Source organism: Micromonospora sp. CPCC 205546 (genome assembly GCF_036902715.1).
GTDB lineage: Bacteria > Actinomycetota > Actinomycetes > Mycobacteriales > Micromonosporaceae > Micromonospora.
The window spans coordinates 1-57671 of record NZ_JBAKHL010000034.1; the positions used below are offsets into that span (position 1 = coordinate 1).

Annotated in this window: 49 protein-coding genes; 30 read left to right on the top strand and 19 right to left on the bottom strand. The window is 73.6% G+C overall.

The genetic code is table 11. The features are described 5' to 3' along the window. A partial coding sequence (locus V6U77_RS17120) for a hypothetical protein (RefSeq protein ID WP_334607331.1) occupies positions 1–1218 on the bottom strand: 1218 nt, incomplete at its 3' end. Between the two features lie 298 nt (positions 1219–1516). Here V6U77_RS17120 and uvrB point away from each other — a divergent pair. From uvrB to V6U77_RS17140, 4 genes are all read left to right on the top strand, one after another. Then, positions 1517–3625: an excinuclease ABC subunit UvrB gene (uvrB, locus tag V6U77_RS17125; protein WP_334607332.1), complete on the top strand. Its 2109-nt coding sequence runs from the start codon at positions 1517–1519 to the stop codon at positions 3623–3625. 77 nt (positions 3626–3702) lie between these two features. Continuing rightward, the gene (locus V6U77_RS17130; protein ID WP_334607333.1) at positions 3703–4572 is read left to right on the top strand and encodes an AraC family transcriptional regulator; all 870 of its coding nucleotides are present in this window, start codon (positions 3703–3705) and stop codon (positions 4570–4572) included. A gap of 23 nt (positions 4573–4595) precedes the next feature. After that, entirely contained in the window at positions 4596–4964 is a 369-nt protein-coding gene (locus V6U77_RS17135; RefSeq protein ID WP_334607334.1) for a VOC family protein, read from the top strand. A 121-nt stretch (positions 4965–5085) separates the two neighbouring features. Continuing rightward, positions 5086–5946 (top strand): helix-turn-helix domain-containing protein, encoded by an 861-nt coding sequence (locus V6U77_RS17140; RefSeq protein ID WP_334607335.1) that lies wholly within the window; start codon positions 5086–5088, stop codon positions 5944–5946. 7 nt (positions 5947–5953) lie between these two features. Here the strand turns inward: V6U77_RS17140 and V6U77_RS17145 are convergent, their stop codons facing one another. Next, on the bottom strand, positions 5954–6712 hold the full coding sequence (locus tag V6U77_RS17145; RefSeq protein ID WP_121400644.1) for an SDR family oxidoreductase: 759 nt from the start codon (positions 6710–6712) through the stop codon (positions 5954–5956). Positions 6713–6847: 135 nt separating this feature from the next. Continuing rightward, a complete protein-coding gene (locus V6U77_RS17150; RefSeq protein WP_334607336.1) occupies positions 6848–7141 on the bottom strand; it encodes an antibiotic biosynthesis monooxygenase family protein in 294 nt (97 codons plus the stop codon). A gap of 102 nt (positions 7142–7243) precedes the next feature. Here V6U77_RS17150 and pnuC point away from each other — a divergent pair, with 102 nt between their 5' ends. From pnuC to V6U77_RS17165, 3 genes are all read left to right on the top strand, one after another. Continuing rightward, the gene (gene pnuC, locus V6U77_RS17155; protein ID WP_334607337.1) at positions 7244–7897 is read left to right on the top strand and encodes a nicotinamide riboside transporter PnuC; all 654 of its coding nucleotides are present in this window, start codon (positions 7244–7246) and stop codon (positions 7895–7897) included. Then, a complete protein-coding gene (locus V6U77_RS17160) occupies positions 7894–9027 on the top strand; it encodes an AAA family ATPase (RefSeq protein WP_334607338.1) in 1134 nt (377 codons plus the stop codon). The genes pnuC and V6U77_RS17160 overlap by 4 nt, the downstream gene beginning before the upstream one ends. A gap of 339 nt (positions 9028–9366) precedes the next feature. Then, a complete protein-coding gene (locus tag V6U77_RS17165; RefSeq protein WP_334607339.1) occupies positions 9367–10368 on the top strand; it encodes a TerC family protein in 1002 nt (333 codons plus the stop codon). A 96-nt stretch (positions 10369–10464) separates the two neighbouring features. On the opposite strand, the gene V6U77_RS17170 is transcribed toward V6U77_RS17165, so the two are convergent. Next, positions 10465–11382: a C40 family peptidase gene (locus V6U77_RS17170; RefSeq protein WP_334607340.1), complete on the bottom strand. Its 918-nt coding sequence runs from the start codon at positions 11380–11382 to the stop codon at positions 10465–10467. Positions 11383–11440: 58 nt separating this feature from the next. Further along, entirely contained in the window at positions 11441–12538 is a 1098-nt protein-coding gene (locus V6U77_RS17175; protein ID WP_334607341.1) for a mandelate racemase/muconate lactonizing enzyme family protein, read from the bottom strand. A 125-nt stretch (positions 12539–12663) separates the two neighbouring features. Here V6U77_RS17175 and V6U77_RS17180 point away from each other — a divergent pair, with 125 nt between their 5' ends. Next, complete coding sequence (locus V6U77_RS17180; RefSeq protein WP_334607342.1) at positions 12664–13470, top strand: tyrosine-protein phosphatase; 807 nt, start codon at positions 12664–12666, stop codon at positions 13468–13470. A gap of 9 nt (positions 13471–13479) precedes the next feature. Here the strand turns inward: V6U77_RS17180 and V6U77_RS17185 are convergent, their stop codons facing one another. Next, positions 13480–14337 carry a serine hydrolase gene (locus V6U77_RS17185; RefSeq protein WP_334607343.1) on the bottom strand — a complete coding sequence of 286 codons (858 nt, stop codon included), beginning with the start codon at positions 14335–14337 and terminating at the stop codon, positions 13480–13482. A gap of 65 nt (positions 14338–14402) precedes the next feature. On the opposite strand from V6U77_RS17185, the gene V6U77_RS17190 reads away from it, so the two are divergent. Further along, on the top strand, positions 14403–15068 hold the full coding sequence (locus V6U77_RS17190) for a class I SAM-dependent methyltransferase (RefSeq protein WP_334607344.1): 666 nt from the start codon (positions 14403–14405) through the stop codon (positions 15066–15068). 75 nt (positions 15069–15143) lie between these two features. Here V6U77_RS17190 and typA read toward each other — a convergent pair whose 3' ends face one another. Then, positions 15144–17012, bottom strand: coding sequence for a translational GTPase TypA (gene typA / locus V6U77_RS17195; protein ID WP_334607345.1), 1869 nt, complete (start codon positions 17010–17012; stop codon positions 15144–15146). Between the two features lie 135 nt (positions 17013–17147). Here typA and V6U77_RS17200 point away from each other — a divergent pair, with 135 nt between their 5' ends. Further along, positions 17148–18545: a DedA family protein gene (locus V6U77_RS17200; RefSeq protein ID WP_334607346.1), complete on the top strand. Its 1398-nt coding sequence runs from the start codon at positions 17148–17150 to the stop codon at positions 18543–18545. A gap of 88 nt (positions 18546–18633) precedes the next feature. Here the strand turns inward: V6U77_RS17200 and V6U77_RS17205 are convergent, their stop codons facing one another. Further along, the gene (locus tag V6U77_RS17205; RefSeq protein WP_334607347.1) at positions 18634–20769 is read right to left on the bottom strand and encodes an MMPL family transporter; all 2136 of its coding nucleotides are present in this window, start codon (positions 20767–20769) and stop codon (positions 18634–18636) included. Positions 20770–20938: 169 nt separating this feature from the next. Between V6U77_RS17205 and V6U77_RS17210 the strand changes: the two genes are divergently transcribed. The 5 genes from V6U77_RS17210 to V6U77_RS17230 all read left to right on the top strand — a co-directional run bounded on the left by V6U77_RS17210 (position 20939) and on the right by V6U77_RS17230 (position 26186). Beyond that, the gene (locus V6U77_RS17210; protein ID WP_334607348.1) at positions 20939–21454 is read left to right on the top strand and encodes a MarR family winged helix-turn-helix transcriptional regulator; all 516 of its coding nucleotides are present in this window, start codon (positions 20939–20941) and stop codon (positions 21452–21454) included. 4 nt (positions 21455–21458) lie between these two features. Beyond that, positions 21459–23153, top strand: a complete 1695-nt coding sequence (locus V6U77_RS17215) for a CocE/NonD family hydrolase (RefSeq protein WP_334607349.1) — start codon at positions 21459–21461, stop codon at positions 23151–23153. 147 nt (positions 23154–23300) lie between these two features. Beyond that, positions 23301–24167, top strand: coding sequence for a hypothetical protein (locus V6U77_RS17220; protein ID WP_334607350.1), 867 nt, complete (start codon positions 23301–23303; stop codon positions 24165–24167). 73 nt (positions 24168–24240) lie between these two features. Continuing rightward, a complete protein-coding gene (locus V6U77_RS17225; RefSeq protein WP_334607351.1) occupies positions 24241–24813 on the top strand; it encodes an ArsR/SmtB family transcription factor in 573 nt (190 codons plus the stop codon). 146 nt (positions 24814–24959) lie between these two features. Next, positions 24960–26186: an MFS transporter gene (locus V6U77_RS17230; protein ID WP_334607352.1), complete on the top strand. Its 1227-nt coding sequence runs from the start codon at positions 24960–24962 to the stop codon at positions 26184–26186. 51 nt (positions 26187–26237) lie between these two features. On the opposite strand, the gene V6U77_RS17235 is transcribed toward V6U77_RS17230, so the two are convergent. Then, the gene (locus tag V6U77_RS17235; RefSeq protein ID WP_088961229.1) at positions 26238–26441 is read right to left on the bottom strand and encodes a cold-shock protein; all 204 of its coding nucleotides are present in this window, start codon (positions 26439–26441) and stop codon (positions 26238–26240) included. A gap of 163 nt (positions 26442–26604) precedes the next feature. On the opposite strand from V6U77_RS17235, the gene V6U77_RS17240 reads away from it, so the two are divergent. Together V6U77_RS17240 and V6U77_RS17245 are read left to right on the top strand one after the other, a co-directional pair. After that, a complete protein-coding gene (locus tag V6U77_RS17240; RefSeq protein WP_442934451.1) occupies positions 26605–27288 on the top strand; it encodes a class I SAM-dependent methyltransferase in 684 nt (227 codons plus the stop codon). 97 nt (positions 27289–27385) lie between these two features. Beyond that, entirely contained in the window at positions 27386–27997 is a 612-nt protein-coding gene (locus tag V6U77_RS17245; protein WP_334607354.1) for a DedA family protein, read from the top strand. A gap of 161 nt (positions 27998–28158) precedes the next feature. Here V6U77_RS17245 and V6U77_RS17250 read toward each other — a convergent pair whose 3' ends face one another. Both V6U77_RS17250 and V6U77_RS17255 read right to left on the bottom strand, forming a co-directional pair. After that, the gene (locus tag V6U77_RS17250; RefSeq protein WP_334607355.1) at positions 28159–28812 is read right to left on the bottom strand and encodes an MBL fold metallo-hydrolase; all 654 of its coding nucleotides are present in this window, start codon (positions 28810–28812) and stop codon (positions 28159–28161) included. An 8-nt stretch (positions 28813–28820) separates the two neighbouring features. Continuing rightward, complete coding sequence (locus V6U77_RS17255) at positions 28821–29537, bottom strand: maleylpyruvate isomerase family mycothiol-dependent enzyme (RefSeq protein WP_334607356.1); 717 nt, start codon at positions 29535–29537, stop codon at positions 28821–28823. A gap of 172 nt (positions 29538–29709) precedes the next feature. Between V6U77_RS17255 and rsgA the strand changes: the two genes are divergently transcribed. From rsgA to V6U77_RS17270, 3 genes are all read left to right on the top strand, one after another. After that, on the top strand, positions 29710–30762 hold the full coding sequence (gene rsgA / locus V6U77_RS17260; protein ID WP_334607357.1) for a ribosome small subunit-dependent GTPase A: 1053 nt from the start codon (positions 29710–29712) through the stop codon (positions 30760–30762). Between the two features lie 280 nt (positions 30763–31042). Next, complete coding sequence (gene uvrA / locus V6U77_RS17265) at positions 31043–33982, top strand: excinuclease ABC subunit UvrA (RefSeq protein ID WP_334607358.1); 2940 nt, start codon at positions 31043–31045, stop codon at positions 33980–33982. A gap of 238 nt (positions 33983–34220) precedes the next feature. Further along, complete coding sequence (locus tag V6U77_RS17270; protein ID WP_334607359.1) at positions 34221–34703, top strand: Rieske (2Fe-2S) protein; 483 nt, start codon at positions 34221–34223, stop codon at positions 34701–34703. A gap of 46 nt (positions 34704–34749) precedes the next feature. Here V6U77_RS17270 and V6U77_RS17275 read toward each other — a convergent pair whose 3' ends face one another. Further along, entirely contained in the window at positions 34750–36021 is a 1272-nt protein-coding gene (locus V6U77_RS17275; protein ID WP_334607360.1) for an MFS transporter, read from the bottom strand. Between the two features lie 160 nt (positions 36022–36181). Here V6U77_RS17275 and uvrC point away from each other — a divergent pair, with 160 nt between their 5' ends. Together uvrC and V6U77_RS17285 are read left to right on the top strand one after the other, a co-directional pair. Continuing rightward, positions 36182–38188, top strand: a complete 2007-nt coding sequence (uvrC, locus tag V6U77_RS17280; RefSeq protein ID WP_334607361.1) for an excinuclease ABC subunit UvrC — start codon at positions 36182–36184, stop codon at positions 38186–38188. Positions 38189–38436: 248 nt separating this feature from the next. Next, positions 38437–39453 (top strand): phosphatase PAP2 family protein, encoded by a 1017-nt coding sequence (locus V6U77_RS17285; protein ID WP_334607362.1) that lies wholly within the window; start codon positions 38437–38439, stop codon positions 39451–39453. On the opposite strand, the gene recQ is transcribed toward V6U77_RS17285, so the two are convergent. Further along, positions 39440–41281: a DNA helicase RecQ gene (recQ, locus tag V6U77_RS17290; protein ID WP_334607363.1), complete on the bottom strand. Its 1842-nt coding sequence runs from the start codon at positions 41279–41281 to the stop codon at positions 39440–39442. The two genes, V6U77_RS17285 and recQ, sit on opposite strands and share 14 nt — an antisense overlap. Before the next feature lie 391 nt (positions 41282–41672). Between recQ and rapZ the strand changes: the two genes are divergently transcribed. From rapZ to V6U77_RS17330, 8 genes are all read left to right on the top strand, one after another. Beyond that, positions 41673–42560: an RNase adapter RapZ gene (rapZ, locus tag V6U77_RS17295; protein ID WP_334607388.1), complete on the top strand. Its 888-nt coding sequence runs from the start codon at positions 41673–41675 to the stop codon at positions 42558–42560. Further along, positions 42557–43639, top strand: a complete 1083-nt coding sequence (locus V6U77_RS17300; protein WP_334607364.1) for a gluconeogenesis factor YvcK family protein — start codon at positions 42557–42559, stop codon at positions 43637–43639. Before rapZ ends, V6U77_RS17300 begins: the two co-directional genes overlap by 4 nt. A gap of 54 nt (positions 43640–43693) precedes the next feature. Next, a complete protein-coding gene (gene whiA / locus V6U77_RS17305; protein ID WP_334607365.1) occupies positions 43694–44674 on the top strand; it encodes a DNA-binding protein WhiA in 981 nt (326 codons plus the stop codon). A gap of 264 nt (positions 44675–44938) precedes the next feature. Further along, positions 44939–45943: a type I glyceraldehyde-3-phosphate dehydrogenase gene (gap, locus tag V6U77_RS17310; protein WP_334607366.1), complete on the top strand. Its 1005-nt coding sequence runs from the start codon at positions 44939–44941 to the stop codon at positions 45941–45943. Further along, positions 45940–47139, top strand: a complete 1200-nt coding sequence (locus tag V6U77_RS17315) for a phosphoglycerate kinase (RefSeq protein WP_334607367.1) — start codon at positions 45940–45942, stop codon at positions 47137–47139. Before gap ends, V6U77_RS17315 begins: the two co-directional genes overlap by 4 nt. After that, complete coding sequence (gene tpiA / locus V6U77_RS17320; protein WP_334607369.1) at positions 47139–47930, top strand: triose-phosphate isomerase; 792 nt, start codon at positions 47139–47141, stop codon at positions 47928–47930. Before V6U77_RS17315 ends, tpiA begins: the two co-directional genes overlap by 1 nt. 95 nt (positions 47931–48025) lie before the next feature. Continuing rightward, positions 48026–48289, top strand: coding sequence for a preprotein translocase subunit SecG (gene secG / locus V6U77_RS17325; protein ID WP_121400676.1), 264 nt, complete (start codon positions 48026–48028; stop codon positions 48287–48289). A 131-nt stretch (positions 48290–48420) separates the two neighbouring features. Next, positions 48421–48771, top strand: coding sequence for an RNA polymerase-binding protein RbpA (locus tag V6U77_RS17330; RefSeq protein WP_334607370.1), 351 nt, complete (start codon positions 48421–48423; stop codon positions 48769–48771). A 76-nt stretch (positions 48772–48847) separates the two neighbouring features. Here V6U77_RS17330 and pgl read toward each other — a convergent pair whose 3' ends face one another. The 6 genes from pgl to tkt form a co-directional block, all read right to left on the bottom strand. Then, on the bottom strand, positions 48848–49618 hold the full coding sequence (gene pgl, locus V6U77_RS17335) for a 6-phosphogluconolactonase (RefSeq protein WP_334607371.1): 771 nt from the start codon (positions 49616–49618) through the stop codon (positions 48848–48850). Between the two features lie 61 nt (positions 49619–49679). Beyond that, a complete protein-coding gene (locus tag V6U77_RS17340; protein ID WP_334607372.1) occupies positions 49680–50696 on the bottom strand; it encodes a glucose-6-phosphate dehydrogenase assembly protein OpcA in 1017 nt (338 codons plus the stop codon). Between the two features lie 151 nt (positions 50697–50847). Next, positions 50848–52389 carry a glucose-6-phosphate dehydrogenase gene (zwf, locus tag V6U77_RS17345; protein WP_442934452.1) on the bottom strand — a complete coding sequence of 514 codons (1542 nt, stop codon included), beginning with the start codon at positions 52387–52389 and terminating at the stop codon, positions 50848–50850. A gap of 11 nt (positions 52390–52400) precedes the next feature. After that, positions 52401–54050: a glucose-6-phosphate isomerase gene (locus V6U77_RS17350; protein WP_334607373.1), complete on the bottom strand. Its 1650-nt coding sequence runs from the start codon at positions 54048–54050 to the stop codon at positions 52401–52403. Positions 54051–54126: 76 nt separating this feature from the next. Continuing rightward, entirely contained in the window at positions 54127–55305 is a 1179-nt protein-coding gene (tal, locus tag V6U77_RS17355) for a transaldolase (RefSeq protein ID WP_334607375.1), read from the bottom strand. Positions 55306–55321: 16 nt separating this feature from the next. Beyond that, a complete protein-coding gene (tkt, locus tag V6U77_RS17360) occupies positions 55322–57460 on the bottom strand; it encodes a transketolase (RefSeq protein ID WP_334607376.1) in 2139 nt (712 codons plus the stop codon). Positions 57461–57671 lie beyond the last annotated feature (211 nt).

A 57671-nucleotide genomic window follows, 5' to 3' on the forward strand; every position in this document is an offset into this window, starting at 1 on the left:
GCTCCGATCGGACTTCAGGCCCGGCTCGCCCGCGCGCCGCGGGTCGGCCCGCCAGCCCCGGGCGGGCGGCGGCAGCGGCGGCCGGCCGGGCGACTCCACGCCGCCCGGGACCGTGGTGGCCGGCACCTCCGCCCGGCTCACGCCGGCGCCGTCGACGCGCAGCAGCGTCCGGCGTTCCGGCACGTCGAGGTCGGCGAGGGCCAGGTACGCGGCCCGCCCGCTCCAGCTCAGCCAGCCGGCGCCGCGCAGGTTCGTGGCGGCGGCGACGGGCGCGGTCAGGGTCACGGCGGCGCCACCACGGGCGCGCAGCCGGGCGGGCAGCCGGTCCAGCCGGCCCTGTTCGGCCGGGGTCAGGGCGCGGGGCTGCCCGGGCCGCCCGCCGAGGGCGTCGACCGGCCGCAGCGTGGGCCGGTCGGTCCGGTTCAGCTGCACGGCCACCGCCCCGACGCCGGCCAGCGTGGTCTCCACCCGGTGCAGCCGGGCGTCGTGGTCGAGCCAGTAGCGCGTGTGCCCGCCCGGTGACGAGCTCGGGGCCGCTGCGGCGGGGCCCGGCGGTGGCGCCTGGAGGACGTCGACCGGTACCGCCCCGGCCGTGGCCCCACCGACCCGGCGCGCGGCGTCGGCCGGCGGGTCCGGTCGGTCCGCGGCGAGGCGGAAGAGCAGGTCGAGCACGGCGGCCAGCGCCTGTCCGGCGGGTGGGTCGTGCAGCCGCCAGCGTTCCGCCGGGGGCACCAGCGGGGGCGGCGCGGGGGTCGGCACGGCAGTCGGGTCGGGACGCAGCAGGACGACCGTCGGGGTGGCCTGCAGCAGCCCGCGTTCGACGCCGGCCCCGGGCCCGCCGACGTCGAGGTAGAGCAGCGGCCGGGACCAGTCGACCCAGCCGACGAGGTCGGTACGCGTCGCGCCGTGGCCGGCCGTCACCCGTACCCCGGCCCGCAGGTCGCGGTAGTTGGTGACCCGCATCGCGGCCAGCCGGTCCCGCTCGGCGCCGGTCAGTGCCCTCGCCTGCTCGGGCCGCTCAGGTGCCCAGGTCAGCAGCCCCACGACCAGGGCGGCGGCGGAGAGCACGGCCACGGCCGCGAGCGCCAGCAGGAGGGCGCGGCGCCGGCCGGTCACCACCCGCGGGATGCCCCCGGTGTGGGCGTCGTCGTGCGGTGGCGGGCCCTGCGGCGGGTGTGTCGGGCCGGGACGGGTGGTCCGGGCGGCGGAGGTCTCCACGGGAGGTTGAACGGGATTCGCCCCCGTGGGGTGACGAGCAGGGGCGCCCGCGGCGGCCGGTCAGCGCCTCACGCGCGACCACGTCGGTGCGCACGCCGGGAACGCCGGGTGCTGCGACCACTGTGCCGGGGGCGGGCCGGCCGTGACGGCCTGGCCACCTGCCCGGTCGGCCGCCGCGAGCGGCCTACACCGAGAGCGTAGTCCGGTGAGATGCGCCACACAATGCGAATATCGAAGCCGATCACGGACCCGGCGTAGTCGCGCCGCGGTGTCGGACCCCCGGCGTACCGTTGTCGTCATGGCGCTCGACATTCCCCGGCTCGACGGTCGCTTCCAGGTCGTCAGCGATTTCCAGCCGGCAGGCGATCAGCCGACGGCCATCGACGACCTGGAGCGTCGGGTCCGACGCGGCGACCGCAACACGGTGCTGCTCGGCGCGACCGGCACCGGCAAGAGCGCCACCACCGCGTGGCTGATCGAGCGGTTGCAGCGGCCGACGCTGGTGCTCGCGCCCAACAAGACGCTCTGCGCGCAGCTGGCCAAGGAGTTCAGCGAGCTGCTGCCGCACAACGCCGTCGAATACTTCGTCTCCTACTACGACTACTACCAGCCCGAGGCCTATATCCCGCAGACCGACACCTACATCGAGAAGGACTCCTCGATCAACGAGGAGGTCGAACGGCTGCGGCACTCGGCGACGATGTCGTTGCTCACCCGGCGCGACGTGATCGTGGTGGCCACCGTCTCGGCGATCTACGGGCTCGGCACCCCGGAGGAATACCTCGACCGCGCGGTGCGGGTCGCGGTCGGGCAGGAGCTGGACCGTGACCAGCTGCTGCGCCGGCTGGTCGACATCCAGTACACGCGTAACGACATGGCCTTCAACCGGGGCACCTTCCGGGTCCGCGGCGACACGCTGGAGATCATCCCGGCCTACGAGGAGTTGGCCGTCCGGATCGAGCTCTTCGGCGACGAGGTGGAGAAGCTCTACTACCTCAACCCGCTCACCGGCGACGTGGTGAAGGAGGTCGACGGGCTGGTGATCTTCCCGGCCACCCACTACGCGGCCGGGCCGGAGCGGATGGAGCGGGCGATCCGCGACATCGAGGCCGAGCTGGCCGAGCGGCTGGCCGAGCTGGAGCGGCAGGGCAAGCTGCTGGAGGCGCAGCGCCTGCGGATGCGCACCACCTACGACATCGAGATGATGCGCCAGGTCGGGTTCTGTTCCGGCATCGAGAACTACTCGATGCACATGGACGGTCGGCTGCCGGGCAGCCCGCCGCACTGTCTGCTCGATTACTTCCCCGACGACTTCCTCACGGTCGTCGACGAGTCGCACGTGACCATCCCGCAGATCGGCGGCATGTACGAGGGCGACGCGTCGCGCAAGCGGATGCTGATCGACCACGGCTTCCGGCTGCCCAGTGCCGCCGACAACCGGCCGCTGCGCTTCGACGAGTTCCTGGAGCGGGTCGGCCAGATGGTCTTCCTCTCCGCCACGCCGGGCCCGTGGGAGCTGGAGCAGGCCCAGGGCGAGTTCGTCGAGCAGGTGATCCGGCCGACCGGGCTGATCGACCCGGAGGTCGTCATCAAGCCCACCAAGGGCCAGATCGACGACCTGATGCACGAGATCAAGCTGCGCACCGAGCGCGACGAGCGGGTGCTGGTGACCACGCTGACCAAGAAGATGGCCGAGGACCTGTCCGACTACCTCCTGGAGAACGGCATCCGGGTGCGTTACCTGCACTCCGAGGTCGACACCCTGCGCCGGGTGGAGCTGCTGCGGGAGCTGCGCAAGGGCGACTACGACGTGCTGGTCGGCATCAACCTGCTCCGGGAGGGGCTCGACCTGCCGGAGGTGTCGTTGGTCGCCATCCTCGACGCCGACAAGGAGGGCTTCCTGCGCAGCGGCCGGTCGCTGATCCAGACCATCGGTCGGGCGGCCCGCAACGTCTCCGGCCAGGTCCACATGTACGCCGACAAGATCACCCCGTCGATGGCGCAGGCGATCGAGGAGACCAACCGACGGCGCGACAAGCAGATCGCGCACAACGAGGCACACGGCATCAGCCCCGAGCCGTTGCGCAAGAAGATCCACGACATCCTCGACGACATCTACCGCGAGGCGGAGGACACCGAGAACAGCCGGGTCGGCGGGGCCGTGCGGCAGCTCTCCCGCGGCAAGGCGCCGGTCAAGGAGACCCGCAGCCGCAGCCGGTCCGGCGGGGCCGGGCCCGCGCGCGAGGGGATGGCCCGCGCCGAGCTGGCCCAGCTCATCCAGGAACTCAACGACCAGATGCTGGCCGCGGCCCGGGAACTCCAGTTCGAGCTGGCCGCGCGGATCCGCGACGAGGTCGCCGACCTCAAGAAGGAGCTGCGTGGGATGGACGCCGCCGGGGTGAAGTGAGCCCCGGTCGGCGACGGCGGCCCGCCGGGAACCGCGGCGGGCCGCCCCCGATCCCGCGGTGACGACGGGAGACGGTGATGGACGGGGTGGACGGTGGGGTCGGCGAGTTGGTCGTCGGCGTCCCCGAGATCCGGCTGCGTCCCTTCGTGGACCGCTACGTCGGCTACCGGGAGTGGGCAGCGCAACCCCTCGTCCGCCGCGAGGTGGCCGGGGCGTTCGTGGTGGTCATCCTCGGCTGGGGCGCCCCGCTCGACGTCGTCGACCCACGCAGCGCCGAACGCGGCGCCTACGGGGTCGACTCGTTCGTCGCGGGCACCTTCGACGCCTACTGCGCGACCCGTACGGTCGGCGTGGGCGAGGGGGTGGAGCTGCTGCTGGCCCCGCTGGCGGCCCGGCGGATCCTCGGGCTGCCCCTCGGGGAGCTGACCAACCGGGCGGTGGCGGTCGAGCAGCTGCCCGGCGGGTGGCTGGGCCGGTTGCGGTGCCGCCTCGCCGCCGCCGCGAGCTGGTCGACCCGTTTCGCGCTGCTCGACGCCGCGCTGGCCGCCCGGCTGGCGACGGCCGCCCCGGTCGACGCGCGGCTGGACCGGGCCTGGGGGCGGCTGGCCGGCAGCGGCGGGCGGGTCGGCGTGGGGCCGCTCGCCGACGAGCTGGGCTGGAGCCGCCGTCACTTCGCGGTGCGCTTCCGCCAGGAGGTCGGCCTGTCCCCGAAGACCGCCGCCCGGCTGCTGCGCTTCCACCGCGCGTACGCGGCCCTGGGCACGGGGCCGGGCGTGCCGGACGTGCCCGTCGGGGTGCAGCGCCCGGGGGCGGCCGGCGGGTGGGCGGATCTGGCCGTCCGCTGCGGCTACTACGACCAGTCCCACCTGATCCGCGACTTCCGCGAGTTCGCCGGGGACACCCCGGCCGCGCTGCTCGCCAGGTCACATTCGTCCAATCCCGGTTGACCGCCTCGCGGCAGGATCGGGGCATGCGAACCATCTACCCGATCTTCCGCTACCGCGACGCGCGCCCTGCCATCGACTGGCTCTGCGCGGCGTTCGGCTTCACCGTGCACGCCGTCCACGACGCGCCCGACGGTTCCGTGGCGCACGCCGAGCTCATCCTCCAGACCGGGATGATCATGGTGGGCGAGCGGCTCGGCTCCGCGCCCCGCCCGGGCGACGAGGAGTGGTCGGTGTATGTGGCGGTGGATGATCTCGACGCGCACCACGCCCGTGCCCGGGCCGCCGGTGCCGAGATCGTCCGCGAGCCCTTCGACACCGACTACGGCTCCCGTGACTACATCGCCCGTGACCTGGCGGGCAACGTCTGGTCGTTCGGCACGTACCGGCCCTGACCGCTGATCGAGGCGGGCCCCGGGCGCCCCGCCGGGCGAACCGACGTCAGTAGCGGTGCGCGAGCGGACTATTGCGCTCAGTGATCGTCCTGCGTAGTCTCCCTCGGTGGGGAGGCTGGGGATGCCGTTGCCAACGAGTCCGGTCATTCGTCGCGCCCGCCTGGGCGCAGAGCTGCGTCAGCTGCGACGGCGGGAGGCGCTGACCCTGGAGCAGGTCTGCGACCGGCTGGGTTGGGCCTCCACCTCGAAGCTGTCCCGCATCGAGCTCGGGCAGAGCCGGCCGGACCTGGCCGACGTGCTCGACCTGCTCGACGTCTACGAGGTGCCGCCGCCGCAGCGCGACGCGCTCATCGTCATCGCCCGCGACGCCGCCACCAGCCGGGGCTGGTGGAAGGCGCTGGGGGAGATGGGCGAGCGGCAGCGCACCTACGCCGAACTGGAGGCGGGGGCGGCGAGCATCGTCGACTGGCAGCCCGCCGTCGTGCCGGGCCTGCTCCAGACCCCGGCGTACGCCCGGCTGCGGCTCGCCGCCGGCCGGCTGCTCGACCCGGCCCTCGACGTGGACGCCGACGTGCGCGCCCGGGCGCTGCGGCACGAGGTGCTGCGGCGGGTCGACCCGCCGCGCTACACGGCGCTGCTCGCCGAGGTCGCCTGCGACGCCGGCGACACGCCGCCGCAGGTGTGGCGGGAGCAGTTGCGCCACCTGGTCGATCTGGCCGGACTGCCGCACGTGACGATCCGGCTGCTGCCCCGTGGCGTCACCGCGCGGGGCGGGGCGCAGCCGCTCACGCCGTACTCCTGCTACTCGTTCCCCGACCCGGCCGACCCGCGCACGGTGATGCTGGAGGCGCTGACCACCGACGTGCGGTTGGTGACGCTCGCCGACGTCGACCGCTACGAGCAGCTCACCGGCTGGCTGCTGGACGCGGCCCTCGGCCCGGACGAGACGGTCGCGGCGCTGAGCCGGCTCGCCGCCGACTGAGCCCGGCTCACAGGTGGCGGCGGAAGCCGCCCTCCGAGTCGATCACCTGGCCGGTGATCCAGTCGGCGTCGGACGAGCAGAGGAACCGCACCAGCCGGGCGGCGTCCTGCGGCGTGCCCCAGCGTCCGCTCGGAAAGAGCTTGGCGACCTCGGCGTACGCCTCGGGCGAGGCGTATCCGGTGTCCGTCGGGCCCGGGTGGACGCAGTTGACGGTGATGCCCCGTGGCATCAGCAGCGGGGAGAGCTGGAAGGTCGCGTTCTCCACCGCCGCCTTGCTGACCGCGTAGGCGAGGGTCTGCGGCATCGGGCCGAGGCGCTGGCCGGTGGAGAAGAGCACCAGCCGGCCACCCGATCCGGCGGTGAACGCCTCGGCGAACGCTTCGGCGAGCAGCAGCGTGGCCCGCACGTTGACCAGCAGGTGCCGGTCGATCTCGGCCGGATCCAGCGTGCCGAACGGCGTGTCGGTGCAGTAGGCGTGCACGGCGACCACCGCGTCGAGCCGGCCGTGCCGGCGTAGCGCCTCGGCGACCAGGCCGGCGGGCGCTGCCGGGTCGAGCAGGTCGGCGCGGACGTGTCCGGCGTCGCCCAGCTCGCCCAGCAGGGCCGGCACGCCCTCGGGATCGCCGCCGTAGGGTTGGGCGTCGTCGAACTCCGGCAGACCGGTGAGCAGCAGCCGCCAGCCGTCCGCGGCGAGTGTGCGGGCGACCGCCGCGCCGATGCCGATCCGACGACTCACGCCCGTCACGAGGGCCACCCGCTGCGTCATGGGACCAGTCAACCGGCGTCGGCGACCGGGCGCCAGCGGGTATCTCCGCGCGGCAACCGGGCCCGGCGCCCCCGAGCCCGTCGGGACCGGCGGCCGTCGCGTGTACGCCGCACCCTAGGGCAGGGGTACGACAGCTCAGGCCGGCACGTCCACGAAGTGCTCGACCAGCGGCGGATTGGCGAAGTGCGGGCCGATCAGCGCCCGCCACTGTGCGAAGCGCTCGGTGGCGCGGAAGTTGTCGTTGTGCGCCTCGACCGAGTCCCACTCGACCAGCAGCACGAACCGGCTCGGGGACTCGACGCCCCGGGTCATCCGCACCGACCGGCAGCCGGGCGTGCCGGCGAGCACCGGATGCCCCTTGGCGTACGCGGCGGCGAACTCGTCCTCGTGTCCCGGCAGTACGTCGATGAGCGCGACCTCAAGCACCATGCCCGGAAGCCTTTCACGCCGCCGTGCGGGCCGGGCGCCGCGGGGGCCTGTTCCCGCAGGCCGGGCGGATCTAGGGTGGGCGCGCGGAAATGGGGGAGGCGAATGATCGACTGGCTGACCGGCACGGCGTTCACCGTGGCCGGAACCGGCACCACCTGGGCGGAGCTGCTGGGCTTCGCCACCGGGGTGCTCAACGTCTGGCTGGTGGCCCGGCAGCGGATCGCCAACTGGCCGGTCGGCATCGCCAACGTGCTGCTGCTGATGCTGCTGTTCTGGACGGCCGGCCTCTACGCCGACGCCGGCCTCCAGGTCGTCTACGTCGGCCTGGGCCTGTACGGCTGGTGGGCGTGGCTGTACGGCGGCGAGCGGCGCACCCGGCTCACGGTCGGCCGGACGGGCCGCCGGGAGTGGTGGGCGCTGGCGGCGGCGGGCGTGGTGCTGACCGGCGGGCTCTGGACGCTGCTGGACCGGGCCACCGACTCCACCGTGCCGCTGCCGGACGCGCTGACCACCGCGCTGTCGCTGCTCGCGACGTACGGGCAGACCCGCAAGCGGGTGGAGAGCTGGTGGCTGTGGATCGCCGCCGACCTGATCTACATCCCGCTGTACGCCTACAAGGGCCTGTACCTCACCGCGGCCCTCTACGTGATCTTCCTCGGGCTCTGCGTGCTCGGGCTGCGCGAGTGGCGGGCGGACCTGTGCCGCGGCGCCGCACCGACCCCGGTGCCCCCGGGCCCGGCGCCGGCGGCGGCGTGACCGGGGCGAGCCCCGCCGGCGGCGTGACCGGGGCGGCGGGCCTCGGCACCGGGCCGGCGGCGCCGGAGTTCCGGCACGCGATGGTGGTGGGCAAGTTCTATCCGCCGCACGCGGGCCACCACGCGCTGATCGAGGCCGCCGCCGCCCGCTGCGCGGCCGTCACCGTGGTGGTGGCACCGTCCCGCCGGGAGTCGATACCGCTCGCGCTGCGGCTCGACTGGCTGCGCGAGGTGCACGCGGCCACCCCGTGGGTCCGCTTCGTCGGCCGCTACGACGACCACCCGGTGGACTACGCCGACCCGGCGGTCTGGGACCTGCACTGCGCGGTGTTCCGGGAGGCGCTGGGTGGGGCGCCGGTGGACGCCGTCTTCTCCTCGGAGGCGTACGGCGAGGAACTGGCCCGGCGGTTCGACGCGGTGTCGGTCTGCGTGGACCCGGGGCGGCGCGGCGTGCCCGTGTCGGGGACGGCGGTGCGCGCGGATCCGGCGGGCCACTGGGACCGGCTCAGCGCGCCGGTGCGGGCGTGGTTCGTCCGGCGGGTGGTGGTCCTCGGCGCGGAGTCGACCGGCACCACCACGATGGCCGCCGCCCTCGCCGCGCACTACGGCACCCGCTGGGTCCCCGAGTACGGCCGGGAGCTGACCGCGCGGAAGCTTGCCCGGCTGCGCCGGCGGGACCCGGCGGCCACGGTCTTCGACGTGGCCTGGGACCGCGACGACTTCGCCGAGGTGGTCCGGGAGCAGCAGGCGGGGGAGGACGCCGCGGCGAGGTCGTGCGGCCCGCTGCTGTTCTGCGACACGGACGCGCGGGCCACCGCCGTCTGGGAGGAGCGGTACCTGGGGTCGACGTCGGCGCGGGTGCGCGCGGCGGCCCGGCGTCCCGCGCTGTACCTGCTGACCGACCACGTCGGGGTGCCCTTCGACGACGACGGGCTGCGCGACGGCGAGCACCTGCGGGCGTGGATGACGGGGCGGTTCCGGGCGGAACTGGCCGGCTGTGGGGTGCCGGTGGTCGAGCTGATCGGGCCGCACCGGCGGCGACTGGCTCGGGCGGTGGCCGTCTGCGACGCCCTGCTCGCGGCCGGCTGGCCGCTGGCCGATCCGCTGGTCGCCGCCGACAGGAGCACCTAGCCTCCTAGGATGCCCTACGGGTGGTGCGGCCGGTCTCGATCCTCACCGCCGGCCAGCATCGATGCGTCGGCGTGTGAAAGGACACTCACGACCCGGGATGCGGCCACTGGCGGCGGTGGGCAAGAATGACGGGCGAGGAGGGGAGTATTCCCCCGCGACGGAGTCGTCAGCACGGTCGAGCGCCGATCCTGGACGCACGACCCGGCCCGTCGGTCGCCGCCCCTGGGGCGGTGACGGAAGAGACCTCCGACAGTCACCAGTGTCAGCGCCGACGGCACACCGCGTCCGGACAGGGCGTACGGTGTGCCCGTCGCTGCGTGTCTGCCGGAGGAATGAACCTTGGACGTGTCCGGACTGGTCTGGGCGGGGACGCTCGTCGCCCTGACCGGGATCCTGCTCGTGGATCTGCTGATCGTCGGTCGGCGACCGCACGAGCCCAGCGTGCGTGAGTCGAGCCTCTGGGTCGGCTTCTACGTCGCCCTGGCCCTGATCTTCGGCGCCGGCCTCTGGCTGACCTCCGGGGCCAGCGCGGCCGGGCAGTTCTACACCGGCTGGCTGACGGAATACAGCCTCTCGGTGGACAACCTGTTCGTCTTCGTGATCATCATGGCCCGGTTCGGCGTGCCCCGGCAGTACCAGCAGAAGGTGCTGCTCATCGGCATCGTGCTGGCCCTGGTGATGCGCGGCGGGTTCATCGCGGCCGGCGCGGCGCTGATCTCCCAGTTCTCCTTCGTGTTCTACGTCTTCGGTGCGTTCCTGATCTACACCGCGATCAACCTCGCCCGGCAGGGCGAGCCCGACGAGGACGAGTTCTCCGAGAACCTGCTGATCCGGTGGAGCCGTAAGGCGCTGCCGATCTCGCAGAACTACGACGGCGCGAGGCTGACCACCCACACGCCCAAGGGCAAGCGGATCTTCACCCCGATGCTGATCGTCATGATCGCCATCGGCACCACCGACCTGATCTTCGCGCTCGACTCGATTCCGGCGATCTTCGGCATCACCCAGGAGCCGTACCTGGTCTTCACCGCCAACGTCTTCGCGCTGATGGGCCTGCGGCAGCTCTACTTCCTGCTCGGCGGCCTGCTCAGCCGCCTGATCTACCTCAGCTACGGCCTGGCCGTGGTGCTCGGCTTCATCGGCGTCAAGCTGGTGCTGGAGGCCCTCGCGGACAACAAGCTGCCGTTCATCAACGGCGGCGAGCACGTCTCGTGGGCCCCGCACATCCCGATCTGGCTCTCGCTGACCGTCATCCTCGGCACCCTCGCCGTGGCCACCGTGGCCAGCCTGGTCAAGTCCTCCCGGGACCGGCGGCGGGTGCTCACCGACGCCCGTCACTGAGCCGTAGGCGACGACGGAAGGGCGCTCCCGACCGGGAGCGCCCTTCTTCGTTGTCTGCGCGGCCCTCGCCGGCTACCGCGTCGTCGAACGGCCGGGTCAGACCCGGTGGGCGCCGACCAGGGTGGCGGTGCGCTCGTCGGGCAGCCGCTCCTCCAACACCCGGCGCCGCAGGTAGCAGGCGTGCAGCATCCGCCGGTCGTCACCCGGACGCGGGTCGGCGGTGACGATCCCGATGTGGTGGATCCGACGCCCGGGCCGGGCGAAGAAGTAGAGGTCGCCGGGGCGCTCCGCGCCCAGCGGCACCGGCCTGGTCACCGTCGCCTGGTCGCTGGCGTCGCGCGGCAGCAGCACGCCGAGGCGCCGCCAGGCCAGGTGGACCAGGCCGGAGCAGTCGATGCCGTACGCCGACACCCCGCCCCAGATGTAGACGACGTCGAGAAGGCGCTGCGCGACGTCGAGCACCTGCTCGGCCGACGGGGGCGTGGTGGGCACCGGTACCGCGTCGCTGGCGGGCAGCCAGAGCGGCGCGACGTGGCCCGGCGCGTGCACCGGTTGCCAACCGTCGACCGGCGGCCCGGCCGGGAACAGCCGGGTGCCCACGACGACGCCGGCCAGCACCTCGGCGCCGTCGGGCGCGTCGCGCAGCGCGGTGACGGTCGCGTCGACCACGAGGGGGTCGGCGTCGACCGTGTCGTCGACCGGGGCGAGCTGCTCGGTGGGCAGCCAGCCGGGGTAGCCGCGTGGGTGCAGCCGGGGGGCCGGCTGCTCGACCGCCACCACGTGCGCCCAGCCGTCCGGGCGCAGCTCGGTGACCAGCACGCGCTCGCCGAGCAGCAGTTGGCTCAGTACGCAGTCGCCGACCTGCTGGTCGGTGTCCATGCCGGAGATCCAGGCCGCGATGTCGGTACGCGCGGCCAGGGCGGGGCCGTCGACGGGTCGTACCGCCTCGGGGCTGCTCCAGAGGGTCGCGACCGCGACCCGGACCATGGCCTCCCGGCCCGGTTGCAGCTCCACGTCCACCCCCAGCTCGCGCCGAATGTCCCCGCGACCATATGAAAGTTTTCGACAAGCATCAACTACGAGTCTGCATCTTTACTTCAGTCACGGAGCTGATGCCGAGGCCCGGCGCGTCCGGCAGCACGACGCTCGCGCCGTCGTACCGCAGGCCGCCGCGCACCGGCGACCAGGCCAGCCACCAGGCGGCGTCCAGGTCGGCCACCGCGGTGGTGCCGTAGGCGCCGACCAGGCTCGCGGCGGCGCCGATACCCACCTGACTCTCCATCATCGACCCGACGACGGTGCCGAGGCCGTGCGCGGTGGCCAGGTCGAGCAGCGTCCGGGCCGGGTGCAGGCCGCCGCACTTCGCGAGCTTGACGTTGACCATGTCGGCGGCCCGGCGGCGGATCACCTCGACCAGGTCGCGGACGCCGAAGACCGACTCGTCGGCGAGGATCGGCACGTCCACCCGGTCGCTGACCCAGGCCAACCCGTCCAGGTCCCAGCGGGCGACCGGCTGCTCGACCAGCTCCACGCCCAGCCCGGCGTCCTCGACGCCACGGATCACCCGGACCGCCTCGCGCGGGGTCCAGCCCTGGTTGGCGTCGAGGCGGATGCGGACCCCGTCGCCGACGGCGGAGCGCACCGCGCGGACCCGCTCCAGGTCGCCGGCGGCGTCGGTGCCCACCTTCAGCTTGAGCACGCCGAAGCCCTCCGCCCGCCGCTGCCGGGCCGCCGCGGCCAGGTCCACCGCGTCGCCCGCGGCGAGCGTGACGTCCGTGGGCACCCGCAGGGCGGTGCCCCCGAGCAGCCGCACCAGCGGTACGCCGAGCCGCCGCGCGGCCAGGTCGTGCAGTGCGACGTCGACGGCCGCCTTGGCCGCCTCGTTGCCGACGACCGCCCGTTGCACCTCGGTGCAGCGGGCCACCAGGTCGTCGGCGTCGCGGCCGGTGAGCGCCGGGCCGAGCAGCTCGCGGACGCACGCCTCGGAACCGGCCACCGACGCCCCGGTCACCTGCCACACCTGCGGCGCCTCGCCGTAGCCGGACCGGCCGTCGGCGTCGACCACCTCCACCACCAGGGTCTCCACGGTGGTGGTGCGGCGCAGCGCGGTGACGAACGGCGTGTGTAAGGGGGCGGAGAGCCGATGGGTGCGTACCGCGGCGATCGTCATGTGCGGCACCCTATACGGACACGAGCACGCGAAGGGGAGGCCGGCATGAGCGAACGGAGTGAGCGAATCATCGGGTGCAGGGCGGTGGTGCCTCATGGCGGCGCGGAGCGCAGCGGAGTGCCGGCATGAGCGAACGGGGTGGGTGGGACTGGGAACTGGTGGGCGCGCCGAACGCGCGGGACCTCGGCGGACTGGTCGGTGCCGACGGCCGGAAGGTGCGTGCCGGGGTGCTGATCCGTACCCCGGCGCTGGGGCGGTTGACCGACGAGGACCTGCCCGTGCTGGCCAAGCTCGGCCCGGCCTGCGTGGTCGACCTGCGCGACCACTCGGAGACGGCGGTCGCCCCACCGGACCGGCTCGTCGGGGAGCCGCGGGTGGTGCACCTGCCGGTGCACGACGCCGAGCATCCCGTCTTCACGTACGTCTCGGCGGTGCTGCTCGGGCACGACCTGGGCGCGTACGCGGCCCTGGCGCAGCAGGGCACGCCGGCGGCGATGTCGGCGATCTACCGCTGGTTCGTCAGCGGGGAGTCGGCGCGGGCGAACTTCGGCGCGGCGGTGCGCCTGGCGGCCCGGGCGGAGAACCTGCCGCTGGTCTACCACTGCTCGGCGGGCAAGGACCGGACCGGCTGGTTGACGGTGCTGCTGCTCAGCGCGCTCGGGGTGGACGAGGCCGCCATCCGGGCGGACTACCTGGCGAACAACCGGCTGACGGAGAGCCTGCGGGAGGTCCTGCTGGAGGCGATGCGGCGGCGGATGCCGGGGCTGGACGTCGAGGCGGTGCGTCCGGTGCTGGAGGTACGCGAGGAGTACCTGGACGCCGCGTACGCGGAGGTGCGCCGGGTGCACGGGTCGTTCGGGGCGTACCTGCGTGACGGGCTCGGGGTGACCGACGACGTCGTGGCGGCGTTGCGGGCGCAGCTGCTGGACTGAGGCGTCAGGTCACAGGTCCCGTCGGGCGTCCCAGGCCGCGGCGGAGATCCGCGCGATCAGCCGGCACGCGTCGTCGTCCTCCTCGCCGGTGGGGCCGCCGTCGGCGAGGTCGGTGGTGGTGCAGACCACGATGGCGTACGGCGGCGCGTCGTCGGGGAAGACCACCCCGGCGCCGTGCCGCACCCCGCGCACCCAGCCGTTCTTGTGCGCGATGCGGGTGCCCTCGGGCAGCCCGGCGGCCAGGTCCTCGCGGTGCTCCTGGGCGCACAGCACGTCGAGCATGGCGGCGCAGCCGGCCGGTGAGGCGAGCGGGCCCGGGTGGTCCACGCCGGCGGCCAGCGCGCCGAGCAGCGCGGCCAGGTCGGTGGCGGTGACCAGGTTGCTGACGCCCGCCTCGCGGGCCGCGAAGTCCTCGATGCCCCGGCCGGTGACGCTGTGCCGGGCCCCGGCGAGGTCCCACACCCGCGCCACCGCAGGCAGTCCGACGTGGTCGATGACCAGGTTGGTGGCGAGGTTGCTGGAGCGCACGATCATCCGGTGGGCGAGCCAGCGCAGCGGCGCGCCGCCACCGAGCCGCTCCCACACGGCGTCGTCGTTGTCGTAGTGCCGCGCGCAGGAGAACCGGGGCGCGCCGGGCAGCGCCGAGTCGAACTCGTTGCGCACCGGCACGGGGGCGTCGAGGTCGAGGGTGCCGGCCTCGGCGGCGCGGTGCAGCGCGACGAGCACGGCCGCCTTCATGGTGCTGGCGGCGTAGTGGGTCGCGTCGGCGCGCCGGGTCCAGGTGGGGGCCGCGCCGATCCGCCCCACGTACGCCGACACGGTGCCGGGCACCTCGTCCAGGCGGCTGTCGAGTTCGTCCCAGGTCATGTGGCTGACCGTAACGGATCGTCGACGGGGCGGCGTGCCGGGGCGATCAGTCGTACCGTGCGGGGATGACGGTTGCCGCCTACGACGCGCACGCCGACTGGTACGAGGCGTTCGCCACCGACACGTCCAGCGACTACATGACCCGGGTGCGCGGCCGGCTGCGCGACCTGCTCGGCCCCGGCCCCGGCCGCTGCCTCGACCTGTGCTGCGGCACCGGGCTGCAGGCGGCGGAGCTGCGCCGGCTGGGCTGGGACCCGGTGGGGGTCGACCTGTCCGCCGGGCAGCTGCGGCACGCCCGGTCACGCCTGCCGGTGGCCCGCGCCGACGCGTCGGCGCTGCCGGTGGCCGACGCCTCGGTGCCGGCGGTGGCGTGCGTGCTGGCCCACACCGACGTGCCCGACTACGCGTCCGTGATCGCCGAGGTCGCACGGGTGCTCGCGCCGGGCGGGTGGTTCGTCCACGTCGGAGTGCACCCGTGTTTCATCGGGGCGTTCGCCGACCGCTCCGACCCGCGGCGGATCGTGATCGACGGTGGCTACGCCGAGCGGGAGCGCAGCTTCCGGACCTGGGCACCCGACGGGGTGCGGGCGCGCGTCGGCGCGTGGCACGTCCCGCTGGCCGGCCTGCTCAACGCGGTCACCGAGGCCGGGCTGACCCTGGTGCGCACCGCCGAGTCCGGCTCCGGCCCGGTGCCGGACCTGTTCGCCTTCCTCGCCACCCGCCCCGCCTGACCTCTCTCGGGCCGGCACGGGCGGAGCCCGGACCGCGCGGGGCGGTCCGGGCTCCGGAAGGGCTGCCGTCGTGCGTCAGCCGGCGTGCTTGCGGCGGGCGGCGGCCCGACCCCGGATGGTCTGGTCGAGCACCACCTTGCGGATCCGGATGGCGGCCGGGGTGACCTCGACGCACTCGTCCTCGCGGCAGAACTCGAGGGCCTGCTCCAGCGTCAGCTTGCGCGGCGGGATCAGCTTCTCGGTCTCGTCGGAGGTCGACGCGCGCATGTTGGTGAGCTTCTTCTCCTTGGTGATGTTGACGTCCATGTCGTCGGAGCGGGAGTTCTCCCCGACGATCATGCCCTCGTACACCTCGGTGGTCGGCTCGACGAAGAGCTGGCCGCGCTCCTGAAGGTTGATCATCGCGAACGACGTCACGGCGCCGGCGCGGTCGGCGACCAGGGAACCGTTGTTGCGGGTGCGCAGCTCGCCGAACCACGGCTCGTACGACTCGAAGACGTGGTGCAGGATGCCGGTGCCCCGGGTGTCGGTGAGGAACTCGGTGCGGAAGCCGATCAGGCCCCGGGCCGGGACCAGCCACTCCATCCGGATCCAGCCGGTGCCGTGGTTGACCAGCTGCTCCATCCGGCCCTTGCGGGTCGCCAGCAGCTGGGTGATCGCGCCCAGGTACTCCTCCGGGGCGTCGATGGTGAGCCGCTCGACCGGCTCGCAGGTCTTGCCGTCGATCTCCTTGGTGACGACCTGCGGCTTGCCGACGGTCAGCTCGAAGGACTCGCGGCGCATCTGCTCGACCAGGATGGCCAGTGCCAGCTCGCCGCGGCCCTGCACCTCCCACGCGTCGGGGCGCTCGGTGGGCAGCACCCGCAGCGACACGTTGCCGACCAGTTCCTTGTCGAGCCGGTCCTTGACCATCCGGGCGGTGACCTTGGCGCCCTTGACCCGGCCGACCAGCGGCGAGGTGTTGGTGCCGATGGTCATCGAGATGGCCGGCTCGTCGACGGTGATCAGCGGAAGCGGGCGCGGGTCCTCCGCGTCGGCCAGGGTCTCGCCGATCATGATCTCGGGGATGCCGGCGACCGCGATGATGTCGCCCGGGCCCGCCGAGTCGGCCGGCTTGCGCTCCAGGCCCTCGGTCATCAGCAGCTCGGAGATGCGCACCCGCTGGGTGCTGCCGTCGGTGCGGCACCAGGCGACCGTCTGCCCCTTGTTGATGGTGCCCTGCCGCACCCGGCACAGCGCCAGCCGGCCGAGGAACGGGGAGGCGTCGAGGTTGGTGACGTGCGCCTGCAGCGGCGCCCCCTCCTCGTACGCGGGCGGCGGGATGGTGTCCAGCAGGGTGCGGAACAGCGGCTCGAGGCTGGTGCTGTCGTCGGGGACCGCGCCGTCGGCGGGCTGGGTCAGCGAGGCGATGCCGTCGCGGGCGCAGGCGTAGACGATCGGGAAGTCGATCTGCTCCTCGTCGGCGTCCAGGTCGAGGAAGAGCTCGTAGGTGTCGTCCACGACCTCCTTGATCCGGGCGTCGGGGCGGTCCACCTTGTTGATCACCAGGATGATCGGCATGCGTGCCTTGAGCGCCTTGCGGAGCACGAACCGGGTCTGCGGCAGCGGGCCCTCGCTGGCGTCCACCAGCAGCACCACACCGTCGACCATGGTGAGGCCGCGCTCCACCTCGCCGCCGAAGTCGGCGTGGCCGGGGGTGTCGATGATGTTGATGGTCACCGGGTCGGAGCCGTCGGCCGGCAGGTACCGCACGCCGGTGTTCTTGGCCAGGATGGTGATGCCCTTTTCCCGTTCGAGGTCCATCGAGTCCATGACCCGTTCGGTTACCTCGCCGCGGGCGCCGTAGGCGCCGGCCTGCCGCAACATGGCGTCGACCAGGGTCGTCTTGCCGTGGTCGACGTGGGCGATGATGGCGACGTTGCGGAGGTCGGTGCGAAGCTGCATACCCTCCATACTCCTGTCTGCGGTTGCCGGGGCACGCGTCGGGGTCTCCCCGCGAATGACCCGGATCTCTGCCGAAACTGATGTTCCGACCGTTTCAGCGCCTGGCATGCTGACCCCCGTGGGAATGGGGGCCCGATGCACGACCTGCTGACCTCGCTGCAGGGCCTGCCGCCCCTGCTGATCTATGTGATCGCCGCGATGGTCGTCGCGGGGGAGACCGCCGTGATCTTCGGTCTGCTGGTGCCGGGCGAGGCGACCCTGTTGCTGGTCGGCTTCCTAGCGTACGCGGGGACGCTGCGGCTCGTACCGGCGCTGCTGGTGATGATCCTTGCAGCAGTGATCGGCGACACACTGGCGTACCGGGCGGGCCGGCGGCACGGGCCCCGGCTGCGCGCCGGCCGGCTGGGCGCGCGGGTGGGGCACGAGCGGTGGAGCCGGGCGGACGCGATGCTCGGCAGGCTGGGCGGGCGCGGGGTCCTCACGGCCCGCTGGGTCGCCTTCGCCCGCACCCTGGTGCCCCGGCTCGCGGGGGCGGCCGGGATGCCGTACCGGCGGTTCGCGCCGTGGAACCTGGCCGGGGTGGTGACCTGGGTGGGCGGTTCGGTGCTCGTGGGCAACCTGGCCGGCGAGTCGTACGAGACGGTCTCCCGGCTGCTCGGGCGGGCCACCGGCGCGGTGCTGGTGCTGGTGGCCGCGCTGGTCGCGGTCGTGCTGGCGGGACGGTGGCTGGGCCGCAACCCGGATCCGGCCCGGGCGCTGGCGTCGCGGGCCGCAGGGCTGCGACCGGTGCGCTGGCTCAGTGGCCGCTACGGGGTGCTGTTCTTCCTGCTCGCCATGCGCGTCGGGCCGGCCTGGACGCTGCTGATCAACCTGGTCGCCGGCCTGCTGCTGCTCTTCCTGGCCGGGCTCGCCATCGCCTGGGTGCTCGCCGCGGTGGTCCGCCACAGCGGTCTGGCGGTGCTCGACGGCGCGATCGCCGACTGGTTCGCCGACCGGCGTACGCCGGGGGCGGTCGACGTCACGCTGGCGGTGGTCTCGGCGCTGCGCGGCTCGTCGCTGATCGTCCTGGTGGCCGTCGTCGCGGCGGTGCTGGCCTGGCGCAACCGGCCCTGGCGCGCGGACCTGCTCAGCGTGGTCGGCTCGGTCGGGGCGTTCGTGCCGCTGGTGGTGCTGGCCGTGGTGGTCGACCTGGCCGGGCCGACGGCGGGCGACTCGGCCGGCCGGGAGGCGGCCCTGCTGCCGGCTCAGAACGCCGTGGTGGCCGCCAGCCTCTGCACCCTGGCCTGGCTGCTGTCGCGCGGGGCGCGCTGGCCGGTGGCGGTGGCCGCCTGGACCGCGGCGGCGGCCGGGGTGGTCGGCATCGTCGGCGCCCGCCTCTACCTGGGGTGGAGCACCGCCAGCGGCAGCGCCACGGCGGTCCTGCTCGGGGTGGCCTGGACGGCGTTGTTCGTGGTCGCCTGGGCCACCCGGGACAAGGCGGTGCGCGGCGACGCGGCGGAGCCCGAAGCCGCGGCGGTGCGCGCCGACGCGTGAGCTGCCAGGTCGGCGGGCGCGATGCCGGCGCGGACGGAGACGGGGGCCGTGGCGGCACGCCACGGCCCCCGTCGCGCGGGCGGCCCGGTCAGTCCCCGGCGGCCGTCGGCTCGCGTCCGGGCGACGCGTCGTCCTCGTCGCCGGCGGGCCGGCGCGCGATGCGTCCCGGCCACCAGAAGCGGTCGCCGAGGGTGAACGCCAGCGCCGGCACCAGGATCGTCCGGACGAGCAGGGTGTCCAGCAGGACGCCGATGCAGACGATGATCCCGATCTGGGTCAGCAGGATCAGCGGCAGGACGCCGAGGACGGCGAAGACCGCCGCGAGCAGGATGCCGGCGCTGGTGATGACGCCACCGGTGACCCGCAGGGCCGAGAGCATGCCGGCGCGGGTGCCGGTGCGCCGGGCGTCCTCGCGGGCCCGGGTGACGAGGAAGATGTTGTAGTCCACGCCGAGCGCCACCAGGAACACGAAGGCGAGCAGCAGGACGCCGCTGTCGAGCGCCGGCATGTCGAGCACGTGGTCGAAGAGCAGCCACGACGCGCCGATGCTGGCGAAGAACGACGCGATCACGGTGAGCACGAGGAGCACCGGGGCGACCAGACCGCGCAGGAGCAGCACCAGCACCGCGCCGACGAGCAGCAGGATGATCGGCAGGATCAGCCGCAGGTCCCTGCCGTTGGCCTCGTTCTCGTCGTACGTGGCGGCGACGGCGCCACCCACCAGCGCGCCGTCGGACGCGGGCGCGCCCTCGACCGTGGGCGGGGCGGAGCCGGGGACGGCGGCGACCGCGTCGCGCAGCGCCTCGACGGCCCGGCTCGCGGCTTCGGTGCCCGGCTCGGCCTCCAGCACGACGTCGACCTGGGCGACCTGGGCGCCCGCCTCGCCGGGACGCGCGGAGGCGACACCGGGGACCCCGGCGGCGGTGTCCGTGACGGCCCGCACCGCCGAGGGGGTGGTGAGCACGGCGACCGGCTGGGTCGTGCCGGCGGGGAAGGACCGGGCGAGGGTCTCCGCGCCGGCGACCGCCTCCGGCTTGACGCGGAACTGCTCGGTCTCCGACAGGCCGGTGCGGATGCCGAGCCCGCCGAGGGCGAGCCCGACGAGCAGCAGCGTCGCGAGCAGCGCGACGGGTACCGGGCGGCGCTCGACGGCGGCGCCGAGGCGACCCCACAGCCGGCCCTCGCGGACCTCCCCGCCGACGCGGGGCACGAACGGCCAGAACAGGCCGCGACCGAAGATCAGTAGTGCGGCCGGCAGGACCAACAGCGCCGAGAGCATGGCGAGGACGACGCCCGTCGCGCAGGCCACGGCGAGGGCGCGGTTGAGCTCCTGCTCCGACAGCAGCAGGGTTAGCACGCCGAGCACGACGGTGGAGCCGCTGGCGAGGATGGGCTCGGCGACGCGGCGCAGCGCGGCGCGCATCGCCACGAAGCGGTCCTCCTCACGGCGCAGTTCCTCGCGGTAGCGGGCGATGAGCAGCAGCGCGTAGTTGGTGGCGGCGCCGAAGACGAGAACGCTGGCGATTCCGGTGACGGCGCCGCCGGGCAGGTTGATGCCGAAGGCCGGGACGACCGTGTCGAGGGCGCGCAGGGTGAGCTGCTCCGTCGCCGCGACGACGACGAGCGGCACGATCCACAGGAACGGGCTGCGGTAGGTGATGAGCAGCAGCAGCGCCACGACGCCGGCGGTGACGGCGAGCAGCGTGGTGTCGGCGCCGTCGAAGACCTTCGTCAGGTCGGTGGCGAACGCGGGCCCGCCGGTGACCTCCACGTCGAGTCCGGCCGGCACGTCGTCCAGGGACGCGCGGAGCTCGTCGATGCGGCCGGCGACCTCCTCCTGCCCGCCGGCGGTCGACAGCGGCACGGCGACGAGTGCGACGGTGCCGTCGGGGGAGACCTGCGGCGGGCTGACGCGCCCGCCGACGGCGAACCGGCCGAGGTCACCGGTCCGACCGGTGAGGGTCGTGCGGTCGGCCTCGGTGAGGGCCGCCCGGTCGGCGCGGCTGACGACGACGATCGCCGGCTGGACGTCGCGCGAGGGCAGTTGGTCCTGCAGGCGCTCCACCTGGGTCGACTGCCACTGCACCGACAGGCCGGTGGACGAGACGGGCGCCGGATTGTCGGGCTTGGGCAGCATGAAGACGGCCGCCCCGAAGACGATCGCGGCGACCACGGTGAGCCACGCGGCGAGCCGTCCGCGCGCCACTCGGGTGAACACTGACATCCGATGCCCTCACGGTCTCTCGACGGATTTCCTTCGACGGTCAAGAACTCGCGGACCGCGGGAAGAGCCGATCTTCGAGTATCTTGATAAACGAGATTATCGACTGCTGAGTTATGCTGCAACCGGAACGGGACGGCAGGAGGCGGCGACCGACGTGGCAGGTCACGGCATGTACCGGCGGCGCGACACGCGCCGCGAACGGCTGGTCGCCGAGATCGGGGCCGACCTGCGGCGCTACTCGGTCGACGCACAGCACATCGGTCACGCCTTCGCCGGCCTGCACGGGCTCAACGCCACCGACCTGCAGGCGCTGATCGCGGTGATGGACGCCGAGCTGACGGGCCAGCCGATCACCCCCGGCCGCCTCGGTGAGCAGCTCAACCTCTCGTCCGGCTCGGTCACCGCGCTGATCGACCGGCTGGAGCGCGCCGGGCACATCCGCCGCGACCGGGACACCGCCGACCGGCGCAAGGTCTTCCTGCACTACGCCGAGCGGGGCGCGGCGCTGGCCATGGACTTCTTCCGCCCGTTGGGGCGGCGCACCGACGACGTGATGGCCGGCTTCACCGACGAGGAGCTGGAGGTGGTGCACCGGTTCATGGCCGCCATGACCGCCTCGATGGTGGAACACCGGGACGCGGTGCGTGCCGCCCGCGACGAGCCGGCCCGGCGCCCGAACGGCTGAGGCCGTGCTCGACCGGCTGGCAACCCGCCTTGCCACCGCCGCGCTGCGGTTGCCGCCCGCGCGCACCCGTCGGGTCACCCGCACCCGGGGCATCGCGGTGCGGGTGCGCGACGGCGTCCCGCTGCGCACCGACCACTACGCCCCGGACATGCCCGCCGCGCCCACCGTGCTGATCCGCACCCCGTACGGGCGGGGCGGGCCCATGCGGCTGCTCGGCCGGCTCGTCGCCGAACGCGGCTTCCACGTGGTGATCCAGTCCTGCCGCGGCACGTTCGGCTCCGGCGGCACCTTCGCCCCTCTGGTGCACGAGCGCGAGGACGGCCTCGACACCCTCGACTGGCTGCGCCGCCAGCCCTGGTGGTCCGGCGCGTTCGGCATGTTCGGCGCCAGCTACCAGGGCTTCGTGCAGTGGGCCCTCGCCGCCGACGCCGGCGAGGAGCTGCGCGCCATGGTCGCGGTGGTGACCGCATCGGGCACCCGCGACTCGACGTACGCCGGGGAGTCCTTCGCCCTGGACACCGTGCTCACCTGGGCGGAGCTGCTCCAGGCGCAGACCGTGCCGTGGCTGGCCCGGCAGTGGGAGCTCAAGCGCGGCCAACCCCGGCTGGTCGCGGCGCTGGCCCACCTGCCGCTGGCCGAGGCGGACCGGGTGGCCACCGGCGTCACCGTGCCGTTCTTCCAGGAGTGGCTGCGTCACCACACCCCGGAGGCCGACTACTGGCGTACGCGCGTCTTCGGCGACCGGATCGCCGAGGTCCACGCGCCGGTGGCGATGGTGAGCGGCTGGCACGACATCTTCCTGCCGGCCCAGCTGCGCGACTTCGCGGCGCTGCGGGCGGCCGGTGGACGTCCCCGCCTGACGGTGGGGCCGTGGACCCACGGCAGCGTCGGGCTCTTCCTCGCCGCGCTGCGCGACGGGCTGGACCACCTGGACACCCACCTCGCCGGGCGGCTCCCGCCGGCGTCGTCCGCTGCCGCCGCGACGGCCCCCGTGCGGGTGCACGTCGGCGGTGCCGGTGGCGGCTGGCGGGACCTGCCCGACTGGCCGCCTCCGGCGGTGCCCATCCGGTGGCACCTGCACCCGGCGGGCGGGCTGGGCACCGCCGCGCCGGTCCCGTCGGCGCCGGACCGCTTCCACTACGACCCGGCCGACCCGACGCCCTCCCTCGGCGGTCCGCTGCTCGTCGCCCAGCGGGCCGGGCCGGTCGACAACGGCCCGGTCGAGGCCCGACCCGACGTGCTCACCTTCACCAGCGCCCCGCTCGACGAGCCCGTCGAGGTGATCGGCCCCGTACGCGCCGAGATCCACCTACGCAGTGAGCTGTCCTACCTGGACGTGTTCGTGCGACTGTGCGACGTGGACCGGCGCGGCCGGTCCTGGAACGTCTGCGACGGCCTGGTCCGGGTCACGCCCGACCGGTTCCCCGCCGACGCGGCCGGCGTGGTGCGCGTACCCGTGGAGCTGTGGCCCACGGCGCACCGGTTCGCGCCGGGGCACCGCCTGCGGGTGCAGGTTTCCGGCGGCGCCCACCCCCGCTACGCGCGCAACCCCGGCACTGGCGAATCCCTCGGCGCGGCGATCACCCTGCGTGCCGGATGGCGTGAGGTTCTGCACGACCCACAGTGGCCGTCCGCTGTGCTCCTGCCGATCACGCCGCCGCCGTCACAGCTTTCTCCCAGCCGAAAGAACCCTGTCTGAGCTGGGCATTCATCAATCGATGGGGCTATGGTTGGGCCAACGCCCGACGCTGTGCACCACTCGGTCGGGCCCGCGCGTGAGGCTCTTGCATCGCTTACGAGGTGTAACCGTCGTGCCCGGCCTCGACCATCCGCAAGGGGGAATCCCATGACGCGGGCACCGGAAAACCTGTTGACCGTGCGCCGCCTGCTGCTCGACCACCTCGACGTCGACCCCGACAGATCCCGCGACCAGGACCTCGAACCCGCCGAGGTCGGCATCGTCGGCGACCCCGCCCACCGGGGCGGTTACCACTGCGGCTCCGACCGGGTGCTGACCAGGGACTACTCCGTGGTCGAGTCGCCCCGGGACTCCGCCGGCCTGACCCTCGACGCGGCCGCGCTCGACGTCGGCTGGTTCAGCGTCAGCGCCGGGGGGCGGACGCACGACCTCCGCAGCTTCTCCGCCTGGTGCGTCGGACAGTGCGCCGCCGGCAGCGCGGACAGCCGCGACATCCGGGAGATCATCTATTCCCCCGACGGCAAGGTCGTCCGACGGTGGGACCGCCTGGGCAGGCGAACCAGCGGGGACAACTCCCACCTGTGGCACACCCACTTCAGCTTCTTCCGCGACTCGATCAAGGCGAACCGCGACCAGACCCCGCTGTTCCGCCGCTACCTGACCACCATCGGAATCCTGGAGGACGACATGAGCGCCGAGGCCGAAAGTAAGATCAACAGCATCTATACCGGCATGTTCTTCGGCGGGTCGAGCATGGGGCGCAGCGTCGACCCCGACGCGAGCGGCCCCGCGGCGGCCAGCAACAGCCTGGTGGCCAAGCTGGACTACGCGATGCAGCGCCTGGACGCGTTGACCGCCCAGCTCAACACGCTGTCCAGCAAGGACTTCACGGACGAGCAGGCCATCGTCACGGGGGTCCTCGCCACGCTCACCCCCGAGAGGATCGCCGCGGCGATCCCCACCACCATGGCCCGGCAGGTCGCCGACGAACTGGCCCGCCGCCTCGCGGCCTGACCCGCACGAATCGGCAACGGTAGTTGCGCAATAAGTGTTGCGCAACGGCCGTTGCCGATGTCAGGCTGGCGGCATGACGAACCCCGACGTACGCCACGTGACCGACTCGCGGGTGCTCGCCGCGCTGTCCCATCCGCTGCGCCGCCGGTTGATGGACGTGCTCAAGGTGCACGGCCCGTCCACCGTCGGCGTGCTCGCCGAGCGGACCGGACAGGCGCCGGCGAACGTCAGCCACCACCTCAAGGTGCTGGCCGGCGCCGAGCTGGTCGAGGAGGCGCCCGAGCTGGCCCGCGACCGGCGGGAACGCTGGTGGCGCCTGGTCACCCGGGGTGTCCGCTGGTCCCAGTCGGACTTCGACGACCCCGCCGCCCGGGCCGTCGCCGACGCCGCCACCTCGCTCAACCTGGACCGGCACGTCGCCCTCGCCCGCGCGTGGCACGCCACCGACGAGACCAGCCGGGCCGCCTGGTCGCAGGGACCGTTCTCCACGGACCGCTGGCTGCACCTGACCGACGCCGAACTCGCCCAGCTGGCCGGCGAGCTGAACGAGGTGCTCGCCCGGTGGGGCGACCGGGACGTGCCCGACGACGGGCGGAAACGCGAGCCGGTCTTCCTGTTCGCCTACGGGATCCCGGCCACGCCGTGACGCCGCCCGCCGGCACCAGCCCGCCGCCCCGTACCGCCGCCGCCCCGCCGGCAGGCGCGGGCGGCCCGGGCGCCGACCCCGCGACCGACCCGGCGGTACGGCCCTCCGGACGGCCGGCGGCAGCGGCGGCGCCCCGGGGAGGGCTGTTGCGGCACCGGGACTTCCGGCTGCTCTGGGCCGGGCAGACGACCAGCGCCGTCGGCAGCAACGTCACCGCCGTGGCGCTGCCCCTGGTCGCGGTGACCGTGCTCGACGCCAGCACCTTCGGCGTCGCGGTGCTCACCGCCGCCGCCTGGCTGCCGTGGCTGCTCGTCGGCCTGCCGGCCGGCGTCTGGGTGGACCGGTTGCCCCGCCGGCCGGTGATGATCGCCTGTGACCTGGTCTCGGCGCTGCTGTTCCTCAGCGTCCCCGTCGCCGCCGTGCTCGGCGTGCTGACCGTGACGCAGCTGCTGGTGGTGGCGTTGGGCGCCGGTCTGGCCCGGGTCTTCTTCGAGACGGCCGACCAGGTCTACCTGCCCGTGCTGCTGCGCCCCGAGCAGGTGCCGGAGGGCAACGCCAAGCTCCAGGCCACCCAGACCGCGAGCTACGTGCTCGGCCCCGGACTCGCCGGCGTGGTCGCACAGGCCGCCGGCGCCGTCACCGCGGTGGTGCTCGACGCGCTGAGTTTCCTGTTCTCCGCCGCCTGCCTGCTGCGCATCCGCACCGTCGAGCGGCGTCCCGAGCGCGGCGGGCCCTCGCGGTCGCTGCGGCGGGAGATCGGCGAGGGGATCCGGTTCGTCGCCCGGGACCCGTACCTGCGGGTGCTCACCGCCTTCGGGGCCGCCAGCAACGTCGGACTGGTCGGCTACCAGGCGGTCCTGGTGGTCTTCCTGGTCCGGGAGGCGCGACTCGCACCGGCCCCGGTCGGCCTGCTGGTCGCGGCGATGAGTCTCGGCGGCATCGTCGGCGCGTTGTCGGCGACCCTGCTCGGCCGTCGCCTCGGCACCGCCCGGGCGACGCTCCTGGCGGCGGTGTTCACCGGGCCGCCGGCGTTGCTGATCCCGCTCGCCGGGCCCGGCGGCCGACTCGCTCTGCCGGCGATCGGCGGGATGCTGGTCAGCCTCGGGGTGGCGGTGGGCAACGTGCTCAAGGGCAGCTTCCGGCAGACCTACACGCCGCACCACCTGCTGGGCCGCGTCACGGTGAGCATGCAGATGCTCAACTACGGCACGATCCCGCTGGCCGCGGTGCTGGCCGGGGCGGTCGGCGCGGCCCACGGGGCCGGCACCGCGATCGCGGTGATGACGGGCTGGCTCGCGCTCACCCCGGCGCTCCTGCTGATCGGGCCGCTACGGCGGCGACGGGACCTGCCCGTCGCGCCGAAGCGGCCCTGAAAACGCGCTGCGGCGGCGGCCGTCAGTTGGCCGCCGCCACCGGCACGGGATCTACAGCGGACGGACGTTGTCCGCCTGCGGACCCTTCTGACCCTGGGTCACCTCGAACTCGACCTTCTGGCCCTCGTTCAGCTCCCGGTAACCGCTCGACGCGATGGCCGAGTAGTGGACGAACACGTCCGGCCCTCCGCCATCCTGCTCGATGAAGCCGAAGCCCTTTTCCGAGTTGAACCACTTAACCGTGCCGGTTGCCATGCATCTCTCCCTGTTCCAAAGCGGGTGAACCTCGGTCTTCGACCGATGATCGCCCGGTGCTACCCCGAGAGTAACTGGCTCAACCCGGATCCGCTGGCCGAACTCTCGGCGCGGCGACGCGAAAGCCGGGCGGCGCGCGGTCGGCTGCGGCATGCTTGCCCCGATGAAGGGTGCCACAGCCGACGCGCTGACCGAGCTGGAGCGGGAGATCGTCGCCCCCGGCGGCGGGCTGGACCGGCTCGGGCTGGTGCGGATCCCGTTCGTCCCCGAGGTCCGGCTGCACCTGGCCGAGGACGCCATCGTCTGGTGGGCCCGGATGGAGGCGCAGGCCGGACACGCGCTGCCCCCGCCGTACTGGGCCTCGGTCTGGGCCGGTGGCCAGGCCCTCGCGCGGCACCTGCTGGACCATCCCGACCTCGCGGCCGGCCGCCGGGTGCTCGACCTCGCCGCCGGATCCGGCCTGGTGGCGATCGCCGCCGCGCTCGCCGGCGCCGAACGGGTGGTCGCCAACGACATCGACCCGTATGCGGTCGCGGCGGTCACCGTCAACGCCCGGGCCAACCACGTGACGGTCGTCGCCACCGGTGGCGACCTGCTGGACTCCGAGCCCGCCGACACGGACCTGCTGGTGGCCGGGGACGTGCTCTACGACCCGACGATGGCGGCGCGGGTGCTGCCCTTCCTGCGCCGGGCCGCCGCCACCGGAGCCGAGGTGCTGGTCGGCGATCCCGGGCGGGGGCACCTGCCCCCGGGCGTGCTGGCGGCGGTGGCGAGCTATCCCGTGCCCACCACCGAGCCCTCCGTCGACTCGCCCGTGCGCCGGGTGCAGGTGCTGCGCCCCCGCTGACGTCGCGTCTCAGGGGCGACCCCGAGCCCGATACCAGGGGGCGGTGGGGGATCGGACCCGATGCCCCGGGCGGCCGGGCCGCCATAGCGTACGGGGCATGACGGATTGGCTGGCCCAGATCGGAGAGCTGCCCACCACCCTGCTCATGGGGGTGCTCGGGGTGGTGATGCTCTTCGACGCCGTACCGCTGCTCGGGGTGCTGGTCCCCGGCGACGTGGCGATCCTGGCCGCGACGGGGGCCGGCGGACCGGTCACCGGGGCCGTCACCTTCGCCGTCGTGGTGGCCGGCTGCCTCGCCGGCTGGTCGCTGAGCTTCCTGGCGGGGCGCCGGTACGGCGAGCGCCTGCGGGGCGGCCGCCTCGGCGGCTGGATCGGCGAGACGCGCTGGGCGGCGGCGGAGGGGATCCTCCAGCGTGGGGGCGGCCGGATGGTGCTGGTCGCGCCCTTCCTGCCGGTGTTCAACGCGCTGCTGCCGCTGGCGGCGGGCGGCCTGCGGATGTCGTACCCGCGCTTCCTCGGGTGCGCCACGCTCGGCGCGGCGGCGTGGGCGGGCCTCTACCTGGTGTTGGGCGCCGCCTCGCGGTCGCTGGCCGGGCTGTTGCCGGGGGAGTCCAGCCCGATGCTGGTCACCATGGTGGTCGGCCTGCTGCTGGCGGGTGTGGTGCTGATGGGCACGCGGCAGCGGCTGCGCGCCCTCACCGGGGCCTGACCGCCCGTCTCCACGGGGACCGGGCGGGGAGCGGGGGGAACGGGGGCCCGTCGGGGGAACAGGGGGACCGGCGGCGGTGAGGCCGACGGGAAGCTGGGGCCGACGGGGGGCCTACGGGGGGAGCGGGGCCGGACGCGGATCGCGTCCGGCCCCGCTGAGGTTCACCAGCCCCGGGCGCGCCACTGTGGCAGGGCGGGGCGTTCCGCGCCGAGCGTGCCGTCCTTGCCGTGACCCGGGTAGAACCAGGTCTCGTCGGGCAGCCGGTCGAACAACTTGTGCTCGACGTCGTCGATGAGCGCGGCGAAGCGCTCCGGGTCCTTGTCGGTGTTGCCGACCCCGCCGGGGAACAGGCTGTCGCCGGTGAACAGGTGCGGCGTGCCCGCCGGGTCGCGGTAGAGCAGCGCGATCGAGCCGGGGGTGTGACCCGTGATGTGGATCACCTCCAGCGCGCACTCGCCCACCGGGACGCTGTCGCCCTCGGCGAGGGTGTCGGCCTCGATCGGCAGCCCGGCCGCGTCGTCGGCGTGCACCAGCGCGCGGGCGCCCGTCTTGGCGACCACCTCCTCCAGCGCCACCCAGTGGTCCATGTGCTGGTGGGTGGTCACCACCGTGGCCAGCCCCGCGTCGCCCACCAGGTCGAGCAGCCGGGGCGCCTCGTTGGCGGCGTCGATGAGCACCTGCTCGCCGGTCGCGCGGCAGCGCAGCAGGTAGGCGTTGTTGTCCATCGGGCCCACCGACATCTTGGTGATGGTGAGCCGGTCGAGCTCGCGTACGTCCGGCGTGCCGCCGGGCGTGACGTCTCCGGTGTAGGTCATGAGGTCGTCTATATCCATTCCGGTGGTTGCGGCAGGGGGCCGTCGGGGGTGACGGTCAGTACGGTGCCGGGGCTGCGGCCGATCAGCCAGGCGGCGAGTTCGGGGGCCGTGCCGGTGACCGTGGGCGCGGTGGCCCGGTCGCCGACGACGAGTTCGTGCCGGCTGCCGTCGAAGCGCAGCACCATCGGCGGTACGTCCGCCCGGCCGGCCAGGTCACCGGCCACCTCGTGCAGCAGCCGGTGGCCGAACGCCTCGGGCCAGTCGGCCGGCCGGTAGCCGGCGTCGAGGTCCAGGTGGTGCACCTCGATCTCGCGCAGCCGGCCCCAGACCAGCATGGCCGCCGGCCAGGGGCCGCGGCGCGTCTGGACGGTGGCCGCCCACGCCTCGACCGGCATCGCGGCGACCGCCTCGGCGAACCGGTCGGCCGAGCGGCGCAGGTCGTCGAGGTGGGCCTCGGGCGGGCGGGGCGCACCGGCCTCGATGTCGGCGTCGCGGGCCGCCGCCGAGGCGTACATCGGGATCGGCTCGCCGGTGCGCGCCGCGGCGAGCAGGTTGACGAAACCGTCGGCGTTACGGGCCAGGTGGGCCAGCACGTGCCCCCGGCTCCAACCCGGCAGGAGCGAGGTGGTGGCGAGGTCGGTGTCGTCGAAGGCGGCCGCGGTCCGCAGCAGGCGGTCCGTGGCCGCGTCCACCTCGCCCGTCAGCAGAAGCGGGTCCGTGGTCACCCACCGACCCTATCCGCCGGGCGGCCCCGCGTCGCCGGGGAAATCGCTTTCGGCGCGTCGCGCCGCGACCTACCGTCGGCGTCGAGACGCGGCACCGCAAGGGCGGGGGAGGTGGTGACCATGCCGGTGGCAGTACGCGTGCGTCGACCGCTTCGACACCGATGAGGATGCCATGACCATCGACCTGACCGCCCTCGGCTGGGACGCCGAGCGGGCGGCACTCGTACCGCGACGCGGCGGGCACCGACCGGGCCGGGTGGCCCGGGTGGACCGCGGTGTCTGCACCGTGCTCCGCGCGGACGGCCCGGTCCGCGCCACCCTGGGTGGCGCCGTCCTGGCCGCCGCCGCCCGCGACCTGACCCGGCTGCCCTGCGCGGGGGACTGGGTGCTGCTGGGCACCTGGCCCGACCGGAACGTGACCGTGGAGGCGGTGCTGCCCAGGCGCACCGCGCTCGTGCGGCGGACCGCCGGCAAGGACGCCAGCGGCCAGGTGCTGGCCGCCAACCTCGACGCCGCCGCCGTGGTGGAGCCGGTGCACCCCGAGCCGGACGTCGGCAGGATCGAACGGCTGCTCTCCCTGGCGCACGAGTCGGGCGCCCGGCCGCTGGTCGTGCTCACCAAGGCCGACCTGGCGGCGGACCCGGCGGCGGTCGCGCGCCAGCTCGCCGGGGTCGCCCCGGGGGTGCCGGTGCTGGCGGTCAGCGCCGAGCACGGCACCGGGCTCGACCCGCTGCGCGCCGAGGTGGCGCCCGGCCGCACGCTCGGCCTGCTCGGTCCGTCCGGGGCCGGCAAGTCGAGCCTGGTCAACGCGCTGGCCGGGGCGGCGGTGATGCCCACCCAGGCGATCCGGCGCGTCGACGGCAAGGGCCGGCACACCACCACCTGGCGGGCGCTGCTGCCGGTGCCGGGCGGCGGCGCCGTGCTGGACACCCCGGGGGTACGCGCGGTCGGCCTGCTGGACGGCTCGGCGGGGCTGGACCGGGCGTTCGCGGACATCGCCGAGCTGGCCCTCGGCTGCCGGTACGCCGACTGCGGGCACGACGGGGAACCCGCGTGTGCGGTGCGCGAGGCGCTGGAGAGCGGTGAGCTGCCGGTGCGGCGCTGGGAGAGCTGGCGCAAGCTCCAGCGGGAGCTGGCCTTCGAGAGCCGGCGGCGGGAGGTCCGGGTGGCCGCGCAGCGGCGCGGTGGCTGGCGCTCGGGCCGGCGGCGGGCCACCCGCCCCTGACGGGCGTCCGCGCGGGCGGGACCGGTCGACGAGCGGTCCCGCCCGCAGCCGTCGCCGGGGGACCCCGCGCGCTCCTGTCCGGCCGGATCGGCCGGTCTCCCGCGTGCGGCGTACCGTCCTGAGCTGGGCGAACGTGCTGACGAGGGAAGTTGTCGTACCTCGGGGCTAGAGTTGCCGAGGCGCCTTTTGTGCGCGCCCACAACCCACGCACACAACCGCTCAGACCATCCTCGGAGCGGACATCTCCTCCTCATCTTCTTCACCCGGGAGTACACGGACAGTGGCCGACCGACTGATCATCCGTGGCGCGCGCGAGCACAACCTGCGTGACGTCAGTCTCGACCTGCCCCGGGACGCCCTGATCGTCTTCACGGGGCTCTCGGGGTCGGGCAAGTCGAGCCTGGCCTTCGACACGATCTTCGCCGAGGGGCAGCGCCGCTACGTCGAGTCGCTGTCGTCGTACGCGCGGCAGTTCCTCGGCCAGATGGACAAGCCGGACGTCGACTTCATCGAGGGCCTGAGCCCGGCGGTCTCCATCGACCAGAAGTCCACCTCGCGCAACCCGCGCTCGACGGTGGGCACCATCACCGAGGTCTACGACTACCTGCGGCTGCTCTTCGCCCGCATCGGCGAGCCGCACTGCCCGGTCTGCGGCGAGCGGATCTCCCGGCAGACCCCGCAGCAGATCGTCGACCGGGTCCTCGCGATGGCCGAGGGCACCAAGTTCATGGTGCTCTCGCCCGTGGTGCGCGGCCGCAAGGGCGAATACGTCGACCTCTTCGCCGAGCTCCAGGCCAAGGGCTACGCGCGGGCCCGGGTCGACGGCGTGGTGCACCCGCTGACCGAGCCGCCGAAGCTGAAGAAGCAGGAGAAGCACACCATCGAGGTGGTGATCGACCGGCTCACGGTCAAGCCGAGCGCCAAGCAGCGGCTGACCGACTCGGTCGAGGCCGCCCTGGGCCTGTCCAACGGCCTGGTCCTGCTCGACTTCGTCGACCTGCCCGAGGACGACCCGGAGCGTGAGCGGCGCTACTCCGAGCACCTGGCCTGCCCCAACGACCACCCGCTCGCGATCGAGGACCTGGAGCCCCGGGTCTTCTCCTTCAACGCGCCCTACGGCGCGTGTCCCGAGTGCACCGGCCTCGGCACCAAGAAGGAGGTCGACCCCGAGCTGGTCGTCCCCGACCCGGAGCGCACCCTGCGCGACGGCGCCGTCCAGCCGTGGTCGACCGGGCACAACCTGGAATACTTCCTGCGCCTGCTGGAGGCCCTCGGCGCGGCCGAGCACTTCGACGTCGACACGCCCTGGCGGGCCCTGCCGTCGCGGGCGCAGAAGACGATCCTGCACGGCTCCGACGACCAGGTGCATGTGCGCTACCGCAACAAGTTCGGCCGCGAGCGCTCCTACTACACCGGGTTCGAGGGCGTGGTGCAGTGGATCGAGCGCCGGCACTCCGACACCGAGTCGGAGTGGTCGCGGGACAAGTACGAGGGCTACATGCGCGACGTGCCCTGCGCGGCCTGCGGGGGCGCCCGGCTCAAGCCCGAGGTGCTCGCGGTCACCCTGGCCGGCAGGAGCATCGCCGAGGTCTGCAACCTCTCCGTCGGGGAGGCCGCCGACCTGCTCGCCGGCATCGAGCTGACCGACCGGCAGAAGATGATCGCCGAGCGGGTGCTGAAGGAGATCAACGCCCGGCTGAAGTTCCTGCTCGACGTCGGTCTGGACTACCTCTCCCTGGACCGCCCGGCCGGCACCCTCTCCGGCGGCGAGGCGCAGCGCATCCGACTGGCCACGCAGATCGGCTCCGGCCTGGTCGGGGTGCTCTACGTCCTCGACGAGCCGTCGATCGGGCTGCACCAGCGCGACAACCACCGGTTGATCGAGACCCTGGTCCGGCTGCGCGGCCTGGGCAACACGCTGATCGTGGTCGAGCACGACGAGGACACGATCCGCACCGCCGACTGGATCGTCGACATCGGCCCGGGCGCGGGCGAGCACGGCGGCAGGATCGTGCACAGCGGCTCCGTGCCGGCGCTGCTGGAGAACCCGGAGTCGGTGACCGGGGCCTACCTGTCGGGCCGCCGGTCGATCCCGACGCCGCAGGGGCGCCGCCCGCAGACCCCGGAGCGGGAGCTGGTGGTGCACGGCGCGCGCGAGCACAACCTGCGCAACCTGACCGTCTCGTTCCCGCTGGGCCAGCTCATCGCCGTCACCGGGGTCAGCGGCTCCGGCAAGTCGACGCTGGTCAACGACATCCTCTACGCGGTGCTGGCCAACCAGATCAACGGGGCCCGGCTGGTCCCCGGCCGGCACACCCGGGTCTCCGGGCTGGAGCACGTCGACAAGGTGGTCGGCGTCGACCAGTCGCCGATCGGCCGCACGCCACGGTCCAACCCGGCCACCTACACCGGGGTCTGGGACCACGTCCGCAAGCTCTTCGCCGAGACCACCGAGGCCAAGGTCCGGGGGTACGGCCCCGGCCGGTTCTCGTTCAACGTCAAGGGCGGTCGCTGCGAGGCGTGCTCCGGTGACGGCACGATCAAGATCGAGATGAACTTCCTGCCCGACGTGTACGTCCCGTGCGAGGTCTGCAAGGGCGCCCGCTACAACCGGGAGACCCTGGAGGTGCACTACAAGGGCAAGACCGTCTCCGACGTGCTGGAGATGCCGATCGAGGAGGCGGCCGAGTTCTTCTCCGCCATCCCGGCCATCCACCGGCACCTCAAGACGCTGGTCGACGTGGGCCTGGGCTACGTACGGCTCGGCCAGCCCGCGCCCACGCTCTCCGGCGGCGAGGCGCAGCGCGTCAAGCTCGCCTCCGAGTTGCAGAAGCGCTCGACCGGGCGGACGGTCTACGTCCTCGACGAGCCGACCACCGGCCTGCACTTCGAGGACATCCGCAAGCTGCTCATGGTGCTCGAGGGGCTGGTCGACAAGGGCAACACGGTGATCACCATCGAGCACAACCTCGACGTGATCAAGACGGCCGACTGGCTGATCGACATGGGCCCCGAGGGCGGTCACCGGGGCGGCACGGTGCTCGCCACCGGCACCCCCGAGGAGGTCGCCGAGGTGCCCGGGAGCCACACCGGGCAGTTCCTGCGCCAGGCGCTCCGGCTCGACGGCGAGGCGAGGGGCGCGGCGGCGGCCACCTCCCGGGCGGCCAAGGCCAACGGCACGAAGTCCCGCGCCCGGAAGGTGCCGGCCGGGGCCCGCTGACCACGTGCTCTCCTCGGCCGCGCCGGTCGGCCGCCCGCCCGCGCCGTCCGGCGCCGGGTGGGGGTGGATCGCCGACGCACCCGTCCGGGCGGGGCCGTGGAACCCGTCGCGGCCGCGGCACCCGTCCGGGCGGGCCCCGCGCTGGCCGGTCGGGTGAACCGTCGGGCAGAGTGATCCGTGTAACCGAGTGTGGCCGTGGACCACGACCAGGCGGCGGCAGCCGAGAGAAGGGCGAGGCATGAGTGACGATCAGGACCTGACCGGGCCGGCGACGCGGACGCGGCGCGCCCTCCTCACGGGCGCGGGCGCCGTCGGCGCGGCGGTGGTCCTGGCCGCCTGCGGCAGCGACGACTCCGGCGACGGGGCGGCCCCGACCAGCGGCGGCCCGGCGGTCCCCAGCACCGGCGACGCCGGCGGCGGCGACCGTGAGGGCGCGCAGTCGCTGGCCCGTACGGCCGACATCCCCGTCGGCGGCGGCACCGTCTATCCCGCCCAGGGCGTGGTGATCACCCAGCCCCGCGCCGGCGAGTTCAAGGGGTTCGACTCGATCTGCACCCACCAGGGCTGCCCGGTGACGAACGTCGACGGCGGCACCATCAACTGCACCTGCCACTTCAGCAAGTTCTCGATCGAGGACGGCTCGGTGAAGGGCGGCCCGGCCACCAAGCCGCTCCCGCCGAAGAACGTGAAGGTCACCGGCGACCAGATCTCGCTGGCCTGACCGCTCGGACGGGCCCGGCGAAGCGCACGCGGGCGGCCGGGCCCGCTCACCGCGCCCCGGCGCCCGCGTCGACCCGCCGGGTGTCCGACGACGGTTCCCGCAGTGCGGTCGGCGGGAGGCGCCGCTCCAGCAGCAGGATGCCGGCGACGCCGACGGCGTTGAGCAGCGCCAGCGTCAGCCAGGGCGCGGCGGTGTCGACCTCGTACAGGGTGCCGAAGAAGGCCGGCGCGACCATCGAGGCGATGGCGAAGGAGTACTGGAAGGCCGCCAGGTAGCGGCCCCGGGCGGCGACCGGGGCGGAGGCCGCGGCCAGCGCGGCGGAGGCCGGCGCGTGCACCAGTTCCGCGACGGTGAACAGCAGCGTCGCCGCGACCAGCAGCGCGGCCACCACGCCGAGGCGCCCCGGCCCGAGGGCCGCCATGGCGAGCCCCCAGACCGTCCACAGGGCCGCCGCCAGCGCGATCACGCGGGTGCGGCGGTGGCGCGGCAGCCGGGTGCCGACGGGCGCGGACAGCAGGGCGACGAGGAACGCGTTGCCGGCCAGGACGACGGAGGTCAGCCACGCGGGGCCCCGCAGGTCCGTGAGCATCATCGTGGGCAGGGCCAGGCCGAGCATCATGGTGCTCAGCGCGAAGACCGTGTTCAGGCCGATGAGGGCGAGGAACGGGCGGTCCCGGACCAGCGCGGCGTACCCGCCCCGCCCGGAACCGGCCGGGCGGTCGGCGGCCGGCGGGATCCGCACGCAGGCGGCGATGAGCACGGCGGCGAGGGCGAAGCAGGCCGCCGCCGCGTAGGCCACCGCGCGGTAGGTGGCGGCTCTGCCGTCGGCCACCACCACGCCCGTGGTCAGGCCCCCGACCGCCAGCCCGGCGGTACGGGCGCCGTTGCTGATCGAGTACCAGGTGTCCCGGGCCCAGCCGCCCGGGCTGCCGTCGGCGTAGTCGGCGACCGCCGTGAAGACGGCGGACCAGAAGAACCGCACACCGACGGCGACCAGCGCCGCCGCCACGAAGACGCCGGCGGGCCCTCGCACCCAGGCGTACGCCAGATAGCCGGCGGCCTGGAGCAGTTGGGAGGCGACGACCACCGGCAGCGCCCCGAACCGGTCCGCCAGCGATCCCGCCCACAGCGGTACCGGCAGGGTGAGCACGGTCGCCGCGCTGAGCAGCACCCCGAGCAGCGCCAGGGGCACGTCGGTGAGCCGCAGGAAGTACACCAGCGACAGGGGCAGGAAGAGCCCGTTGCCGACCGAGTCGACGGTGAGCGCCGCCACGAGGACGGCGCCCCCTCGGCTGCGTCCCCCGGGGTGTGCGCTCATGTCCCCCGCACCCCCCTCGCGTCTGCCGACCAGGGGCGGATGCTAGCCGGGAGCGCCTGCGCCGGCACCGGATTAACCTCGGCCGCCCGGTGGTCGCGCGGGGCGCGGGGCGGGCCGCGGCGTTCCGGGGTTGTCGGGGGCGCGGACTACGCTTGCTGGCGTGGCTGACCCCTCGACCTACCGTCCCGCGCCCGGCACCATCCCGGAGTCCCCGGGGGTCTACCGGTTCCGCGACGGTACCGGCCGGGTGATCTACGTCGGCAAGGCGAAGAACCTGCGCAGCCGGCTCAACTCCTACTTCGCCGACCTGTGGGGCCTGCACCAGCGCACCCAGCAGATGGTCACCACGGCCGAGTCGGTGGACTGGGTCACCGTGGGCACCGAGGTCGAGGCGCTCCAGCTCGAATACACCTGGATCAAGCAGTACGACCCGCGCTTCAACGTCCGCTACCGCGACGACAAGTCCTACCCCTACCTCGCGGTCACCCTCGACGAGGAGTTCCCCCGGCTGCAGGTGATGCGGGGCGCCAAGCGCAAGGGGGTGCGCTACTTCGGGCCCTACTCGCACGCCTGGGCGATCCGCGAGACGCTCGACCTGCTGCTGCGGGTCTTCCCGGCGCGCACCTGCTCGGCGGGGGTGTTCAAGCGGGCCAGCCAGGTCGGCCGCCCCTGCCTGCTGGGTTACATCGGCAAGTGCTCGGCGCCCTGCGTCGGCAGCGTCACGCCCGAGCGGCACCGGGAGATCATCGACGGCTTCTGCGACTTCATGGCCGGGCGCACCGACACGATGGTGCGTCGGCTGGAGCGGGAGATGACCGACGCCAGCGAGCGGTTGGAGTTCGAGCGGGCGGCCCGGTTGCGCGACGACGTGGCCGCGCTGCGCCGGGCCATGGAGAAGCAGACCGTCGTGCTCGGCGACGGCACCGACGCCGACGTGGTCGCGTTCGCCGACGATCCACTCGAGGCGGCCGTGCAGGTCTTCCACGTGCGTGACGGCCGGGTCCGTGGCCAGCGCGGCTGGGTGGTGGAGAAGACCGAGGAGCTGAGCACCGGCGACCTCGTGCACCACTTCTGCACCCAGGTCTACGGCGGCGAGCAGGGCGAGGCCGACGTGCCCCGCGAGCTGCTCGTGCCGGCGCTGCCCGCCGACGCCGACGCGCTGGCCGACTGGCTCTCCGGTCACCGGAGCAGCCGGGTGAGCCTGCGGGTGCCGCAGCGCGGCGACAAGCGCTCCCTGCTGGAGACGGTCGAGCGTAACGCCAAGGACGCCCTCGCCCGGCACAGGTTGCGCCGGGCCGGCGACCTGACCACCCGCAGCAAGGCGCTCGACGAGATCACCGAGGCGCTCGACATGCGCACCTCGCCGCTGCGCATCGAGTGCTTCGACATCTCCCAGATGCAGGGCACCGACGTGGTGGCGAGCATGGTCGTCTTCGAGGACGGGCTGCCCCGCAAGAGCGAATACCGGCGCTTCATCATCCGGGGCGCCACCGACGACCTCTCCGCCATGTCCGAGGTGCTGCGCCGCCGCTTCGCCCGCTACCTCGACGCCCGCGCCGAGACCGGCGAGGCGGGCGTCGAGCCGGCCGACGACCCGGTCGCCCCGGCCGGGCAGCCCGCGCCGGGCGAACCCCACCAGCCCGGCGGGTCCGACGAGCGCACCGTCGGCGCCCTGATCGACCCGACCACCGGCCGGCCGCGCAGGTTCGCGTACCCGCCGCAGTTGGTGGTGGTCGACGGCGGCGCGCCGCAGGTCGCGGCGGCGGCCCAGGCCCTGGCGGAGTTGGGCGTCGACGACGTGGCGCTGTGCGGCCTGGCCAAGCGGCTGGAGGAGGTCTGGCTGCCCGACGACGAGTTCCCGGTCATCCTGCCGCGCACCTCCGAGGGGCTCTACCTGCTGCAGCGGGTGCGCGACGAGGCGCACCGCTTCGCCATCACGTTCCACCGCCAGCGGCGCTCCAAGCGGATGACCGAGTCGGCGCTGGACAGGGTGCCCGGCCTGGGGGAGGTGCGGCGCAAGGCACTGCTGCGGCACTTCGGCTCGCTGAAGCGGCTCTCCGCGGCCACCGTCGAGGAGATCACCGAGGTGCCGGGGGTGGGCAAGCGGACGGCGGAGGCGATCCTCGCCGCCCTCGACCCCGACCGGGACCCGGCTCCGACCTCCTGAACGGGCATCCGGAGCTTCTCGGTGGCCTTCGGACCCCACCCGTAGGCGACCACCCGGCCGTTGGGCGGCCACCCGACGATCGTCGTACGACACACAGAGTGACCCTGATCCTGGCTTGAGTGGGGTGGCGGCCAGGGCTGGCCCCCGTGGGTCGGGGGCTAGTCTCGTCACTCGTGACCGGCACCGCGCCCCTACACGAGACCGCGCACCGACCCTCTCCCACATTCGGAAGACGGCGGACACTGGCCATGTCGACGTGGGCGGTGGCGTTCCTGGTCTACGCCTACTTCCTCGGCGTGCCGACGAGCGACCCCCTGCTGCCGCTCGGCTGGCTCTGGCTGGCGACGGTGGCGTGGAACAGCCACCTGCCCTGGCGAAGTCACCTGGCCTTCGTCCGGGACTGGCTGCCCGTGATGCTCATGTTGCTGGTCTACAACATCTCCCGGGGATACGCCGACGCGCTTTCCGCGCCGCACGCCATCGAACTGGTACGCGCAGACGAGTGGTTGTTCGGCTGGCTCCTCGGTGGCGACGTGCCGACGGTGTGGCTCCAGCGTCACCTGTGGGAACCGGGAGTGGTGCAATGGTGGGAGGTGGCGGTCTCCATCGTCTACTTCTCCCATTTCCTGGCGGTGCCGGCCGCTGCCGTAATGCTCTGGGTGCGCTCGCGGGAGCGGTGGAAGCGGTACATGCGGCGGTGGGTCGTGCTGACGTTCGCGGGTCTGGTCACCTACTTCGTCTATCCTGCGGCACCACCGTGGTGGGCGGCGCAGCCGCAGCACGGCGCACTCATCGACGACGTGCAGCGGATCTCCACGAACGGCTGGGAGGCGATAGGGCTGCACAGCGCGGGCAACGTCCTCAACGCTCTGCAGGTCGAGGCGTCCAACCCGGTCGCCGCCATGCCGTCCCTGCACACGGCCTATGCGCTGATGGTCGTCGCGTTCTTCCTGCCGATGGTGCGGCGCCGGTGGTGGCCGCTCCTGCTCACGTATCCGCTCGCCATGACGTTCACATTGGTGTATTCGGGTGAGCACTACGTCATCGACGTCCTGGTGGGCTGGGCGTACGTCGGCCTGACCTTCGTCACCGTGGGGCGATTGGAGCGACTGGCCGAGTCGCGCGGTGTGCGGTCGGCCGGAGAGAACCAGGCGGGAGTGTCGACGCCGCTGGTCGCGACCGGTCGGCCCGGTGACGGCCGCCGGCAGGAGGACGATCGGCAACGGTCGTCCGCGGGATCCGGGCGGGAGGTCAGGAGCCGGTGAGGACGGCGAGGATCTGCTCGCCGTACTTCGCGAGCTTGTTCTCGCCGACGCCGCCGACCGTGGACAGCTCGGCCAGCGACGCGGGCGCGTCGGTGGCGATCTGCCGCAGCGTGGCGTCGTGGAAGATCACGTACGCCGGGACGCCCTGCTCCTTGGCGGTGGCCGCCCGCCAGGCACGCAGCCGCTCGAAGACCCCGACGGCGGCCGGGGACAGCTCGGCGACGGCCGTGGCCGCCCCGCGCGGCTTCGCCGACCGGGACGAGGCGACCTTCTCCGGCTCGCGGCGCATCATCACCGTGCGGCGGCGGCCCAGCACCTCGGCGCTGGCCTCGGTGAGGGCCAGCGTGCCGTAGTCGCCCTCGACGGCCAGCAGCCCCTCGGCCAGCAGTTGCCGCACCACGCCGCGCCACTCCGCCTCGCGCAGCTCGCCGCCGATGCCGAAGACGGTCAGCGAGTCGTGGCCGTACTGCGTGATCTTGTCGGTGGTGCGCCCGAGCAGGATGTCCACGCAGTGCCCCGCGCCGAAGCGCTGGTTGCGTTCCCGGTCGAGCCGGTAGACCGTGGAGAGCAGCTTCTGCGCCGCGACGGTGCCGTCCCAGGACTCCGGCGGGCTGAGGCAGGTGTCGCAGTTGCCGCAGGCGGCCGTCGCCTTCTCGCCGAAGTAGTCGAGCAACTGGCCCCGGCGGCAGCGCACCGTCTCGCAGAGGGCGAGCATCGCGTCGAGGTGGGCGGCGAGGTTGCGCCGGTGGGCGAAGTCACCGTCGGAGGTCTCGATCATCTTGCGCTGCTGCACCACGTCCTGCAGCCCGTACGCCAGCCAGGCGGTCGACGGCAGCCCGTCGCGCCCGGCGCGGCCGGTCTCCTGGTAGTAGCCCTCGACCGACTTGGGCAGGTCGAGGTGGGCGACGAAGCGCACGTCGGGCTTGTCGATGCCCATCCCGAACGCGATGGTCGCCACCATCACCAGGCCGTCCTCCCGCAGGAAGCGCTGCTGGTTGCGCGCGCGGGTCGCCGCGTCCAGCCCCGCGTGGTAGGGCAGCGCGGCGACGCCGTTGGCGGTGAGGAACTCCGCCGTCTTGTCCACCGAGGCGCGCGACAGGCAGTAGACGATGCCCGCCTCGCCGGGGTGCTCGTCGCGCAGCAGGCCCAGCAGCTGCTTGCGCGGCTCGCGCTTGGGCACGATGCGGTACTGGATGTTGGGTCGGTCGAAACTGGCGACGAAGTGCCGGGCGTCGGTGAGCCGGAGCCGGGTGGCGATCTCGTCGCGGGTCGCGCTGGTCGCGGTGGCGGTGAGCGCGATGCGGGGCACCTCGGGCCAGCGCTCGTGCAGCATCGACAGGGCGAGGTAGTCGGGGCGGAAGTCGTGCCCCCACTGCGACACGCAGTGCGCCTCGTCGATGGCGAACAGGCCGATCCGGCCGCGGTCGAGCAGCTGCTGCACTCCGCGCGTGCCCAACGCCTCGGGGGCGAGGTAGAGCAGGTCCAGTTCGCCGGCGACGAACGCCCGCTCCACCGCGCGCCGGGCGTCGAGATCCTGGGTCGAGTTGAGGAAGCCCGCCCGCACGCCGACCGCCGTCAGCGCGTCGACCTGGTCCTGCATCAGCGCGATCAGCGGCGAGACCACCACCGCCACGCCGTCGCGCACCAGCGCCGGGATCTGGTAGCACAGCGACTTGCCGCCACCGGTGGGCATCAGCACCAGCGCGTCGCCGCCGGCCACCACGTGGTCGATCACCTCCTGCTGGAAGCCGCGGAAGGCGTCGTAGCCGAACACCCGGCGCAACACCTCCAGCGCGTCGGAGGTCCGCAGGTCGGTGGGGGAAGCCATCCGGGGATTCTACGAGCCACCGGTGACACGGACCGTCACCGCGCCGCCCCGTCCCCCGCCGCCCGGCAGAGCCCGCCGGTGCCTGCCGCGCCGTGGGAGCCGGGACACCCGCCGAACTCGCCGGTCTGCGCCGGTCGCGAGCGTATGGAGCTTCGCTGACCGTCATCAAGGCGTACGCCTGTCGGGAGCACGACCCTCGCGCCGCAGGTCCGACCGTCCGCCGCGGTGGCCGGCACGGCGGCGACGCGGCGCGGGGCGTGCCGGCGACGCGCGGGCGGTGCGGGATAGAGTCGCTGATTGACCACGCGCGGCCGGGGGTGCCGGCCGCGGCGCCACGGCTTGGGGGTAGCGGGTGAGCGAGGCGCGTACGGCCGAGGAACGGAGCGCCACGGTGACCGGGCAGCAGACACCAACGGAGTCGGACACCACCCTGGTGGTGGTCACCGGCCTCTCCGGCGGTGGTCGCAGCACGGTGGCGAGGGCGTTGGAGAACGTCGGGTTCTACGTGGTGGACAACCTGCCCCAGGCGCTGATGCTCGACATGGCCGAGCTGGCGTTCAAGGCGGGTGGGGCGGCCCGGCGCACGGCGATGGTGCTGGACGTGCGCTCGCGCGCCTTCTCCACCGACCTGGCGGGGGCGATCCGGGAGCTCAAGGAGCGCGGCTTCTCGCCCCGGGTGGTCTTCGTCGACGCCGACGACGAGGTGCTGATCCGGCGGTTCGAGAGCGTCCGGCGCTCGCACCCGTTGCAGGGCGACGGGCGGCTCGCCGACGGCATCGCGGTCGAGCGCGGCCTGCTGGAGGAGGCCCGCGACCAGGCCGACGTGATCATCGACACCAGCCACCTCAACGTCAACCAGCTGCGCCGCCGCGTCGAGGAGCTCTTCGGCGGGGAGGACGCCCGCAGGCTGCGGGTGACCGTGCTCTCCTTCGGCTTCAAGTACGGCCTGCCGCCGGACGCCGACTTCGTGCTCGACGCCCGGTTCCTGCCCAATCCGTACTGGGTGCCGGAGCTTCGCGAGCACACCGGCCGGGACGAGGCGGTCAGCTCGTACGTGCTGGGGCAGGAGGGCGCGGACGCCTTCGTCGGCTCGTACGCCGACCTGGTCAACGCGACCACCGTCGGCTTCGAGCGGGAGGGCAAGCGCTACCTCACCGTGGCGGTGGGCTGCACGGGCGGCAAGCACCGCAGCGTGGCCATCGCCGAGGAGCTGGCCGCCCGGCTGCGTCACTCCGGTCTGGCCGCCAACGCCCAGCACCGCGACCTGGGGCGCGAGTGACGGCGACGCGCGTGGTCGCCTTCGGCGGCGGGCACGGCCTGTCCGCCTCGCTGCGTGCCCTGCGTCGCTGCGCCCCCGAGCTGGACCTGGACATCACGGCGGTGGTCACCGTCGGCGACGACGGCGGCTCCAGCGGTCGGTTGCGGGCCGAGCGGGGCGGCCTGCCCCCGGGCGACCTGCGGCAGGCGCTCGTGGCGCTGGCCGGGGACCACCCGGCCACCCGCCGCAGCGCGGGGCTCTTCCAGCACCGCTTCGCCGAGGTGCCGGCGCCGCGGGCCGACGACCCGGCTGCCGCCGCAGGCGGGTCGGGGTCGACCCTGCCGCGCGTCTCCGGCGCGGCCGTCCCCGCCCCGGCCGCGAGCGCCGGTGGGCGGCCGGGCGCCGACGGCGTCGGGCTGGCCGGGCACGCGGTGGGCAACCTGGTGCTCTGCGGGCTGATGGAGCTGCTCGGCGACCCGGTGGCCGCCCTGGAGCACGCCGGCGCGATGCTCGGCGCGGTCGGCCGGGTACTGCCGATGTCGTGCGAGCCGGTGGGTATCGAGGCGCGGGTGCGCGGTGCCGACCCGCGCCGGCCGGACGAGGTGCGTACGGTCACGGGCCAGCACCAGGTCGCGGTGACCACCGGCCGGGTGGAGTCGTTGCGGCTCACCCCCGTCGCGCCGCAGGCCTGCCCGCAGGCGATCGCCGCGATCGGCGCGGCCGACTGGCTGATCTTCGGGCCGGGCAGCTGGTACACGAGCGTGCTGCCGCACCTGCTGGTGCCGCAGCTCGCCGCAGCGATCGTGGCCAGCCCGGCGCGGCGGCTCGTCACGCTGAACCTCGCCGCCGAGAAGGAGACCTCCGGGCTCTCCCAGGCCGGCCACCTGGCCGCGCTGCGCGCGTACCTGCCGGAGCTGAGGGTCGACCACGTGGTGGCCGATTCCAAGGCGGCGGGTGACCCCGAACCCGTCGAACGTGCGGCAGAATCGCTGGGTGCCCGCCTGGTCCTCGCTCCCGTCGCGGTCACCGACGGCACTCCCCGTCATGATCCGGCCGCCCTGGGCGCCGCACTGGTGCCTGTCCTGGGCGCCGATCGTTAGACACGTACGTAATCTCCGGCGACACGCCGGAACAGGTCCGTGAGGGGACGCACAATGGCGATGACGGCTGCGGTCAAGGACGAGCTGAGTCGGGTCGACGTGCCCAAGCCCTGCTGCCGGCGGGCGGAGATGGCGGCGCTGCTGCGCTTCGCCGGCGGGCTGCACATCGTGTCCGGTCGGGTCGTGGTGGAGGCCGAACTCGACACGGGGGCGGTGGCCCGGCGGCTGCGCCGGGAGATCGCGGAGGTCTACGGCTACCCGAGCGAGATCCACGTGCTCGCGTCCGGCGGCCTGCGCAAGGGGAGCCACTTCATCGTCCGGGTGGTGAAGGACGGCGAGGCCCTCGCGCGGCAGACCGGGCTGCTCGACGTGCGGGGACGCCCGGTGCGGGGCCTGCCGCCGCACGTCGTCGCCGCGAACGTCTGCTGCGCCGTGTCGGCCTGGCGCGGGGCGTTCATGGCGCACGGCTCGCTGACCGAGCCGGGCCGCTCCAGCGCGCTGGAGATCACCTGCCCCGGTCCGGAGTCCGCACTCGCCCTGGTGGGTGCGGCCCGGCGCATCGGCATCACCGCCAAGAACCGCGAGGTGCGCGGCGTGGACCGGGTGGTGGTCAAGGACGGCGACGCGATCGCGGCGCTGCTGACCCGGATCGGCGCCCACTCCAGCGTGCTGGCCTGGGAGGAGCGCCGGGTGCGCCGCGAGGTGCGGGCCACGGCGAACCGGCTGGCCAACTTCGACGACGCCAACCTGCGTCGCTCGGCGCGGGCCGCCGTCGCCGCCGCCGCCCGGGTGACCCGGGCGTTGGAGATCCTCGCCGACGAGGCGCCCAACCACCTCACCTCGGCCGGCCGGCTGCGCCTGGAGCACCGGCAGGCCTCGCTGGAGGAGCTGGGTGCGCTGGCGGACCCGCCGTTGACCAAGGACGCCATCGCCGGCCGGATCCGCCGGTTGCTGGCCCTGGCCGACAAGCGGGCCCGGGACCTGGGCATCCCGGATACGGAAGCGGCAGTCACGCCCGACATGCTCGTGGTCTGATAGGACGGAGCGGCTCGGCGGTGCCGGTGGGGCCACCACCCGGCGCTGCACTGCGCCGCACGCTCGGATAGGGTCGCTGCGTACGGCAAGGAGGCCGGCACAGGCACTCCTCGCCGTGCACACCGCCTCGGGCGGTCAGGTCCTTCGAGACCGCGGCGGGGTGGCCGAGATGAACCGTCAACGGCCGGCTCCAACGGTCGGCGCACACACCTCCGCCGGCCCGGGTCTTACGCCGGCGGACCAGAACGCAAGGAGATGGGACCTGTGACCATCCGGGTTGGCATCAACGGCTTCGGCCGGATCGGCCGCAACTTCTTCCGGGCAGTGCTGGCGTCCGGCGCTGACATCGAGGTCGTGGCGGTCAACGACCTGACCGACAACGCGACGCTCGCCCACCTGCTCAAGTACGACAGCATCCTGGGCCGCCTCCCGCACGAGGTGAAGGCCACCGCCGACGAGATCACCGTCGGTGGCAAGACCATCAAGGCGTACGCCGAGAAGGACCCGGCGAAGCTGCCGTGGGGCGAGGCCGGCGTGGACGTGGTCATCGAGTCCACCGGCTTCTTCACCGACGCCACCAAGGCGAAGGCGCACGTCGACGGCGGGGCCAAGAAGGTCATCATCTCCGCCCCGGCGAAGAACGAGGACGTCACGGTCGTCATGGGCGTCAACCACGACCAGTACGACCCGGCCAAGCACACCATCATCTCGAACGCTTCCTGCACCACCAACTGCCTCGCGCCCATGGCGAAGGTCCTGCACGACACGTTCGGCATCCAGCACGGCCTGATGACGACGATCCACGCGTACACCCAGGACCAGAACCTGCAGGACGCGCCGCACAAGGACCTGCGTCGGGCCCGCGCCGCCGCGCTGAACATCGTGCCGACCTCGACCGGCGCGGCGAAGGCGATCGGCCTGGTGCTGCCGGAGCTGAAGGGCAAGCTGGACGGCTACGCGCTGCGGGTGCCGATCCCGACCGGCTCGGCCACCGACCTCACGGTCGACGTGAACCGCGAGACCACGGTGGACGAGGTCAACGCCGCGCTGAAGGCCGCCGCGGAGGGCCCGCTCAAGGGCATCCTGGTCTACAACGAGGACCCTATCGTCTCGTCGGACATCGTCACCGACCCGGCGTCGTGCATCTTCGACGCGCCGCTGACCAAGGTCGTCGGCAACCAGGTCAAGGTCGTCGGCTGGTACGACAACGAGTGGGGCTACTCGAACCGCCTGGTCGACCTGGTCAAGCTGGTCGGTCAGTCGCTGTGAGCATCCGCACGCTCGACGACCTGCTCGCCGAGGGGGTGTCGGGTCGGCGCGTGCTGGTGCGCGCCGACCTGAACGTCCCGCTCGACAAGCAGACCGGTGACATCACGGACGACGGCCGGATCCGGGCCGTGCTGCCCACCCTGAGCGCCCTCACGGGTGCCGGTGCCAAGGTGGTCGTCTGCTCGCACCTGGGCCGCCCGAAGGGCGCGCCGGACCCGCAGTTCAGCCTGCGCCCGGTCGCCGGGCGCCTCGGCGAGCTGCTCGGCGCGCGGGTGCACTTCGCCACCGACACCGTCGGCGAGTCCGCCCGCTCCACCGTCGACGCGCTCGCCGACGGCGAGGTCGCGCTGCTGGAGAACCTGCGCTTCAACGCCGGTGAGACCAGCAAGGAGGACGCCGAGCGGGGCGCCTTCGCCGACCAGCTCGCCGCGTTCGGCGACGCCTACGTCGACGACGCGTTCGGCGCGGTGCACCGCAGGCACGCCAGCGTGCACGACGTGCCGGCCCGGCTGCCGCACGTCGCCGGCCGGCTGGTGCTGCGCGAGGTGGAGGTCCTGTCCCGGCTGACCGGCGAGCCGGAGCGCCCGTACGTGGTGGTGCTCGGCGGCTCGAAGGTCTCCGACAAGCTGGCGGTGATCGAGGCGCTGCTGCCGACGGTCGACCGGCTGCTGATCGGCGGCGGCATGTGCTTCACCTTCCTCAAGGCCCAGGGCCACGAGGTGGGCTCCTCGCTGCTGGAGGAGGAGATGGTCGAGACCTGCCGCAACCTGCTGGAGCGCTCCGAGGGCAAGATCATGCTCCCGGTCGACGTGGTGGCCGCGGACGCGTTCGCCCCGGACGCCGCGCACGACACCGTGCCGGCGGACGGCATTCCCAGCAAGCGGGTCGGGCTCGACATCGGGCCGGAGACGGTCGCCGCCTTCGCCGCCGCCCTCAAGGGCGCGCGGACGATCTTCTGGAACGGCCCGATGGGCGTGTTCGAGATGCCGGCGTTCGCCCACGGCACCCGGGGGATCGCCGAGACGATCGCGAAGAGCGACGCGTTCACCGTCGTCGGTGGCGGTGACTCCGCCGCGGCGGTGCGGGCGCTGGGGCTGGACGAGTCGTCCTTCGGGCACATCTCCACCGGCGGTGGCGCCTCCCTGGAATACCTGGAGGGCAAGACCCTCCCCGGCATCGCGGCCCTGGAGAACTGATGGCGAGCGTCACCCGCCGGCCCCTGATGGCCGGCAACTGGAAGATGAACTGCAACCACCTCGAGGCCAACCTGCTGGTGCAGAAGCTGGCGGCCAGCCTCACCGAGAAGCAGCTCACCGACGTCGAGACGGTGGTCCTGCCGCCGTTCACCGACCTGCGTACGGTGCAGACCGCCGTCGACGGCGACAAGCTGCTCATCGGCTACGGCGCGCAGGACCTCTCGCCGCACGCGTCGGGGGCCTACACCGGGGACATCTCCGGCTCGATGCTGGCGAAGCTCGGCTGCACGTACGTGGCGATCGGGCACTCGGAGCGGCGGGCCTACCACCACGAGGACGACGCGATCGTCAACGCCAAGGTGCAGGCGGCGCTGACGCACGGGCTCACCCCGATCCTCTGCGTGGGGGAGGGGCTCGACGTGCGCGACAAGGGCACCCACGTGGCGCACTGCAGCGACCAGCTCGACGGTGCCCTCAAGGGGCTGACCGCCGAGCAGGTGGCGAAGGTCGTGGTGGCGTACGAGCCGGTCTGGGCGATCGGCACGGGCAAGACGGCCACGCCGGAGGACGCCCAGGAGGTGTGCGGCGCGGTCCGTCAGCGCCTGGCGGAGTCCTTCGGCCAGGACACCGCCGACAAGGTCCGGGTCCTCTACGGCGGGTCAGTCAAGTCCTCCAACGTCGCGGCGATCATGGCCCAGCCGGACGTCGACGGGGCTCTGGTGGGCGGCGCGAGCCTGGACGCCGAGGAGTTCGCGAAGATCTGCCGGTTCCCGGAGCACATCTCCCGCTGATCGCTCGCTATCCTTGACTCCGCCCGTCCGTCGGTCGGTGCCACCGTGCCCGATCTGCCCGGGCGAGGATCGTAACGAGAGGACTGACCCCAGCCATGCCGATCTGGTTCGCATACACGTTGATCGTGTTGCTGGTCATCACGAGCATCCTGCTGACGATGCTGATCCTGCTGCACCGCGGCAAGGGCGGCGGGTTGTCGAGCATGTTCGGCGGTGGCGTCAGCTCCAGCCTCGCCGGGTCGTCGGTGGCGGAGAAGAACCTCGACCGCTACACCGTCCTGGTGGGCATCGTCTGGTTCGCGTGCATCGTCGGGCTGGGGCTCTGGCTCCGCCTCCAGATGGCCAGCGGCACGGTCTGAGTACGCCGAGGCGTAGAATCTGCGCGCGGCCCGTCACCGACGGGTCGCGCGCAGTTCGTTTCACCCGCTGCACCGCGTCGCCCGCCGCCCCCTCCGCGGCGGTCCCCCTCCGACGACAGGAGCGAGCAGCCGTGCCCATTGGCAACGTCATCCGGGGCACCCGGGTCGGGTCCGCGCCCGACCACCGCACCGAGCGCCACCAGCCGGCCCCGTGCCGGACGGTGACCTACTGGTGCCGCAACGACCATCACACCCCGATCCGGCTCGCCGCCGAGGTCGAGGCGCCGGAGCTGTGGGACTGCCCGCGCTGCGGCCTCCCGGCCGGCCGGGACGCGCAGAATCCGCCGGGCCGCGCGCGGCCCGAGCCCTACAAGACCCACCTGGCGTACGTGAAGGAGCGGCGCACCGAGGAGGAGGGGGCGGCCATCCTGGCCGAGGCCCTCGCCGCCCTGCGCCGCCGCCGGGGCCGTCCCGCCGGCTAGACGGCGTTCCGCTTCACGGCGGACAGCGAAGGACCCCTCGTCGCCGCCAGGGCGCGGACGAGGGGTCCTTCGTCGGTCAGCGCAGGCTGCGCAGGCGGGTCGGCACGTCGGCCGCCGCCGCCCGGTCCAGCAGCCAGAGCGTACGGCCCGTGCCCCGTACGCCGGCCGCCGGCAGTTGCACCGGCCCCGCCCCGGCCAGCGCCATGCCGACCGCCCGTGCCTTGTCGGCCCCGCCGGCCACCAGCCAGACCTCCTCGGCCGTGTTGATCGCCGGGAGGGTCAGCGTGATCCGCACCGGTGGGGGCTTCGGGCTGCCCCGCACCGCGCTGACCGGCCGGCTGTCGTGGTGCACCGGATGCTCCGGGAAGACCGAGGCGACGTGCCCGTCCTCGCCGACGCCCAGCATCAGCACGTCGAAGTGGGGGAGCACGGCGTGCCCCGGGCGCGCCGCGCGGGCCAGCTCCGCGGCGTACCGGGCCGCCGCCTCCTCCGGGTCGCCCCCGGCCGGGCCGTCGGAGGCCGGCATCGGGTGCACCCGGGCCGGGTCCAGCGGCACCGCGTCCAGCAGCGTGGCGCGGGCCTGGGTCTCGTTGCGCTCGGGGTCGCCGGCGGGCAGGAACCGCTCGTCGCCCCACCAGACGTCCACCCGGGACCAGTCCACGGCGTCGCGGGCCGGCAGCGCCGCCACCGCCCGGTACACCGCCGCGGCTATCCGGCCCCCGGTCAGCACCACCGACGCCTGGCCGCGTTCGGCCTGCGCGTCGAGCAGCTTGACCACCAACCGGGCGGCCACGGCCTGGGCCAGCAGGTCGGCGTCGGCGTGGACGGCGACACTCGCCTCACTCATCTGATGTGCCTTCGTTTCTCCGGCCGCCGCGCGGCCGGTCTTCCGTGGCGCCCCCGGGCGCTCAGCGCTCGGCGCTCGTTCCCACGTGCGCGGTGACCCCCGCCTCGGCCCGCTGGGCCGTGGCCGGGTCCTTCCAGACGTGCACCCGCTGCGGAGGGCGCTGGTCGAGGTCGGCCAGCCCGGACGCCGTGCCCAGCGCCTCCGCGTACACCTGGTCGGCGTCGAGCCGGCGCAGTTCCTCGGCCAGCTCGTCGCCCAGCGGCCGGCGGACCAGCGGCAGCTGCCGGTCCTCCTGGCCGGTACGCCGGAACGTCGCCACGCTGTCGTCGCGGGTCAGCGTCAGCGTGTCGCCGTTGGCGCAGCGCAGCTGCACCTCCCGCATGCGGGGCGACGCGTCGGTGTGCTCCCACACCGGCTCGATGCCCAGCCGCGCGGCCAGCCAGCCCTGCATCAGCGCGGCGGTCGGGTCGGTGGGCGGGGCCACGACGGTCGCCTCGGTCACCTTGGCCTGGGTGGTGTCGAAGGCGCCTGCCACGAGCGTGCGCCACGGGGTGATCCGGGTCCACGCGAGGTCGGTGTCACCGGGGGCGTAGTCCCGGGCCCGCTGACGCAGCGCCTCGATCGGGTCGGCTGCCTGCGCGCAGTCGGTGATCCGCCGGTCGGCCACCACGCCGAGGAAGTCCGTGGCGATCTCGGCCGGCGGCTCGCCGTGCCACCACGTCACCACCGGCACGTCCGGCACCAGCAGCGGCATCACCACCGACTCGGCGTGCAGGGCGAGCCGCCCGTACATCCGGGTGACCACCGCCTCGCACGGGCCGAGTCGGCCGCCGACGACGATCTCCGCGTCCAGCCGGTTGCGTTCGCGCTCCACGTCGGTGCGGACCACCACCAGCAGCCGGCAGGGGTGGGCGGCGGCGGCTATCGTCGCCGCCGCCTCCGCCTCGCGGACCCGCTTCTCGTCCACCACCACGATCAGGGTGAGCGCCATGCCGCTGGCCACCCCGCCGGCGCTGCGCCGCTCGGCGGCGAGCGCCTTGACCACCTCGTTGCCGGTGGTGTCCCACAGGCCGATCAATGGAGCCTCCTGGTTTGCTCGCTGCGGCTGCTCACGGCACTGGCCTTCGTTCGCGACTGCGGGGCTCGCAGAACCGGCTCACTCCTCGCGCTCACGGCACTGGCCTTCGTTCGCGACTGCGGGGCTCGCAGAACCGGCTCACTCCTCGCGCTCACGCCCGCCGCCAGGCCCGGCCCTCGCGGGCCAGCATCTCGTCGGCGGCCCGGGGGCCCCACTCGCCGGCCCGGTACGGCTCCGGCTTCGTGTCCGCCCACGCGTGCTCCAGCGGGTCCACCACCTGCCAGCTCTGCTCGACCTCGGCGGCGTCCGGGAAGAGCGTACGGTCGCCGATCAGCACGTCCAGCACGAGCCGCTCGTACGCCTCGGGGCTGGCCTCGGTGAACGCCTCGCCGTACTGGAAGTCCATCGCGATGTCGCGGACCTCCATCGTGGTGCCGGGCACCTTGGAGCCGAACTTGAGCACGACGCCCTCGTCCGGCTGTACCCGGATCACGAGCTGGTTGTTGCCCAGCGACTCCATGTCGGCCTCGTTGAACGGCAGGTGCGGCGCCCGCTTGAACATGATGGCGACCTCGGTGACCCGCCGGGGCAGCCGTTTGCCGGCCCGGATGTAGAACGGCACCTCCGCCCAGCGGCGGTTCTGGATGCCGAGCCGGACGGCCACGTAGGTCTCCGTGGTCGAGTCCTCCGGGACGCCCTCCTCCTCCAGGTACCCGACGGCACGCTGGCCGCCCACCCAGCCCGGCAGGTACTGGCCGCGTACGGTGCCCTGGGCGACGTCCTTCGGCAGGGTGATCGCCCGGAGCACCTTGAGCTTCTCCGTGCGGATCTCGTCGGCGTCGAAGCTCGTCGGCTCCTCCATCGCCACCAGCGCCAGCAGCTGGAGCAGGTGGTTCTGGAACACGTCACGGGCCGCGCCGGCCGAGTCGTAGAAGCCGGCGCGGGTGCCGATGCCGACGTCCTCGGCCATGGTGATCTGCACCGAGTCGACGTACTGGGAGTTCCACAGCGGCTCGAACAGGTTGTTGGCGAACCGCAGGGCGAGGATGTTCTGGACGGTCTCCTTGCCCAGGTAGTGGTCGATGCGGAAGACGTCCTTGCGGGTGAAGACGTCGTCGACCAGGTCGTTGAGCGCCTTCGCCGAGGGCAGGTCGTGCCCGAAGGGCTTCTCCACCACCACCCGACGCCAGCCGCCCGACTTGGCGTTGTCGGCCATGCCGGTGCGGGCCAGCTGCTTGAGGACCACGGGGAACGCCGCCGGGGGGATGGAGAAGTAGAAGGCGGCGTTGCCCGGGATGCCGTGCGTCTGGCGCAGCTCGTCGAGCATCTCCGAGAGGTGGTCGAACGCGGCGTCGTCGTCGAACGAGCCGCCGACGAACTTGATGTTGCCCACCAGCCGCGCCCACACCTCCTCCCGCCAGGGGGTGCGGGCGTGCTTCTTGGCGGCCTCGTGGGCGAGCGACTCGAAGTCCCCGTCGCCCCAGTCCCGGCGGGCGAAGCCGAGCACGGCGAAGCCCGGGGGCAGCAGCCCCCGGTTTGCCAGGTCGTACACGGCCGGCAGGAGCTTCTTACGGGCCAGGTCACCGGTGACGCCGAAGATCACCAGAGCGCACGGCTCCGGGATCCTCGGCAGCCGGCGGTCCTGCGGGTCGCGTAGCGGGTTCACGCCGCCTCCTCGCTCCGCGTCGTCCATGGTCCTCATCGTCACGCCCGCAACGCCCCGACCGCATCGAGCAGCTGGGCCACGCCCGCCGACCGGTCGGTCAGGTGCAGCCGGACCACCGGGCGTTTCCGCTCGGCCAGGGCCTGCCGGTCGCCGGCGGCCTGCGCCGCCTGCAACTCGCCGAAGGTGTACTCCCGGCCCGGCACCGGCAGGTCGTCGACGACCGCGCCGGTGAGCTGGAGGTAGCTGCCGACCTGCGGACCGCCCTTGTGGTACTGGCCGGTGGAGTGCAGGAACCGCGGCCCCCACCCGAAGGTGACGGGCCGGCCGGCGGCACCGGCCAGCAGCGGCCGCAGCCGGGCGGCGTCGGCGTCCGCGAAGCGGTCGAGGTACGCCATCACCGCGAGGTAGCCGTCGTCGCCCGCCCCGTCGACCAGCAGGCGCAGCACGCCGGCCAGGTCGCCCGGGGCGCCCTGCGGCGCGTACACCTCGATCGCGCCCTCGGTGAACGACGGCGTCTCCGTCGGCGGACCCGAGGCGAGGATCCGGTTGGTGTTCTCCTTGCTCTCGGTGACGTTGGGCTGGTTGAACGGGTCGATGCCGAGCACCACGCCGGCGATCGCGGTGGCGTACTCCCAGGCCAGGAACTGCGCGCCGAGCGGGCCGTTGACCGCGACGTCGGCGTCGACGCCGCCGCCGGGCACGGCGCCGGCGGCGAGCGCGCCGCCGTAGGTCACCGTGAGCACGTCGTCGCCGGTCGCGCCGGGACTCTGCGGCGACTCCACGACGACCGGCAGGATGCCGACCCCGGCCTTGCCGGTGGACTCCGCGATCAGCTGCTCGGCCCAGTCGCCGAGGCCCTCGATGCCGGTGCCGTCGGAGATCAGGGCGATCTTGTCCCGGCCCATGGTGGCCGCCGCGCCGAGCGCCGCGCCGAGCGCCAGGCCCGGGTTGTCGCGGTCCCCGCCCAGCGACCGTGCCAGCGCGTCGGCCTCGTCGAGCAGCTCGGCCACCTCGACGCCGGCCAACGCCGACGGAACGAGCCCGAACGCGGTCAGCGCCGAGTACCGGCCGCCCACGTTCGCATCGGCGAGCACGGTGAAGGCGCCCATCTCGGCGGCGGTGGCCTCCAGCGGCGAGCCGGGGTCGGTGACGATGACGAAGTGCCGACCCGCCTCCGCCTCGGTCATCCCCGCGTCGAGGAACGCCTGCCAGTAGGCGCGGCGGTGACTGTCGGTCTCGACCGTCGAGCCGGACTTGCTCGCCACCACCACCACGGTGCGCTCCAGCCGGTCGGCCAACGCCGTCCGGACCTGCCCCGGGTCGGTGGTGTCGAGCACCGTCAGCTGCTTGCCGAGGGTGCGGGCGATGACCTCGGGGGCCAGCGACGAGCCGCCCATCCCGGCGAGCACCACGTGGTCCAGGTCGGCCAGCTCCGCCCTGAGCTCGGCGAGCTGGGGGAGCAGTTCCCGGCTGCGCAGGTGGGTGTCCACCCAGCCGAGGCGGACCTTCGCCTCGGCCTCGGCGTCGGGACCCCACAGGGTCGGGTCCTTCGCGGCCAGCTTGCCCGGCACGCCGGCGCCCACCAGCGCGTCCCGGGTGGAGGCGGGGGCCGACCTGTCGACCGCGTCGGCCCCGTGCACGGAGAGCCCGGCGGCGGCTTCGACCGCCCCGGCGAGCAGATCACTCACGCCGCCACCTCGCTCCGCTCGGCGGCGGCGCGAGGCGCCGCACTGCTGAGCCTGATGGTTCGCTCGCTACGCTCGCTCACGCGTTGCCTCCCGCCTGCTGCGCGGCCTCCGCGTTGCCCTTCGCGGCGTCGCTCGGGTGGCCGGCGCCCCGGCCCGCGGCCGTCAGGGACTTGCGGACACCGTCGAGCAGTTCCTGCCAGCTCGCCTCGAACTTCTCCACGCCCTCGCGCTCCAGGGTCTCGATCACGTCGGCCATGTCGATCCCGACCGACTCCAGGTCCGCGAAGGCCTTGCGGGCCTCGTCGTACGAACCGGTGATGGTGTCGCCACGGGTCTCGCCGTGCTCGGCGTACGCGTGCACGACCGGCTCCGGCATGGTGTTGACCGTGCCGGGGGCGATCAGCTCCTCGACGTAGATGACGTCCCGGTAGTCCGGGTTCTTCGTCGAGGTGGAGGCCCACAGCGGCCGCTGCGGGTGGGCGCCGGCGGCGGCGAGGGCCTGCCAGCGGTCGGAGGAGAACACCTCGCCGTAGCGCTCGTACGCCAGCTTGGCGTTGGCGACGGCAGCCTTGCCGCGCAGCGCCTTGGCCTCGTCGGAGCCGAGCTTCTCCAGCCGCTTGTCGACCTCGCTGTCGACGCGGGAGATGAAGAACGACGCGACCGACCCGATCTTCGACAGGTCGTGGCCGTTGGCCTTCGCCTGCTCCAGGCCGGCCAGGAACGCCTCCATCACCTGCGAGTAGCGGTCCAGCCCGAAGATCAGCGTGACGTTGACGCTGATCCCCTCGGCCAGGGTGGCGGTGATCGCCGGCAGGCCCGCCTCGGTGGCCGGGATCTTGATGAAGAGGTTCGGCCGGTCGACCAGCCACCACAGCGCCTTGGCCTCGGCGACGGTCTTGTCGGTCTCGTGGGCCAGCCGCGGGTCCACCTCGATGGAGACCCGGCCGTCGACCCCGTCGCTGCCCTCGTACGACGGCCGCATCACGTCGCAGGCCCACCGCACGTCGTAGGTGGTGAGCATGCGCACGGCCTCCTCTACCTCCACCCCACGGGTGGCGAGGTCGCGCAGCTGCCAGTCGTACTCGTCGGCGTCGCTCAACGCCTTCGCGAAGATCGTCGGGTTGGTGGTCACCCCGGCCACGTGCTTCTCCCGGCGGAGCTGGTCCAGCCCGCCGGAGCTCAGTCGTACCCGGGAAAGGTCGTCGAGCCAGACCGCCACGCCCGCGGCGGTGAGTTCACTCAGCCTGTCCGTCATACCGTCCACGCTCCCCTCAGTTGCCGGTCGTGAAACCGGTGATGTCGCCCATCCGGGTCAGCGCCGCGTGCGCGGCGGCCACGATCCGGTCGGGCGTGAAGCCGAACTGCTCGAAGAGCACGGAGTGCGGGGCGCTCGCGCCGTAGTGCTCCAGGCTGACGCTCTCGCCGCAGTCGCCGACGATGCCGTGCCAGGACATGCTGATGCCCGCCTCCACGCTCACCCGTGCCTTTACCCCGCGCGGCAGCACCGACTCCCGGTACGCCTCGTCCTGCTCGAAGAACCACTCCTGGCAGGGCATCGAGACGACCCGGGTCGGGGTGCCGTCGGCCTCCAGCCGCTCGCGCGCGGTCAGGCAGAGCTGCACCTCGGAGCCGGTGCCGATGAGGATCACCTGCGGTTTGCCGTTGGACGCCTCGGCCAGCACGTAGCCGCCCTTCGCCACGCCCTCGGCGCCGCCCAGGGTCGAGCGGTCGAACGTCGGCAGCGCCTGGCGGCTCAGCGCCAGCGCGGTCGGCCGGTCGGTGTGCTCCAGCGCCTGGCGCCAGGCCCAGGCCGTCTCGTTGGCGTCGGCCGGGCGCACCACGTCCAGGCCGGGGATGGCACGCAGCGCGGTCAGGTGCTCCACGGGCTGGTGCGTCGGGCCGTCCTCGCCCAGGCCGATCGAGTCGTGCGTCCAGACGTAGACCACCGGCAGCTTCATCAGCGCGGCGAGCCGGACCGCCGGGCGCATGTAGTCGCTGAACACGAGGAAGGTGCCGCCGTACGGGCGGGTGCCGCCGTGCAGCGCGATGCCGTTGAGGATCGCGCCCATGGCGTGCTCGCGGATGCCGAAGTGCAGCGTGCGGCCGTACTCGTGGCCGGGGAAGTCCTTGGTGGCGTGGACGGCCGGGACGAATGACGGCTCGCCCTTCATGGTGGTGTTGTTGCTCTCCGCCAGGTCGGCGGAGCCACCCCACAGCTCCGGCAGCACTCCGGCGAGCGCCTCCAGGACCTTGCCGGAGGCGGCCCGGGTGGCGATGCCCTTCGCGTCGGCGGGGAACTCCGGCAGCGCCTCGGTCCAGCCGGTCGGCAGCACCCGCCCGGCCATCCGGTCGTAGAGTGCGCGGCGCTCCGGGTTGGCCTTCGCCCAGCCGTCGAACGCCGTGGTCCACTCCTGCTGGGCCCGGGCGCCGCGCTCCATCACCGTGCGGGCGTGGCCGAGCACCTCCTCGTCGACCTCGAAGGTCCGCGCCGGGTCGAAGCCGAGCAGCTGCTTGGTGGCGGCCACCTCGTCGCCGCCCAGCGCCGAACCGTGGATCTTGCCGGTGTTCTTCTTGTTGGGCGCGGGCCAGCCGATGATGGTGCGCAGCGCGATGAAGGAGGGGCGGCCGGTCTCCGCCTTCGCCGCCAGCAGCGCGCGGTGCAGGGCCTCGACGTCCTCGTGGTAGTCGCCCTGGTCGGCGTCGCCGGCGCGCCAGTCGACGGTCTGCACGTGCCAGCCGTACGCCTCGTAGCGGGCCGCCACGTCCTCGCTCTTGGCGATCCGGGTGTCGTCCTCGATCGAGATCTCGTTGTCGTCGTAGATCACCGTGAGGTTGCCGAGCTGCTGGTGCCCGGCGAGCGCGCTGGCCTCGTGGCTGATGCCCTCCTCGATGTCGCCGTCGGAGGCGATGCACCAGATGTCGTGGTCGAAGACCGACCGGCCCGGCTCCGCCTCCGGGTCGAACAGGCCCCGCTCACGACGGGCGGCCATCGCCATGCCGACCGCGTTGCCGAGGCCCTGCCCGAGCGGCCCGGTGGTGGTCTCCACGCCGGGGGTGTGCCCGTGCTCGGGGTGGCCCGGGGTCAGCGAGCCCCACTGCCGCAGGGACTGCAGGTCCTGCAGGGCCAGGGGATAGCCGGAGAGGAAGAGCTGGATGTAGAGGGTGAGGCTGGAGTGGCCCGCGGAGAGCACGAAGCGGTCCCGGCCGGGCCAGTTCGGGTCGGCCGGGTTGTGCCGCATGACCCGGTTGAAGAGCAGGTAGGCCGCGGGCGCGAGGCTCATCGCGGTGCCCGGGTGGCCGTTGCCGGATTTCTCCACGGCGTCCATGGCCAGCACGCGGACGGTGTCGACGGCCCGGCGGTCGAGGTCGGACCAGTTGAGTGCGGGGTGCTCGGGTCGGTTGGCAGCCACGATGGTTGTGCTCCTCGGCAGATGGGCGGAACCCTCAGTGATGACCCTATCGAGCGGTCCTAAACGTCCGCCCAGGGATCTCTGCATGCCGGTCTGTACTGCTCGCCGCCAGTGTGGGGCCGGGCCCCGACGGTGTGACGGCCCGCACCGTTGTCGGGTCGCCCGGGCAGCCAAAACGACGACGCGTAGTCTGTGGTGCGGTGTGTGGCCC

Bases quoted from the DNA above. Each gene is read 5' to 3' on its own strand.
- uvrB (WP_334607332.1), top strand. From the start codon at position 1,517: ATGGCGCTCGACATTCCCCGGCTCGACGGTCGCTTCCAGGTCGTCAGC.
- V6U77_RS17130 (WP_334607333.1), top strand. From the start codon at position 3,703: ATGGACGGGGTGGACGGTGGGGTCGGCGAGTTGGTCGTCGGCGTCCCC.
- V6U77_RS17135 (WP_334607334.1), top strand. From the start codon at position 4,596: ATGCGAACCATCTACCCGATCTTCCGCTACCGCGACGCGCGCCCTGCC.
- V6U77_RS17140 (WP_334607335.1), top strand. From the start codon at position 5,086: ATGCCGTTGCCAACGAGTCCGGTCATTCGTCGCGCCCGCCTGGGCGCA.
- V6U77_RS17145 (WP_121400644.1), bottom strand. From the start codon at position 6,712: ATGACGCAGCGGGTGGCCCTCGTGACGGGCGTGAGTCGTCGGATCGGC.
- V6U77_RS17150 (WP_334607336.1), bottom strand. From the start codon at position 7,141: ATGGTGCTTGAGGTCGCGCTCATCGACGTACTGCCGGGACACGAGGAC.
- pnuC (WP_334607337.1), top strand. From the start codon at position 7,244: ATGATCGACTGGCTGACCGGCACGGCGTTCACCGTGGCCGGAACCGGC.
- V6U77_RS17175 (WP_334607341.1), bottom strand. From the start codon at position 12,538: ATGACGATCGCCGCGGTACGCACCCATCGGCTCTCCGCCCCCTTACAC.
- V6U77_RS17180 (WP_334607342.1), top strand. From the start codon at position 12,664: ATGAGCGAACGGGGTGGGTGGGACTGGGAACTGGTGGGCGCGCCGAAC.
- V6U77_RS17185 (WP_334607343.1), bottom strand. From the start codon at position 14,337: ATGACCTGGGACGAACTCGACAGCCGCCTGGACGAGGTGCCCGGCACC.
- V6U77_RS17190 (WP_334607344.1), top strand. From the start codon at position 14,403: ATGACGGTTGCCGCCTACGACGCGCACGCCGACTGGTACGAGGCGTTC.
- typA (WP_334607345.1), bottom strand. From the start codon at position 17,012: ATGCAGCTTCGCACCGACCTCCGCAACGTCGCCATCATCGCCCACGTC.
- V6U77_RS17200 (WP_334607346.1), top strand. From the start codon at position 17,148: ATGCACGACCTGCTGACCTCGCTGCAGGGCCTGCCGCCCCTGCTGATC.
- V6U77_RS17205 (WP_334607347.1), bottom strand. From the start codon at position 20,769: ATGTCAGTGTTCACCCGAGTGGCGCGCGGACGGCTCGCCGCGTGGCTC.
- V6U77_RS17210 (WP_334607348.1), top strand. From the start codon at position 20,939: ATGTACCGGCGGCGCGACACGCGCCGCGAACGGCTGGTCGCCGAGATC.
- V6U77_RS17220 (WP_334607350.1), top strand. From the start codon at position 23,301: ATGACGCGGGCACCGGAAAACCTGTTGACCGTGCGCCGCCTGCTGCTC.
- V6U77_RS17225 (WP_334607351.1), top strand. From the start codon at position 24,241: ATGACGAACCCCGACGTACGCCACGTGACCGACTCGCGGGTGCTCGCC.
- V6U77_RS17235 (WP_088961229.1), bottom strand. From the start codon at position 26,441: ATGGCAACCGGCACGGTTAAGTGGTTCAACTCGGAAAAGGGCTTCGGC.
- V6U77_RS17240 (WP_442934451.1), top strand. From the start codon at position 26,605: ATGAAGGGTGCCACAGCCGACGCGCTGACCGAGCTGGAGCGGGAGATC.
- V6U77_RS17245 (WP_334607354.1), top strand. From the start codon at position 27,386: ATGACGGATTGGCTGGCCCAGATCGGAGAGCTGCCCACCACCCTGCTC.
- V6U77_RS17250 (WP_334607355.1), bottom strand. From the start codon at position 28,812: ATGACCTACACCGGAGACGTCACGCCCGGCGGCACGCCGGACGTACGC.
- rsgA (WP_334607357.1), top strand. From the start codon at position 29,710: ATGACCATCGACCTGACCGCCCTCGGCTGGGACGCCGAGCGGGCGGCA.
- V6U77_RS17270 (WP_334607359.1), top strand. From the start codon at position 34,221: ATGAGTGACGATCAGGACCTGACCGGGCCGGCGACGCGGACGCGGCGC.
- V6U77_RS17275 (WP_334607360.1), bottom strand. From the start codon at position 36,021: ATGAGCGCACACCCCGGGGGACGCAGCCGAGGGGGCGCCGTCCTCGTG.
- V6U77_RS17285 (WP_334607362.1), top strand. From the start codon at position 38,437: ATGTCGACGTGGGCGGTGGCGTTCCTGGTCTACGCCTACTTCCTCGGC.
- recQ (WP_334607363.1), bottom strand. From the start codon at position 41,281: ATGGCTTCCCCCACCGACCTGCGGACCTCCGACGCGCTGGAGGTGTTG.
- whiA (WP_334607365.1), top strand. From the start codon at position 43,694: ATGGCGATGACGGCTGCGGTCAAGGACGAGCTGAGTCGGGTCGACGTG.
- tpiA (WP_334607369.1), top strand. From the start codon at position 47,139: ATGGCGAGCGTCACCCGCCGGCCCCTGATGGCCGGCAACTGGAAGATG.
- secG (WP_121400676.1), top strand. From the start codon at position 48,026: ATGCCGATCTGGTTCGCATACACGTTGATCGTGTTGCTGGTCATCACG.
- pgl (WP_334607371.1), bottom strand. From the start codon at position 49,618: ATGAGTGAGGCGAGTGTCGCCGTCCACGCCGACGCCGACCTGCTGGCC.
- zwf (WP_442934452.1), bottom strand. From the start codon at position 52,389: ATGGACGACGCGGAGCGAGGAGGCGGCGTGAACCCGCTACGCGACCCG.
- tal (WP_334607375.1), bottom strand. From the start codon at position 55,305: ATGACGGACAGGCTGAGTGAACTCACCGCCGCGGGCGTGGCGGTCTGG.